Source organism: Gabonia massiliensis (genome assembly GCF_001403595.1).
GTDB classification, from domain to species: Bacteria; Bacteroidota; Bacteroidia; order Bacteroidales; family Coprobacteraceae; genus Coprobacter; species Coprobacter secundus.
In genome coordinates this window covers 57,672-115,342 of record NZ_LN877939.1, presented here as the reverse complement: position 1 = coordinate 115,342, position 57,671 = coordinate 57,672, and the positions used below count along the sequence as shown (strand labels likewise).

Annotated in this window: 55 protein-coding genes and 3 tRNA genes (2 of these 58 cut by a window edge); 26 read left to right on the top strand and 32 right to left on the bottom strand. The window is 34.6% G+C overall.

What is annotated here, in order from left to right:
* Window positions 1-1,013, bottom strand: partial view of a polyphosphate kinase 1 gene (gene ppk1, locus BN2628_RS05385; protein ID WP_021930468.1) — the 5' end (the start) only. Its footprint begins 1,099 nt before the window's first position; 1,013 of the gene's 2,112 nt are visible here — the first part of the coding sequence; its start codon is at window positions 1,011-1,013; its stop codon lies beyond the left edge, outside the window.
* 157 nt (window positions 1,014-1,170) lie between these two features.
* On the opposite strand from ppk1, the gene BN2628_RS05380 reads away from it, so the two are divergent.
* From BN2628_RS05380 to BN2628_RS05315, 14 genes are all read left to right on the top strand, one after another.
* Entirely contained in the window at window positions 1,171-1,464 is a 294-nt protein-coding gene (locus BN2628_RS05380) for an HU family DNA-binding protein (protein WP_021930469.1), read from the top strand.
* Window positions 1,454-2,779, top strand: coding sequence for an HU family DNA-binding protein (locus BN2628_RS05375; RefSeq protein WP_055096405.1), 1,326 nt, complete (start codon window positions 1,454-1,456; stop codon window positions 2,777-2,779). Before BN2628_RS05380 ends, BN2628_RS05375 begins: the two co-directional genes overlap by 11 nt.
* Window positions 2,780-2,952: 173 nt before the next feature.
* Window positions 2,953-3,948, top strand: coding sequence for an AAA family ATPase (locus BN2628_RS05370; protein WP_021930471.1), 996 nt, complete (start codon window positions 2,953-2,955; stop codon window positions 3,946-3,948).
* A 28-nt stretch (window positions 3,949-3,976) separates the two neighbouring features.
* A complete protein-coding gene (locus tag BN2628_RS05365; RefSeq protein ID WP_055096403.1) occupies window positions 3,977-4,846 on the top strand; it encodes a DUF58 domain-containing protein in 870 nt (289 codons plus the stop codon).
* Between the two features lie 50 nt (window positions 4,847-4,896).
* Window positions 4,897-5,892 (top strand): hypothetical protein, encoded by a 996-nt coding sequence (locus tag BN2628_RS05360; protein ID WP_055096402.1) that lies wholly within the window; start codon window positions 4,897-4,899, stop codon window positions 5,890-5,892.
* Window positions 5,893-5,969: 77 nt separating this feature from the next.
* Window positions 5,970-6,953 carry a vWA domain-containing protein gene (locus BN2628_RS05355; RefSeq protein ID WP_055096400.1) on the top strand — a complete coding sequence of 328 codons (984 nt, stop codon included), beginning with the start codon at window positions 5,970-5,972 and terminating at the stop codon, window positions 6,951-6,953.
* A gap of 11 nt (window positions 6,954-6,964) precedes the next feature.
* Entirely contained in the window at window positions 6,965-7,987 is a 1,023-nt protein-coding gene (locus tag BN2628_RS05350; protein WP_055096398.1) for a vWA domain-containing protein, read from the top strand.
* A 23-nt stretch (window positions 7,988-8,010) separates the two neighbouring features.
* Window positions 8,011-8,787, top strand: a complete 777-nt coding sequence (locus BN2628_RS05345) for a tetratricopeptide repeat protein (RefSeq protein WP_257606403.1) — start codon at window positions 8,011-8,013, stop codon at window positions 8,785-8,787.
* A complete protein-coding gene (locus BN2628_RS05340) occupies window positions 8,781-9,587 on the top strand; it encodes a BatD family protein (RefSeq protein ID WP_055096396.1) in 807 nt (268 codons plus the stop codon). The genes BN2628_RS05345 and BN2628_RS05340 overlap by 7 nt, the downstream gene beginning before the upstream one ends.
* Before the next feature lie 31 nt (window positions 9,588-9,618).
* Window positions 9,619-11,418, top strand: a complete 1,800-nt coding sequence (locus BN2628_RS05335) for a BatD family protein (protein ID WP_257606402.1) — start codon at window positions 9,619-9,621, stop codon at window positions 11,416-11,418.
* A gap of 13 nt (window positions 11,419-11,431) precedes the next feature.
* Entirely contained in the window at window positions 11,432-12,181 is a 750-nt protein-coding gene (locus BN2628_RS05330; protein WP_021930479.1) for a tetratricopeptide repeat protein, read from the top strand.
* 291 nt (window positions 12,182-12,472) lie between these two features.
* On the top strand, window positions 12,473-13,168 hold the full coding sequence (locus BN2628_RS05325; RefSeq protein WP_055096395.1) for a phosphatase PAP2 family protein: 696 nt from the start codon (window positions 12,473-12,475) through the stop codon (window positions 13,166-13,168).
* A gap of 103 nt (window positions 13,169-13,271) precedes the next feature.
* Window positions 13,272-14,300 (top strand): NADP-dependent oxidoreductase, encoded by a 1,029-nt coding sequence (locus BN2628_RS05320; RefSeq protein ID WP_246469173.1) that lies wholly within the window; start codon window positions 13,272-13,274, stop codon window positions 14,298-14,300.
* Window positions 14,301-14,423: 123 nt separating this feature from the next.
* Entirely contained in the window at window positions 14,424-15,131 is a 708-nt protein-coding gene (locus tag BN2628_RS05315) for an MBL fold metallo-hydrolase (protein ID WP_055097081.1), read from the top strand.
* Window positions 15,132-15,133: 2 nt separating this feature from the next.
* On the opposite strand, the gene BN2628_RS05310 is transcribed toward BN2628_RS05315, so the two are convergent.
* Window positions 15,134-15,610 (bottom strand): DUF456 domain-containing protein, encoded by a 477-nt coding sequence (locus BN2628_RS05310; protein ID WP_021930483.1) that lies wholly within the window; start codon window positions 15,608-15,610, stop codon window positions 15,134-15,136.
* A gap of 208 nt (window positions 15,611-15,818) precedes the next feature.
* Here BN2628_RS05310 and BN2628_RS05305 point away from each other — a divergent pair, with 208 nt between their 5' ends.
* From BN2628_RS05305 to BN2628_RS17505, 3 genes are all read left to right on the top strand, one after another.
* Window positions 15,819-16,199: a VOC family protein gene (locus BN2628_RS05305; protein ID WP_021930484.1), complete on the top strand. Its 381-nt coding sequence runs from the start codon at window positions 15,819-15,821 to the stop codon at window positions 16,197-16,199.
* Between the two features lie 206 nt (window positions 16,200-16,405).
* Window positions 16,406-16,834 carry an Hsp20/alpha crystallin family protein gene (locus BN2628_RS05300; protein ID WP_257606401.1) on the top strand — a complete coding sequence of 143 codons (429 nt, stop codon included), beginning with the start codon at window positions 16,406-16,408 and terminating at the stop codon, window positions 16,832-16,834.
* Window positions 16,835-16,848: 14 nt separating this feature from the next.
* A complete protein-coding gene (locus tag BN2628_RS17505) occupies window positions 16,849-16,971 on the top strand; it encodes a hypothetical protein (protein WP_021930486.1) in 123 nt (40 codons plus the stop codon).
* A gap of 247 nt (window positions 16,972-17,218) precedes the next feature.
* Here the strand turns inward: BN2628_RS17505 and BN2628_RS05295 are convergent, their stop codons facing one another.
* The 4 genes from BN2628_RS05295 to mltG all read right to left on the bottom strand — a co-directional run bounded on the left by BN2628_RS05295 (window position 17,219) and on the right by mltG (window position 22,033).
* Window positions 17,219-18,409 (bottom strand): FprA family A-type flavoprotein, encoded by a 1,191-nt coding sequence (locus BN2628_RS05295; RefSeq protein WP_055096393.1) that lies wholly within the window; start codon window positions 18,407-18,409, stop codon window positions 17,219-17,221.
* A 186-nt stretch (window positions 18,410-18,595) separates the two neighbouring features.
* A complete protein-coding gene (locus BN2628_RS05290; RefSeq protein WP_055097076.1) occupies window positions 18,596-19,174 on the bottom strand; it encodes an indolepyruvate oxidoreductase subunit beta in 579 nt (192 codons plus the stop codon).
* A gap of 2 nt (window positions 19,175-19,176) precedes the next feature.
* Entirely contained in the window at window positions 19,177-20,778 is a 1,602-nt protein-coding gene (locus BN2628_RS05285) for a thiamine pyrophosphate-dependent enzyme (RefSeq protein WP_055096391.1), read from the bottom strand.
* Between the two features lie 202 nt (window positions 20,779-20,980).
* The gene (gene mltG / locus BN2628_RS05280) at window positions 20,981-22,033 is read right to left on the bottom strand and encodes an endolytic transglycosylase MltG (protein WP_055096389.1); all 1,053 of its coding nucleotides are present in this window, start codon (window positions 22,031-22,033) and stop codon (window positions 20,981-20,983) included.
* Between the two features lie 130 nt (window positions 22,034-22,163).
* On the opposite strand from mltG, the gene BN2628_RS05275 reads away from it, so the two are divergent.
* Window positions 22,164-22,250 (top strand) — tRNA-Ser (locus BN2628_RS05275).
* A gap of 76 nt (window positions 22,251-22,326) precedes the next feature.
* Here BN2628_RS05275 and BN2628_RS05270 read toward each other — a convergent pair.
* Both BN2628_RS05270 and BN2628_RS05265 read right to left on the bottom strand, forming a co-directional pair.
* Complete coding sequence (locus BN2628_RS05270) at window positions 22,327-23,538, bottom strand: sodium ion-translocating decarboxylase subunit beta (RefSeq protein WP_021931226.1); 1,212 nt, start codon at window positions 23,536-23,538, stop codon at window positions 22,327-22,329.
* 74 nt (window positions 23,539-23,612) lie between these two features.
* Complete coding sequence (locus tag BN2628_RS05265; protein ID WP_021931227.1) at window positions 23,613-24,047, bottom strand: hypothetical protein; 435 nt, start codon at window positions 24,045-24,047, stop codon at window positions 23,613-23,615.
* A gap of 912 nt (window positions 24,048-24,959) precedes the next feature.
* On the opposite strand from BN2628_RS05265, the gene BN2628_RS05255 reads away from it, so the two are divergent.
* The 3 genes from BN2628_RS05255 to BN2628_RS05245 all read left to right on the top strand — a co-directional run bounded on the left by BN2628_RS05255 (window position 24,960) and on the right by BN2628_RS05245 (window position 28,644).
* Complete coding sequence (locus tag BN2628_RS05255; protein ID WP_055096385.1) at window positions 24,960-25,706, top strand: copper resistance protein NlpE; 747 nt, start codon at window positions 24,960-24,962, stop codon at window positions 25,704-25,706.
* A 269-nt stretch (window positions 25,707-25,975) separates the two neighbouring features.
* Window positions 25,976-27,652 (top strand): glycoside hydrolase family 10-like protein, encoded by a 1,677-nt coding sequence (locus BN2628_RS05250; RefSeq protein ID WP_055096382.1) that lies wholly within the window; start codon window positions 25,976-25,978, stop codon window positions 27,650-27,652.
* A gap of 14 nt (window positions 27,653-27,666) precedes the next feature.
* A complete protein-coding gene (locus BN2628_RS05245; protein WP_055097075.1) occupies window positions 27,667-28,644 on the top strand; it encodes a type I phosphomannose isomerase catalytic subunit in 978 nt (325 codons plus the stop codon).
* An 85-nt stretch (window positions 28,645-28,729) separates the two neighbouring features.
* On the opposite strand, the gene nhaD is transcribed toward BN2628_RS05245, so the two are convergent.
* Window positions 28,730-30,154: a sodium:proton antiporter NhaD gene (nhaD, locus tag BN2628_RS05240; protein WP_055096381.1), complete on the bottom strand. Its 1,425-nt coding sequence runs from the start codon at window positions 30,152-30,154 to the stop codon at window positions 28,730-28,732.
* Between the two features lie 157 nt (window positions 30,155-30,311).
* Between nhaD and BN2628_RS05235 the strand changes: the two genes are divergently transcribed.
* A complete protein-coding gene (locus BN2628_RS05235; RefSeq protein ID WP_055096379.1) occupies window positions 30,312-31,691 on the top strand; it encodes a cytochrome-c peroxidase in 1,380 nt (459 codons plus the stop codon).
* 57 nt (window positions 31,692-31,748) lie between these two features.
* Here BN2628_RS05235 and BN2628_RS05230 read toward each other — a convergent pair whose 3' ends face one another.
* The 6 genes from BN2628_RS05230 to serB form a co-directional block, all read right to left on the bottom strand.
* Window positions 31,749-32,189: an N-acetyltransferase gene (locus BN2628_RS05230; protein ID WP_055096378.1), complete on the bottom strand. Its 441-nt coding sequence runs from the start codon at window positions 32,187-32,189 to the stop codon at window positions 31,749-31,751.
* A 76-nt stretch (window positions 32,190-32,265) separates the two neighbouring features.
* Window positions 32,266-33,057 carry an META domain-containing protein gene (locus BN2628_RS05225; protein ID WP_021931235.1) on the bottom strand — a complete coding sequence of 264 codons (792 nt, stop codon included), beginning with the start codon at window positions 33,055-33,057 and terminating at the stop codon, window positions 32,266-32,268.
* 122 nt (window positions 33,058-33,179) lie between these two features.
* Window positions 33,180-33,254, bottom strand: a tRNA-Arg gene (locus BN2628_RS05220).
* A 41-nt stretch (window positions 33,255-33,295) separates the two neighbouring features.
* Window positions 33,296-33,369: transfer RNA gene (locus BN2628_RS05215), tRNA-Arg, on the bottom strand.
* Window positions 33,370-33,490: 121 nt separating this feature from the next.
* Window positions 33,491-35,797, bottom strand: a complete 2,307-nt coding sequence (locus BN2628_RS05210; RefSeq protein ID WP_021931236.1) for a patatin-like phospholipase family protein — start codon at window positions 35,795-35,797, stop codon at window positions 33,491-33,493.
* Window positions 35,798-35,945: 148 nt separating this feature from the next.
* The gene (serB, locus tag BN2628_RS05205; RefSeq protein ID WP_044230716.1) at window positions 35,946-37,169 is read right to left on the bottom strand and encodes a phosphoserine phosphatase SerB; all 1,224 of its coding nucleotides are present in this window, start codon (window positions 37,167-37,169) and stop codon (window positions 35,946-35,948) included.
* Window positions 37,170-37,507: 338 nt separating this feature from the next.
* Here serB and BN2628_RS05200 point away from each other — a divergent pair, with 338 nt between their 5' ends.
* Window positions 37,508-38,008, top strand: coding sequence for a redoxin domain-containing protein (locus BN2628_RS05200; protein WP_021931238.1), 501 nt, complete (start codon window positions 37,508-37,510; stop codon window positions 38,006-38,008).
* Window positions 38,009-38,073: 65 nt separating this feature from the next.
* On the opposite strand, the gene BN2628_RS05195 is transcribed toward BN2628_RS05200, so the two are convergent.
* The 11 genes from BN2628_RS05195 to BN2628_RS05145 form a co-directional block, all read right to left on the bottom strand.
* Window positions 38,074-39,780, bottom strand: a complete 1,707-nt coding sequence (locus tag BN2628_RS05195) for an ArnT family glycosyltransferase (protein ID WP_055096376.1) — start codon at window positions 39,778-39,780, stop codon at window positions 38,074-38,076.
* Between the two features lie 18 nt (window positions 39,781-39,798).
* Window positions 39,799-40,734 carry a glycosyltransferase family 2 protein gene (locus tag BN2628_RS05190; protein ID WP_021931240.1) on the bottom strand — a complete coding sequence of 312 codons (936 nt, stop codon included), beginning with the start codon at window positions 40,732-40,734 and terminating at the stop codon, window positions 39,799-39,801.
* The gene (locus tag BN2628_RS17765; protein WP_021931241.1) at window positions 40,731-41,153 is read right to left on the bottom strand and encodes a GtrA family protein; all 423 of its coding nucleotides are present in this window, start codon (window positions 41,151-41,153) and stop codon (window positions 40,731-40,733) included. The genes BN2628_RS05190 and BN2628_RS17765 overlap by 4 nt, the downstream gene beginning before the upstream one ends.
* 4 nt (window positions 41,154-41,157) lie before the next feature.
* The gene (locus BN2628_RS05180) at window positions 41,158-41,799 is read right to left on the bottom strand and encodes a trimeric intracellular cation channel family protein (RefSeq protein ID WP_021931242.1); all 642 of its coding nucleotides are present in this window, start codon (window positions 41,797-41,799) and stop codon (window positions 41,158-41,160) included.
* A gap of 136 nt (window positions 41,800-41,935) precedes the next feature.
* Complete coding sequence (locus BN2628_RS05175; protein WP_021931243.1) at window positions 41,936-42,454, bottom strand: ferritin; 519 nt, start codon at window positions 42,452-42,454, stop codon at window positions 41,936-41,938.
* Between the two features lie 200 nt (window positions 42,455-42,654).
* On the bottom strand, window positions 42,655-45,465 hold the full coding sequence (locus BN2628_RS05170) for a M16 family metallopeptidase (RefSeq protein ID WP_021931244.1): 2,811 nt from the start codon (window positions 45,463-45,465) through the stop codon (window positions 42,655-42,657).
* A gap of 21 nt (window positions 45,466-45,486) precedes the next feature.
* Window positions 45,487-46,065, bottom strand: a complete 579-nt coding sequence (locus BN2628_RS05165; protein WP_021931245.1) for a response regulator transcription factor — start codon at window positions 46,063-46,065, stop codon at window positions 45,487-45,489.
* A gap of 14 nt (window positions 46,066-46,079) precedes the next feature.
* The gene (locus BN2628_RS05160; protein ID WP_055096372.1) at window positions 46,080-46,784 is read right to left on the bottom strand and encodes a hypothetical protein; all 705 of its coding nucleotides are present in this window, start codon (window positions 46,782-46,784) and stop codon (window positions 46,080-46,082) included.
* Window positions 46,785-46,796: 12 nt separating this feature from the next.
* A complete protein-coding gene (locus BN2628_RS05155; RefSeq protein ID WP_055096370.1) occupies window positions 46,797-47,345 on the bottom strand; it encodes a 5-formyltetrahydrofolate cyclo-ligase in 549 nt (182 codons plus the stop codon).
* A 3-nt stretch (window positions 47,346-47,348) separates the two neighbouring features.
* A complete protein-coding gene (locus BN2628_RS05150; RefSeq protein ID WP_055096368.1) occupies window positions 47,349-48,974 on the bottom strand; it encodes a S41 family peptidase in 1,626 nt (541 codons plus the stop codon).
* 61 nt (window positions 48,975-49,035) lie between these two features.
* Complete coding sequence (locus BN2628_RS05145; RefSeq protein ID WP_021931249.1) at window positions 49,036-49,461, bottom strand: deoxycytidylate deaminase; 426 nt, start codon at window positions 49,459-49,461, stop codon at window positions 49,036-49,038.
* Between the two features lie 89 nt (window positions 49,462-49,550).
* Between BN2628_RS05145 and groL the strand changes: the two genes are divergently transcribed.
* On the top strand, window positions 49,551-51,188 hold the full coding sequence (gene groL / locus BN2628_RS05140; protein ID WP_021931252.1) for a chaperonin GroEL: 1,638 nt from the start codon (window positions 49,551-49,553) through the stop codon (window positions 51,186-51,188).
* Window positions 51,189-51,254: 66 nt separating this feature from the next.
* Here groL and BN2628_RS05135 read toward each other — a convergent pair whose 3' ends face one another.
* Window positions 51,255-51,944: a hypothetical protein gene (locus BN2628_RS05135; RefSeq protein ID WP_055097073.1), complete on the bottom strand. Its 690-nt coding sequence runs from the start codon at window positions 51,942-51,944 to the stop codon at window positions 51,255-51,257.
* On the bottom strand, window positions 51,925-52,725 hold the full coding sequence (locus BN2628_RS05130) for a metallophosphoesterase family protein (RefSeq protein WP_021931254.1): 801 nt from the start codon (window positions 52,723-52,725) through the stop codon (window positions 51,925-51,927). The genes BN2628_RS05135 and BN2628_RS05130 overlap by 20 nt, the downstream gene beginning before the upstream one ends.
* Before the next feature lie 169 nt (window positions 52,726-52,894).
* On the opposite strand from BN2628_RS05130, the gene BN2628_RS05125 reads away from it, so the two are divergent.
* On the top strand, window positions 52,895-53,485 hold the full coding sequence (locus BN2628_RS05125) for a uracil-DNA glycosylase family protein (protein WP_021931255.1): 591 nt from the start codon (window positions 52,895-52,897) through the stop codon (window positions 53,483-53,485).
* A 1-nt stretch (window position 53,486) separates the two neighbouring features.
* Here the strand turns inward: BN2628_RS05125 and BN2628_RS05120 are convergent, their stop codons facing one another.
* The 4 genes from BN2628_RS05120 to BN2628_RS05105 all read right to left on the bottom strand — a co-directional run bounded on the left by BN2628_RS05120 (window position 53,487) and on the right by BN2628_RS05105 (window position 56,563).
* Complete coding sequence (locus tag BN2628_RS05120) at window positions 53,487-54,128, bottom strand: MBL fold metallo-hydrolase (RefSeq protein ID WP_021931256.1); 642 nt, start codon at window positions 54,126-54,128, stop codon at window positions 53,487-53,489.
* 18 nt (window positions 54,129-54,146) lie between these two features.
* Window positions 54,147-54,767, bottom strand: a complete 621-nt coding sequence (gene rsmG, locus BN2628_RS05115; protein WP_021931257.1) for a 16S rRNA (guanine(527)-N(7))-methyltransferase RsmG — start codon at window positions 54,765-54,767, stop codon at window positions 54,147-54,149.
* Window positions 54,768-54,775: 8 nt separating this feature from the next.
* Window positions 54,776-55,696 (bottom strand): DUF3298 and DUF4163 domain-containing protein, encoded by a 921-nt coding sequence (locus BN2628_RS05110; RefSeq protein ID WP_021931258.1) that lies wholly within the window; start codon window positions 55,694-55,696, stop codon window positions 54,776-54,778.
* A 99-nt stretch (window positions 55,697-55,795) separates the two neighbouring features.
* Entirely contained in the window at window positions 55,796-56,563 is a 768-nt protein-coding gene (locus BN2628_RS05105) for an EFR1 family ferrodoxin (protein WP_055097071.1), read from the bottom strand.
* Between the two features lie 206 nt (window positions 56,564-56,769).
* On the opposite strand from BN2628_RS05105, the gene BN2628_RS05100 reads away from it, so the two are divergent.
* Window positions 56,770-57,671, top strand: partial view of a DUF3089 domain-containing protein gene (locus BN2628_RS05100; protein WP_055096366.1) — the 5' portion only. 64 nt of this gene lie beyond the right edge of the window; the window shows 902 of its 966 coding nt (coding positions 1-902); its start codon is at window positions 56,770-56,772; the stop codon falls past the right edge of the window.

Here is a 57,671-nt window from a genome sequence, read left to right as displayed (position 1 = left end):
GAACCGGATCGGTCAAACTCCGGAACGCGAAGAGGAATAGGAGATTCTACCGCCAATTTTTTGCCTGTCGGATTCGGTAATTTTATCAAATCTTCAAGTGTTAGATATCTCCCGGCAGCAATGCATTGACTTTCAGGAATATTATAGGCTTGGCATAAATAGCTGAGCATTTCATGAGGCATCATAGCATTATATACCAAACGGTTGGCTACACCAGTCTTTCTTTTCTTTACATGTTTGCGTATTTCATCGACGATATTCTCTTTTTGATTTGAATCTATCGAAAAGTCTGCGTCTCTGGACACTCGTACGCTATAATATGCATCGACAACAAATCCGGGAAACACAATATCTAAATTGTATCCGATAACATCATCGACGAACATGAGGTAATGTTTGCTTTCATAGGCTGGGAGCTCGATAAAACGTGGTACTTTGGAAAAAGGTACCTTTATCAAAGCATAATATATTTGAGAATCCTGACTGCCTCGAGGATGTAATTGGATAGACAAATATAATCGGTTATCTCGTAAAAATGATGATATATGATCTTTAAGAATAAGTACCGGTTGCAAATATGGGAAAATTTCTTCTTTAAAGTAATTTCTGATAAAATCTTTATGAAAATCTGGCATTGGTTGTCCCTGATACAAAACAATATCGTTATAGGCTAATTCTGGTAATATTTCGTGAGTGAAGATATAAGAGAAATCTTTTACCTGTCGACTGACCTCAGCATTGATTTCAGCCAATGTCTCTTTGGCATTTTGATATTCTGCAGAAGAGCAATTTTTCAACATTACCAGATTACGATGTTCCGATACACGTATACGATAAAATTCTTCTTGATTTGATGAATATATTGATAAAAATTTTATTCGTTCGAACAGTGGAAGCTCTTTATTTCGTGCTTCTAATAATACGCGTCGGTTGAATGACAACCAACTGATATCTCGCTTGAAATATTTCCAATTCATATCCTTATATTCATTACGATTTTCCATATCAAGCATAAATATATAATTTTTTCTCTTATAATTTTTAAAAGATTAAATTTTAATTTTAAGCATTCTCCGATTTTTGAACCTTTTATCGATTCCATAGTTTTAGATTTTGTGATGTCGAAAAAAAAGTGTAATTTTCGACTTTCATCTAAAAAAACAAATAAGTGTGGAGTACAAAAAGTTTATAGAAGAATTGCAAAAACGTTTGGGCAAAAATAAAAAAAGTATTGATGCCTTGATGTCAGACACATTACAGATAATAAAAGAGCATAGTGTAATGATGGATTCATTTTCTATACAAGGTTTTGGAACTTTCGAGCCTCGAAAAAAGGCTGAACGTATATCTGTTAATCCCGCCACTGGAAAACGGATGCTGATACCGCCTAAAATTGTGCTGACATTTAAACCCGGAACGATTATAAAAAATAAACTTAGAGAGAAATCCGATAATGAACAGTAAAATATCATTACCTGAAATGGTCGATTTGCTATCTCGGAAATCGGACTGTACAAAGAAGGAAGCAGAGACTTTCTTAAAAGAATTTTTTACTTTAGCCACAGAAATTTTATCTTCCGGAGAGTCTCTTAAAATCAATGGCTTGGGTGTATTTAAACCTGTATGGGTAGGAAAAAGAAATAGTGTAAATGTTCAGACGGGGCAGCCTTGTGAAATTCCCGGTCATTATAAATTGTCATTTACACCTGATAAAAGCATGAGAGATGCTGTAAATGCTCCATTTGCCTGTTTCGAAGCTGAAGTCATAGCCGATGATGTCGATATAAAAGATACTGAGATTTCTTATATGGCAATAGAAGATAGTGATATGACAGAGACCAATATAGATGATTCTTCTACAGAAATGGAAACGGTTGTAATGTCATTGGATAAAGAGACATCTGATATTGTGATAGCGGATATTCCTGATGAACAGCAAAATGTAAAAAAAGATGAAATACAACCAGAAAGCAACCAGTTGCCGAATGAAATGAACATTTCTGATAAAAACAATCAAAAAGAAAGTAAAGACGAGAATACCGAACACAAACTTCCTGCTGAAGAGTATGATGCACAAACAGTACCTGAAGAAAAAATAAAAGAACCAGAAGAAAAAGAGCATATAGAAGTCATATCTGTATCAGTTGTCGATAATTACGAAAAAGAAGAATTTAGACGAAAACAAACATGGCGAAATCGGAAAAACTTTTGGTACGGATTTGTAACTTCTTTATTGATTTTTGTTGTAGCAGATTTGATATGGCTATGTTATAATGGTACTTTTGAGGAAGGACAAGTAACGATAAGTAGTTGGATTCCGGCTATCATAAAAAAACAAAATCAGGAGGGTGAAAAGAACAAAGATTCTGTTTCGGTTGTTAAAGCTTTGGTTATGGATTCTCTAAAAACAACAGCGGTTGTAAGAAAAGATACTGCCATGCTCGAAGATAAGCCAATAACCAACATGAATGAAAAGAGCAATAAAGTAACTGAAAAAGAGATAAATAATGATACAATGTTATCGGAGAAGACTGTTACGGAAATCATGAAACCGGGAATTTTTTTGACCACCTTGTCATTGAAACATTTCGGTCATAAAACTTTTTGGGTATACATATATCAGGAAAATAAAGCGAATATAACCAATCCTAATAGTGTACCTGTAGGAACCAAGTTGATAATTCCCGAAAAATCAAAATATAATATAGATTCCAACAATAGAGAATCGGTGGAAAAAGCAAAAGCTCTTGCTACAAAAATATTATCGGAATATGAATAAATAAAGTCTTTAAGTCGCCGGTATCATTACTTTGGCGACTTAGTTTTTTTTACTACAAGCTTAGCCTTTTTTAACAGTTAAAGTGTTAAATGTAAATACATCGTAGTTACTTTTGCACTTAGGCTATTATGGGGCTGCATAAACAGGAATAATTTAATAAAAAACAATATAATATGAGTCAAACAGTAGATATTCGTGAATTAAATGAACTCATTGCAAGTAAAAGTTCATTTGTGAATATGATAACCATGGGTATGGACCGGGTAATTGTAGGGCAGAAACATCTGGTAGATTCTCTGATGATTGGTCTTCTTTCAAATGGTCATATATTGCTCGAAGGTGTTCCGGGATTGGCAAAAACTCTCGCGATAAAGACACTTGCTTCTCTTATCGATGCTAAATATAACCGTATCCAATTTACTCCGGACTTGCTGCCTGCCGACGTTATCGGTACAATGGTTTACAGTCAGGCAAAGGAACAGTTTGAGGTAAAAAAAGGTCCGGTTTTTGCTAATTTTGTATTGGCAGATGAAATAAATCGTGCTCCGGCAAAAGTACAAAGTGCCTTGCTCGAAGCTATGCAGGAACGTCAAGTTACGATTGGAGAAACTACATTTAAGCTCGATGACCCGTTCTTGGTATTGGCTACACAAAATCCAATAGAACAAGAAGGTACATATCCATTACCTGAAGCACAGGTCGATCGTTTTATGTTGAAAGTTATCATCGGATATCCGAAAAAAGAAGAGGAAAAATTAATTATACGTCAGAATATTACAGGCGAACGAGAAACTGTACAACCGGTACTGAAGGCCCAGGAAATTATCGAGACAAGAGATATCGTACGTAAAGTATATATCGATGAAAAGATAGAAAAATATATCGTAGATATCGTTTTTGCTACTCGTTATCCTGAAGACCATGGGCTTGGAGATTTGAAAGAAATGATTTCTTTTGGAGCTTCTCCTCGTGCTTCGATAAATTTAGCTTTGGCCGCTCGTTCATATGCATTCTTGAAACAACGTGGATATGTAATCCCAGAAGATGTACGTGCAGTATGTTATGATGTAATGCGTCACCGTATAGGATTAAGCTATGAAGCAGAAGCTAATAACATGACTTCTGAAGAGATTATCAGTGAAATCTTGAATAAAGTTGAGGTACCCTGATTAGATATAAAGCAATAAAGCCTGGCGTATGGAAACAAAAGAACTATTAAAAAAAGTTCGTCAGATCGAAATAAAAACCCGGGGATTGTCCCGTAATATTTTTGCAGGACAATACCATTCGGCTTTTAAGGGGAGAGGTATGGCTTTCTCTGAAGTCCGGGAATATCAATATGGTGATGATGTACGCGATATCGACTGGAATGTAACCGCCCGGCATAATAAGCCGTATATAAAAGTTTTTGAAGAAGAGCGAGAACTTACGGTAATGTTGTTGGTAGATGTATCTGCCAGTCGAGACTTTGGTGCGGTGGGTGAAATGAAAAAATCTGTAATGACAGAAGTTGCAGCGACACTTGCATTCTCGGCAATTCAGAATAATGATAAAATTGGAGTTATCTTTTTCTCCGATAAAATTGAAAAATTTATTCCTCCTAAAAAAGGGAAAAAACATATTCTATATATCATACGAGAGTTAATCGATTTTCATCCCGAAAGTACAGGAACAAATTTGAGTTTGGTATTAGAGTATATGACCAATGCAATAAAAAAACGTTGTACAGCATTTCTAATTTCTGACTTTATTGCTTTAGGCAATTACAAAAATGCACTTTCGATTGCTAATCGAAAACATGATTTAGTTGGTATACAGATATATGACAAACGTGAAACAGAGCTCCCAAATGTAGGTCTGGTAAAAATGTATGATGCTGAAAATGGCAGTGAAGACTGGGTAGATTCCTCTTCCAAGAAAGTTCGTGACGCATATATACGCTGGTGGAATGAACGACAGAATGTCATGCTTGATTATATGAGGAAAAGTCGTGTCGATTTAGCTTCGATTGCGACAGATGAGGATTATGTCAAAGCTTTGATCGGGCTTTTTAAGAGAAGGAGTTAATTGCATATTTTTTTGATAATCGAATATCGATAAAATTTATATGAGATACAATGAAATATAATAAACCGATAAAAGGAATAGTTCTGGGAATTTGTCTGGTCTCCTCGGCAATGGCTTTTGCTGATAATGTAGTGGTGAGTGCGAAAATGGACTCAACGGCAATTTGGATGGGCGAACAAACAATGATACATCTCGAAATGGCGCAAGACAAGGGCAAAGTCGTCCAGATGCCTTTCCTGACCGATTCTTTGGTAACTGGAATAGAAGTTTTGCGGGTAACGATGCCGGATACCACTGATTTGGGAAATAATCGTATCCAAATAAAAAGTGATGTCCTGATTACATCGTTCGATTCTGGATTCTATTATATTCCACCTTTTCGATATATTTTGAACAAAGATACTTTCACTACAGAAACTTTGAGTCTCAAAGTGGTACCTATGGAAGTTGATACAACAAAGGCTGGATTCGATATCAAGGGTGTGCAGAAACCTCCTTTTGTTTTATGGGATTATATCTCGAATACGGCTCTTGTCATCATGGGTATTGTTTTGTTATTAGTTGCTTTGGGTTTGCTGTATTGGTTCTGGTGGCGTAAGCGTGAACGTCCAGAAGAAGTAATTTCACCCGAATCACTCTTACCACCCCATATAAAAGCCATGAATGCTTTGGAAGAAGTAAAGGAGAGTAAATTGTGGCAAAATGGGCAAGAAAAAGAATATTATACTCGAGTGACTGATATTTTACGGGAATATATAGATGAGCGTTTCCATGTAAACGCAATGGAAATGACATCTTCTGAAATCATTTCTATATTACGGAAAAATGAAGATGCCAAATTGGTCAATCATAAGTTGAAAGAAATTTTAGAAATGGCTGATTTCGTGAAATTTGCAAAGATGAGGCCATTACCAGAAGACAACGAAGCTGTGATGCGTAATGCTATTACGTTTGTCGAAGAAACAAAACCTGTTGAAGAAATTCCGGTGGAGGAAAAAAGCGATTCTAATGCAGAAGCGCAAAAAGAGACATCTCAGGAGAAATAACAGGGCAATAATAAATTGATATGGCATATATTCGTTTCCATAAAAATAGGATGTGAATAAACTAAAATTAAAGAAAAATGGTATTTGCGAATCCTCTATATTTACTATTACTGCTATGCCTTATACCGGCTATTATCTGGTATATTTTGAAGCATAAAAAGGCACAAGCTGCATTACAGGTTTCTTCTACTCAGGCATTTGCCAAATTGCCTAAAACATATAAATATTATTTGAGGCATTTTCTTTTTATTTTGAGATTAGGAGCAATAGCCTGTATTATAATAGTATTGGCACGTCCACAAGCGACAGATCGATGGGAAAACCAAACTCGAGAGGGAGTTGATATCGTAGTTGCCTTGGATATATCCAGTAGTATGTTAGCACGTGATTTTAAGCCCGATCGTATACAAGCAGCGAAAGATGTGGCATCACAGTTTATAAGTGGACGCACGGATGACAATATTGGACTTGTTATTTTTGCTGGTGAAAGTTTTACCATGTGTCCGATGACTACAGATCACGCTGTATTACTCAATTTAATGAAAGATGTTCAGTGTGGTATGATTGCCGATATGACTGCCATTGGAGATGGTCTGGCGACAGCTATAAATCGTATAAAGGACGGGCCTGCAAAATCTAAAACTATTATATTGTTGACAGACGGGACCAACAATGCAGGAGATGTATCACCATTAACTGCTGCACAAATTGCTAAATCTTTCGGAATTAGGGTATATACAATAGGAGTAGGGACTCAGGGTGAGGCGCCTTATCCGGTGCAGACTCCTTATGGGGTGATGTATCAAAACATGCCGGTAGAAATAGATGAAACTACTCTGAAGACAATTGCTGCTGAAACAGATGGAAAATATTTTAGAGCCACGAACAAAGGAGTATTGAAAAATATTTTTGAAGAGATAGACAAACTTGAGAAAACTAAACTTTCAGTGAAAGAGTTCAGCCGGCGTGAAGAAAACTATCTTCCGTGGGCTATATTGGCATTCGCACTGTTAGGAATTGAGATTATCTTAAGAAATACCGTTTTACGGAATATTCCATAAAAATAATAATTATGTTTCGATTTGCACAACCACAATATTTGTACCTGTTGTTGATAGTTCCTCTAATGTGGGCTATATACTTCTATAGTGTTTACCGGAATCGGAAAAATATGGCCAAATACGGGAACCCTCAGATACTTCAGTCATTAGCTCCCGATGTATCGAAGTACAAACCTGGAACCAAATTCTTTTTGCAACAATTAGCTCTTATTGTCATGATTTTTATTATAGCGCGTCCACAAATGGGAGCTAAGATAGAAACGGTAAAAAAACAAGGAGTTGAAATCATTATTGCATTAGACGTTTCCAATTCTATGTTGGCCCGAGATATAGCACCGAGTCGTTTAGATAAAGCTAAACAGATGCTATCTAAATTAATTGACCAATTAGATAATGATAAAGTCGGATTAATTGTTTTTGCGGGAGATGCGTATACTCAATTGCCTATAACTTCTGATTTCGTATCGGCGAAAATGTTTTTATCTACAATTTCTCCTGACATGGTACCTACTCAGGGTACAGCTATCGGACGAGCTATAGCTTTAGCAATGAATTCATTCACTCCTGACCAGTCGGCCGATAAGGCAATAATTGTAATTACTGATGCAGAAAATCATGAAGATGATGCTGTCCAGATGGCTAAGGAAGCAGCCCAAAAGGGAATTATGGTAGATGTGATCGGTATCGGCTCAGAACAAGGAGCTCCTATACCTATCGGAGGAAATGATACCAATTTGCGTAAAGATAATCAAGGAAACGTGGTTATTACTAAACTCAATGCTCAGTTAGGCCGAGATATAGCAAAAGCCGGAGATGGTATATATATATCGGCAGATAATACAGGAAGCGCATTGAGAGCCTTGACTGCAGAAGTGAAAAAAATGAAAAAATCTGATATAGAAAGTAAAGTCTATTCTGAATATGATGAGCAATTCCAAGGATTGGCATGGATAGTTTTGATTTTGCTTTTACTTGACATCTTTATACTTGACCGTAAAAATAAACTGATGAAGAAAGTCAATTTCTTTTCTTGATAAAAGTTTTAAGTTTTATGAATATGAAGAAAATGAAATATATAATGGTTATCTCTTTCATGTCAATGATGTCGATAGTATCGGCTCAGACAAGAGATACTGTACCACAAATCAATAAAAAAGTAAATCCGAAAATCGAACGTAACAGTATACGGAAAGGAAATACCTTATATGAAAGTGAAAAATTTACAGAATCAGAAATAGAATATCGTAAAGCTTTGGATGCAAATCCCGAATCTTGGTTAGGTACTTATAATCTGGGTAACGCTTTATATAAGCAACAAAAAATGGATGCAGCTCTCGAACAGTACAAAAAGTCTGTGGTGAATGAAAAAGACTCATTACAACAAGCTCGTATATGGCATAATATTGGAAATGTATTTTTACAAGAAAAGAAATATGCAGAGAGCATAGATGCCTATAAAAATGCATTGCGCCGAAATCCCAAAGATAACGAAACACGTTATAACTTACGTTTGGCCCAATTGTTACTGAAAAATCAGCAACAACAGCAAAATGATGAGAACAAAGATAAGAATAAGGATAAAGACAAAGATAACAAAGACCAGCAAGACAAAGATAAAAATAACAAAGGAAACCAAAATCCGCAGAATAACAAAGATAATAAAGATGATAAAAAAGATAAACAGCAACAGCAGCAGGCACCTCCTCAGATGACTAAAGAGAATGCGCAACAAATATTGGATGCAATTCAACAAGACGAGAAAAATACTCAAGAAAAAGTCAAAAAAGCAATGATGCAGCAACAAAAACGGAAGAAAACGGATAAAGAATGGTAAAAGTGAAAATGAAAAAATTATCGATACTGATATTATTTTTTATTTCTGTTACCGGAATATATGCTCGGGAGGATATACATTTAGATGTACAAGTACCTAAGTCTGTTCAGGCGGGTGAACGATTTGAAATAGTATTTTCTCTGAGGAATGCATCTACCGAGAACTTCAAATCGCCCAAATTTAGAGGATGTAAGGTGCTTTCCGGTCCTTCTATTTCCCGTTCATCACAGTTGGCGGTAATATCAGGGCACTTTGTACGTTCCGTTTCGGAAAATAGGTCTTATATTCTTCAAGCTGGAAAAAAGGGAACAGTAGTAATACCTTCAGTTTCAGTTTCGGTCGAAGGTAAAACATATAAAAGTAGGAAAACAACAATAGAAATAATATCGGTAAGGTCTGAAAAGAAAAAACAGGCTTCGGTACAGTTCATAAGTTCTGTTCCGGAAGAAGTTCGTTCGGGGGAGACATTCCGTGTGAGGTATCAGGTAATAAATGGAGATGGAGAAGATTTTAATACTGGCGATTTCAAAAATTGCAAAGTATTGGCCGGACCATCGATAACATTGGAACGAGAACCGATATTAATGAATGGTTGGCCTATTCAAGGTAGGATAATAACGACTTATACATATATTGTACAAGCAGGTGAGTCGGGCAAGGTTATAATTCCTGAAGCTAAGATTTTAGTTAATAACAAGAAATACAAAGTTGGCAAATCAGAAGTTAAAATACGTCCTTTGAACGAAGAAGAACGGATGAAAAGATTTCTGGAAGCCAAAAAAAAATATCCAACCATTTAAAAAACGGAAAAATATAAAATAGCATATCACAATGATGAAAAAATTATTTTTCATATTAACGATTTTAACGTCATGTAACATCTTGTCTAAGGCTGATAATGTATCATTTTCGACTTCAGCTCCAAGACAAGTTGTAAAAGGGCAAACCTTTCAAGTAACTTTCACATTAATCAATGCCAATGGGCAGGATATACGTGTGCCTGATTTTCCGGGATGCCGAATATTGTATGGTCCTGCTGTATCTCAAGGGTCGCAGTATAGTAATATAAACGGGCGGGCGACTTCCCAAACAGAAGAATCATACGTTTATACTCTGCGGGCAGAAAAGGAAGGGACATACCAGATAGGTGCTGCAACAATCAAAGTTGGTGGGAAGCAGATGTCGACGTCACCCGTTTCATTGAAAATTTTACCACCAGATAAGCAGTCTGCCGGTAATGGAAACGGAAGTCCTTCATCAGAAGGTTCTGCAGTTTCTCCATCGTCGGATACAGAAACATTTGCACGTTTAATAGCCTCCCCGACACAAGTATATGAACAACAGGCAATATCTGTTGCGATTAAGTTATACACACGTTCCGATATTTCAGGATTAGGAGCTACCACTTTTCCGACTTTTGAGGGATTTGCAGTTCAGGAAATACCCATTGCAAATCCTCAGATGGAATTAGAACACTATAACGGTAAAAATTACAGGACAGTTGTCGTAAAACGTTATATTATATTTCCTCAGCATGCGGGACAATTAAAAATTTCTCAAGGGAAATACGAAGTTAGCATACAAGTATTGCGGCCAGTACGCAGTCCGTTTGGAATTATGAATACGATGCAAGAAGTATCGAAAACAATTACTACAGCTCCAGTTACTATACATGTATCACCTTTTCCGGCAGGAAAACCTGCTTCTTTTATGAGTGCGGTAGGTTCTTTTTCGATGAATTCGTCTATCACTCGGGAGTCATTGAAAACAAATGAAGCCGTTACTGTAAAATTGGTGATAAAAGGCCGAGGAAATGTAAAATATATAAAAAATCCTGAAATAAAATTCCCCGAAGATTTTGAAGTTTATGATCCCAAAATTGATGTAAAAGTGAATGGTCTTGATGGTACACGTATCATTGAATATACTGCTATTCCACGTCATCCGGGAGACTTTACTATTTCTTCTGCTGAATTTTCTTATTTTGATTCTGGAAGTAAAACATACAAAACTTTAAAAACTCCCGAATATCACTTAAAAGTAGCAAAAGGAACAGGAAGTTCTTCCTCCTCAATATCTGATTTCACAGATAAAGAATCGGTACGATTACTCAATCAAGATATTCATTTTATCAAGTTGAATAAACAAAATCTGCAAAAGGAACAATCTGTGATATATGGAAGTTTGGTTTATTGGCTTTGGTATATACTTCCGGCATTGTTGTTTATTGCTTTTGCCATAATAAATCGTAAACAAGCGCAGGCTAATGCGAATATAGCTTTGATGAAAAATAAAAAAGCAAATAAAGTGGCAACCAAACGATTAAAGATTGCTGGAAAATATTTGCAAAGTCACGATAAAACAGCTTTTTATGATGAAGTACTAAAAGCCGTATGGGGATACTTGAGCGATAAGTTGAATCTCCCATTGTCAGTTCTTACTCGGGACAATGTTGCTATAGAATTATCTAAATATGGAGCAGCAGAAGAACTTGTAGATAGTTTTATGGCAATATTGGATACATGTGAATTTGCGCAATATGCACCAGCTCAAAACGATGATGCAATGGACAAGTTATATGCCGATACGGTGGAAGCGATAGGTAAATTGGAAAGTACGGTAAAAAAATAAATTCGCCAGACAAATGAGAAGGATATATAGTATTTTAATATTTTGTATGTTTTGTTTTACTCAATTGTGGAGTCAAGATTTATGGCAACAAGCAAACGAGGCATATAGTAAAGAGAACTATTCAAAAGCAATTACTCTTTATGAACAATTGCAAAAAGAGAAAGGAAACTCTACCGATTTATATTACAATTTGGGGAATGCGTATTATAAGAATAAGCAATATCCCAAAGCAATACTAAATTACGAAAGAGCGTTGTTATTATCTCCTGGCAATACTGATGTAAAGTTTAATTTAGACATGGCAAAAGCCCGTATAACCGATAAAATAGAACCTGTAGGGACTTTTTTTCTGGTTATGTGGATAAATACAGTTCGCGATACACTTTCATCTAATAGCTGGGCTATATTAGGAATTATTTGTTTTATATTATTTATCATAGGGGCATATCTTTATTTCTTTACCCGTCAGATATGGTTAAAGAAAATGGGATTTTTTGTCGGCTTTATTTTGTTGATAGTTTCTATCATAGCCAATTGTTTCGCTTCAGCGCAAAAAGAAAAAATGGAAATTCGTAATGAAGCCATTGTTTTCGCTCCTTCGATTACAATTAAAAGTGCCCCGGCTGAAAGTGGTACTGATCTTTTTGTTTTGCATGAAGGTACTAAAGTGAGGGTTTTAAGTAAGGTGGGAGAGTGGTCAGAGATATTGATTGAAGATGGAAACCGGGGTTGGCTACCATCATCGGATATAGAAATTATATAAAAGTCTAAGAGCCGGTTGTAAATTTTGCTCGGGTCAGTTTTGTGGATTTCTTTCGAGGATGTTTTTTCTGTTTTTAGCGGGCTATCTGACGAGTGAAAACGGGAAAAAAGACCGAAAGAAAAGTAAAAATGATTTGATCGACTTATTTTTATCAGGTTTTAAGAACAATAATATTTTATCGCGGGATAATATGTAAAGAGGAGTGGTTGGCTCATTACTCGAAAATGCCTATCTTTACAAATTATTTCGCGAATTCTTTTTGAGTGCCGAAAAAACTTTATTTAAATATATATGCTTGAAGACTTGTTAGAACTTGATCGGACCGTTTTATTATTTTTCAATCATTTTCATACGTTATATTTAGACCAGGTTATGTGGGTGTACACGGGGAAAATCATCTGGCTTCCCTTAATTGTAATGTTAGTTTATGTCGTGTTTCATCGGAACTGGAAAGAAGGAATATTAGCAGCCTTAATGATTATATTAGTTGTTACAATATGTGATCAAGTTGCGTCGTCTATATTTAAACCTCTATTTGAACGTTTACGACCGACACGAGATCCAGATTTTTCTCAATATGTAACCATTGTCAATAACTATAGAGGAGGGAAATATGGTTTTGCATCAAGCCATGCATCAAACGGTTTCGGATTAGCTATATTTACAGCTCTTTTGTTTAAAAATAGATTTTATTCATTTACTGCCGTTTTATGGGCTTTAATAACATGTTACTCTCGGATGTATGTCGGAGTTCATTATCCGGGAGATATATTGGCTGGTATTGTTATAGGTATCATTACATCTTTTGTTGTATATAAATATCTATATCTTGTTTTACATCGTTATCTTTTTACAAAAGGGATATATTCGGAGCCTATTCCTGTATATTCACACGAAAATGGAGCAAGATATGTAGCTCTCACCATATATATTTTATTTTTTATAATTCTCGTTTTTGCACCATTATTTAATTTTCGGATACACTGAAACGATAGTACTATTTTCATAGAATAATATAAAAAGAAAGATTTCCATTTGTTATTTAATTGCAATAAGTGAACGAATATTGAGTGTCCAATGTTTAATATACATGAAACAATTAAATAATAAAGTGATGAAAGCCAGACAAATTGTATTACGTTCGCGTCCGATAGGGATGCCCACAGAAAATAATTTCGGGTTTGAAGAGATTGAAATTTCAGCACCTAAGGATGGAGAGGTATTATTGAAATCCCAATATATTTCCGTAGACCCATATATGAGAGGTCGTATGAGTGATGAAGAATCTTATATAAAACCCTTTGAACTTGGGAAGCCAATAGACGGTGGAGCAATAGCGACCGTAATTGAAAGTAAAAGTGATATTTTGAAAAAAGGCGATAGAGTGGTAGGAATGCTTCCTTGGGCCACTTATTCTAAAGATAAGGCCGATCGGCTGCGTAAGATACATACAGATGAGTTTCCTGATGGGTATTATTTAGGAGTATTGGGCATGCCTGGCTTGACAGCCTATTTCGGAGTTATGGACATATGTCAACCACGATATGGAGAGACAATGGTTATTTCCGGAGCAGCCGGAGCGGTAGGGCTGGTGGCCGGACAAATTGCTCGAATCCAAGGATGTAAAGTTTTAGGAATTACAGGTTCTGATGAGAAAGTAAATGTTTTGAAGAACGAATTTGGTTTTGATATGGCCATAAACTATAAAACTACCAAAGATTTATCTGGGACTATATCCGAATTATGCCCTAAAGGGGTAGACTGCTATTTTGATAATGTAGGAGGAGAAGTTAGTGAGGCTATTATTGCTCATCTGAATTATCATGCACGTATTGCATTATGTGGACAGATTGCTTCTTATAATACTGCTACTCAAGAAATGGGACCAAGATTGCTACCACAAATTTTGTCCAAAAGCGGAACGATTAAGGGTTTTATTGTTGGTGATTATCAGAAGCGTTTTTTAGAAGGCCTTTCGCATCTAATGACATGGCTCAAAGAAGGAAAGCTGCACTATACCGAAACGATTATCGATGGGTTTGATAAATTACCTTACGCTTTTCTCGGTCTATTTTCTGGTAAAAACATAGGAAAGATGCTTGTCAAAGTAAACGAATAAAGAAAAATTGTTATTATATTTGTTCTAACGAATATACTTTAAAAGAAATATAATATTTATGGTCTTGAAAACATGAATATTATATTTCTTAATTTTTATCCTGAGAGAATCAAAATACTGAGTATGGAATTGATGTATATATATCATAGCGGCTTTGTTATCAGTACTTCATCTTGTAATATCATTATAGACTATTATAAAGATCCGGCTAATATTATACCTTCCATTTTGAAACAAACAGAGAAAAAATTATATGTATTATGTAGCCATTTTCATGCAGACCATTACAATCCCGATATATTATTTTGGAAGAACGTTCGTCAAGATATAGTCTACGTTTTTTCAAATGATATAAAAAAACATAAAAAAATAGTCGATCATGGTATACATTTTCTTAAAAAGGGTGATATATATACTGATGGCATATTAAGGATAGTGGCCTTTGGGTCTACAGATATCGGAATCTCTTTTCTGATATATCACGACAATTATACAATTTTTCATGCTGGAGATTTGAATAATTGGCATTGGAAAGACGAGTCCACCCCTAATGAAATACGTAAATCAGAAGGTGATTATTTAAAGGAGCTATCCGATTTAAGGAAAGAAATAAAAAGCATAGATTTAGTGATGTTTCCTGTAGATTCACGTTTGGGAACCGACTATGCATTAGGAGCTAAACAATTCTTAGACAAAGTACAAGTAAAGATATTTTCTCCTATGCATTTTTGGGAGGACTACAAAGCTGTTATAGATTTTGCCCTGATTGCGAAAGATTATAACTGTCGGTATATATCTTGGCAACACCCTGGAGAGGTTGTTATTTGGTAGTTTCATACTAAAGCACTGATAAAGTAGAACGTAAAATATATACATATTGCGAGTTTAAATAGTGTTCCTGTAATAAAACCTAAAAAAGCTCCCAATCCAGATTTACAAGCGTATACTGTGCTATTTCCTCCCATTATTTCTCCTAAAAATGCACCTAAAAACGGGCCGATAATAATCCCCCAAGGCGGAAAAAGGAATATACCGACAAGAGTTCCTGCAACACAACCTCGCGTACCCCATTTACTACCTCCGCAGAAACGTGTAGTCCATATCGGAATTAGATAATCCAAAACTTGTGCTATGAGTATGACAACCAACCATCCACACAATAACATCGTTGAAAACTGAACTTTGTCTGTTGCTTGTAATATCAACATTCCTACAAAAGCCAAAGGCGGACCGGGTAACATGGGAACGATGCTACCGATAAAAGCAACTATAAGGCATAATGCTGAAACTGTAATCAAAAATATGTCCATATGTGTTATAACTTTGAGAGCTTAAATATATAAAAAATGAAGAAAAATGATAGAAGAAGTTGACACCTATTTTGTTGTATATTGTATTTCTTCTTTTCTAAATTTTGTGTTACTGCAAATTTGAAGTAATCTAAATAAATTTAGAACTCTATAAAATTTGAATGATAACTGGTATATTTTAACTTTGTATGATAAAATATTTGTAATTATGAAGATAAAAGGACGATTTGATCATTTCAATATCAATGTTCTTGATTTGGAACGGAGTATAAATTTTTACAGTAAGGCATTGGGTCTTCAAGAAGTAAAGCGGAAAAAAGCACCCGACGGCTCGTTCATTCTTTCTTATTTAGGAGATGGAGAGACTGATTTCTTGTTGGAATTAACTTGGCTTCGCGATAGAAAAGAACCCTACGAATTAGGAGATAATGAAAGCCACTTGTGTTTAAGAGTTCCTGGGAACTATGATGAAATTCGTAAATTTCATAAAGAAATGGGTTGTGTTTGCTATGAAAATACTGACATGGGACTCTATTTTATCTGTGACCCAGATGATTATTGGATAGAAATTTTACCGTTGGAAAAATAGAACTATTAATGACTTTAATTCATTGTTAATGAGGATTAAAGTTGTGAATTTTTGTCATTTGGTAAGGCGAAAAATTGACATGTTATGTGCCAGTTTTTCGCCTTAATTTGTTGGCATATACTTTGCATAAAGCTTAGTGAATCTGAATTGAATAGTTCGGATTCAAATAAAATAGAGTGTTTAATTAAATATAGGAGATAATAATTATGATGCCTGTTAGAAGATCACAAAATTGGTTACCAGGAATTTTTAATGATTTCTTTGGAAATGAATGGATGGAAAAAGCTACGGCAACTTCACCAGCCATCAATATTATGGAAACAGAAAAAGGATATGAAGTTGAAGTTGCAGCTCCTGGAATGACAAAAGAAGATTTCAACATCCATATTGACGATGATAATCAGTTAGTTGTTTCTATGGAAAAGAAACAAGAACATAAAGAAAACAATAAACATGGTCGTTATTTGCGTCGTGAGTTTACATATACGCAATTTCAGCAAAATATGATTTTACCTGATAACATTGATAAAGATAAAATTGCAGCTAGAGTGGAACATGGAGTCTTGACAATAGATATTCCTAAAAAAGAAATTTTACCCGAAACTAAAGGAACAAAAAAAATTGAAGTTAAATAATTGGATATATAGTCATGAAATCTGGTAATAAAAAGCAAAAAGGTCAATTTGTCGGTAAACATAAAGACAAATCGGAATATCAGCTTGAAAAAGCTGCTGAAGATATGGAAAAGCATCACAAAAAACATGAAGGTTGATTTAGACTTAGTTTTCATATACAAAATGCCCTTAAAGGAATTTTCCTTTAAGGGCATTTTGTATATGGAAGCATATTACTATCTAAGAGTCAGTTCCTGTTTTAACCAAGCTTATCTTTGATAATTTCGGGGGCTGTTTTCCTATTTCCATTTGTCCAATAATCCACTATCATACTCGTAAAAAATAGGAAAACAGCCCTAAAGAAAATAGTAGAACTGAACTTTTATTGAAAAATTTGATATATATTTATAAATTCAGTTTCATTGCTATAGCGTCAGCCAAAGCACGGCATTCGTTTTCTTTATCAGGAGTAATACCTTGCTTCATCTCTACAGGAGCTCCGGTCACTTCCCATTTCATTCGATCGGCAAATGCTGTCAAACGTTTGACAGCTGCACCAGCCCACGTATAGGAACCAAAATAGCCGAACACTCTATTTTTCAAATCACGGGTTTCGATTTTTGAAATAAAAGATTCTATATTAGGGAATAATTCATTTGTATATGTAGGGCTACCGATAATTAATCCCTTATATTTGAATACGTCACTTAATATGTATGACATATCCGATTTACTAACATTGTGTAAAATAATATTTTTTATGCCTTTCAATGCCAATTCATGAGCGATAATCTCTGCCATTCGTTCTGTGTTACCGTACATGCTTCCATATACTATGACAACACCGTTCTCACCTTCGTATCGGCTCAATCGATCATATATAGAAATTACTTTATCTATTTCTTTTTGCCATACCGGTCCATGGGTAGTACATATCATCCCTATGTCTATTCCTCTAAGTTTTTTCAAGGCTGTTTGTACTGGATTTCCATACTTACCTACTATGTTGGAATAGTAACGGTACATTTCATTCCAATAGCGTTCAGTATTCATTTCCGTATCGATAATACCTCCATCAATAGTACCAAAGCATCCAAATGCATCACCCGAAAACAGGGTTTTATCCTCCACGCAATATGTCATCATCGTTTCAGGCCAATGTACCATGGGTGTCATATAAAATTTCAAGTTTTTATTGCCCAAAGACAATGTATCACCATCCTTTATTTCACAGAAGTTATCGCAAATACCATAAAAACCTTCAATCATGCCTATTGTCTTACTGTTTCCCACAATTTTTACTTGCGGATAATATTCCCTAATAGCACGTATTGATGCTGAATGATCTGGCTCCATATGATTTACAATAAGATAATCGATAGGGTGATTTCCTAAAATAGCCCTTATTTTTGACAAGTACAATTCTGTATAGCAAAAATCAACAGTATCAATCAATGCAATCTTTTCATCTTTAATAATATACGAATTATAAGAAACGCCCAAAGGTAAAGGCCATAATCCTTCAAACAAATGTTTAGTACGGTCATTAACTCCTACATAAAAAATATTCGGTCTGATTTCTGTAATATTCGACATAGTAATATCTATTTTTGTGCCGACAAAGATAGTAAAAAAATTGACACGAATTTTATTCCAAACGTTGTCTTTTACTAAAGGTGCAATTCAAGATACAGTTAAAGTTTTCAATAATAAAACAATAAGAGATAGGCATAAAAATACCTGTCTCTTATACTTATTAAGAATTAAACTAAGCCATCGATTTCACTGATTGTCGGCAACATACCGACCAGCAGTCAGAGCCTTTAAGTTCATCTCTACAATATCATTTCCTTTTCGTTCGAAAATAAACCGAATACCATCAGCTATTTTGTCATACTCGATATTTAGAAACGGAGTTGCAGCACCCAACAAAACCATATTTGCTGTACGGGAAGAACCGTTTTCTTTTGCTATTCTGTCTACATCAAGTATAATCTTATTGGGAATTTTATTTAATTCTGCCATAATTTGTTCCGTTTCTGGATAATTCGGTATATTGATAAATGGGGCCGAATTAGTGACAATCCATCCATCCTTTGATAAATAAGGCAGATAACGTAAAGCTTCCATGGGTTCCAAAGATAATATCAGATCGGCTTTGCCTAAAGGAATGAGATCTGAAGCGATTGGCTTATCCGAAATCCTTAAATTCGATTGTACATCACCTCCTCGCTGGCTCATCCCATGTACCTCGGCTTGTTTCATATAAAGTCCGTTTTTCACGGCGGCTTCGCCTATAATGGCTGCGATGGAAAGTATTCCCTGACCGCCAACTCCTGAAAGTATAATATCTGTTTTCATGATTATTTCTTGTTTTGTTGTCTTTTCTTTCTGGCCAATGTCTGAATACATTCTCTACGTGGTATCAAAACAGAAACTCCGTTATATTCTATTTCTTCGCGTATAATGGCTTCCATTTGAGCCATATTTTTTTTCAGAGGCTCCATTACACGAATATGTTTTGGGTTAACACCTATACCTTGGCAAATGGCTTCAAGCTTACCCGTTCCAGCAGAGTCTTGCCCTCCTGTCATAGCCGTTGTTTCATTATCAGAAATAACAATTGTAACATTTGCATTCTCATTCACGCAATCAAGTAATCCTGTAATACCCGAATGAGTAAAAGTTGAGTCTCCAATAACTGCAATTGTGGGAAAAAGACCTCCGTCGGCAGCACCTTTGGCCATGGTTATAGATGCTCCCATATCTACGCAAGAGTTTATTGCCCTGAACGGGGGGAGAGCCCCCAAAGTATAACATCCTATATCACTGAAAACTCTGGCGTTTTCGTATGTTTTGGCGACATTGTTTAATGCTTCGTACATATCTCGATGTCCACAACCCTGACATAGAGCAGGAGGCCTCATTTGCACTATATCGGGAATGGTGTAAGGTGACATATTTTTTAGCCCTAAAGCCTGGGCTACCTTATCCGGATTCAATTCTCCGTCGCGGTCTAGAGTCCCGTCCAGACGCCCCCTTACCGTAATACCAAGACCAAGTAAACCTTTTATTTTGTCTTCGACAAAAGCATATCCATCTTCAAGTACCAGTATTTCTTTGCACTCATCGGCCATTCGAGCAATCAATGCTTTAGGCAAAGGATATTGGGAAATTTTAATAACAGGATGCTCACATCCTTCAGGATAACTTTCCATCAGATAATTATAGGCAATACCACAAGCTATAATCCCCATTTTTTTATTTTTCCCGTCAATATATGAGTTGTATACAGAATCAGTAGATTCGGCTTCAAACATTACCTGTTCATTCAATAACGTTTTAAACCTCCGACGAGAATTAGCCGGTAGAAGGATAAATTGTCTCGAATCTTCAGGAAAAGATATTTTATTTTGAGGTCGCATGTTGTCCGATGTTTCAACTCCTGCACGAGAATGTGCCAATCTTGTAGTAATACGCATCAATACCGGAATTTTATACTTTTCAGAAAGTTCAAATCCGGCCAATACCATATTATAAGCTTCCTGTTGATTTGAAGGCTCCAGAATAGGTACAAATGCAAAATCTCCATAAAAACGTGAATCTTGTTCATTTTGAGAAGAATGCATCGAAGGGTCATCCGCAGCTAAAACTATAATGCCGCCATTAACCCCCGTCATACCTGAATTTACAAATGCATCAGCTGCAACATTCATTCCTACATGCTTCATACACACTAATGCTCTTTTTCCGATATAGGACATGCCTAATGCAGCTTCCATAGCGGTTTTTTCATTTGTACACCAGCGACTATGTATTTTTTCTTGCCAATGTTGTGATACAGATTGTATATATTCGGTAATCTCTGTCGACGGAGTTCCCGGATAAGCATATACACCGGAAATACCAGCATCTAAAGCAGCTTGGGCAATAGCCTCATCGCCTAACAAAAGGTGTTTACTCATTGTTTCTCGTTTAGAATAATATGAAATTAGATTTTAAATTAACGAATCGTTGCTCGAATAGCAGAACTTATCCGTAATTACATATGCAAATATAATAATATTTTGGGAATGACTCGAATTTGTAACAAAATATGAGCTACAAAGAATAATAGTTTTCATTTTGTTTTTAAAAATATCATCTTTGTATAGGAATGTCAATTGATTATTTCATGATATTGCGTTTATTCAAAGCTTTTTGATAACGTAGAGCATTTTTTAAATGTTCGGTATAAGTCGTTGCAAAATTGTGTCGACCCGAAAAATCTTCTTTAGCACACATATAAATATAGTCATGATGCTCATAATTCAGAACTGCTTCTATTGCTGCTTTCGATGGGATACGGATAGGCCCTGGAGGCAATCCTAAATTTTTATATGTATTATAAGGAGAATCAATATTCAAATGTTCGTGCAAGATACGTTTTACGCCAAAATCATTTATTGCAAATTTTACTGTCGGATCAGCTTGTAACAACATACCCTTTTTTAGTCGATTAAGATAAAGTCCAGCCACGACTTTCATTTCGTCTTTAGCTTTGGTTTCTTCTTCGACAATAGAGGCTAATGTTGATACTCCTTGTAAAGTCAGACCTATTTCAGATGCTTTCTTTTTCCGTTCCTCATTCCAAAATTTTACATACTCATCATACATCTTATCTAAAAAACGGCGAGATGAAATCGTCCAGTACATTTCATATGTATCAGGAATAAACATGGAAACGAATGTATACCGATCAAATCCATAATCAGTAGCAACTGACGGATTATTAAGAAGAGCCAACACGTCACTTTTCGATATCATAAATGAATTACCTATTCGTTCTGCAAGTTCTTCTTTTGTACGCAAATTATTGAATGTAAATCGAATAGGGTTTTGAGTTCCATGAGACAATTTTCTATATACTTTAAATGCACCCATTTGGGGATCAATACGATATGCTCCCGGTTGATTTTTAGGATTATAATTATTCAGTTTCGCCATTCTGGCGATACGCCTCACTTCTGACGGAGCTATATTTTGACTTAAATCCTCTAATACATTTTCAAGAGTACTGCTCTTATCTATATATATCCAAAAAGATTTTTCTGTAACACTATCGACAAGATACCTTTTCCAAATTATACCTGCCCCAATTAGTAGAAGTACGATGATTGACGAAAATACGAATATTATTTTTTTAAGGACATTCTTTGATTTCTTTTTTTTCTTTGCCATTATCTTTACACTAAAGCTTAATTATCGTGTAAAAGTACATATTATTTCCCGAATAAATGCATGTCGAATATTTGCATATTATATTTTTGCAATTTATCTTTGCAGAGCTTTAGCCAAGAAGGGCTCGCAAGGAAGGATGGGTGAGTGGCTGAAACCAACAGTTTGCTAAACTGTCGTACTGGTAACGGTACCGGGGGTTCGAATCCCCCTCCTTCCGCTATGCCGAAGTGCCCTCCGAAAAGTTAGACATAAAACTTTTTGGAGGGCATTTCTTATTGTAAAGCTTTATCATTTTATAGATATGGTATTATCGTTACATAAATACCAGTAATAATAGCTGAAGTAATCACTCCGGAGATATTGGCCCCTAAAGCATCTCCAAGAATAAACGAGTTGGGATTATCTTTACTTACAATCTTCTGGGCTACCTTTGCTGTTGTTGGGACACAACTGACAGCTGCAATACCTATTACAGGATTATAGTTGCCTTTCTTTATAAAATACATGATATAGCCACCTATTATACCGCCGATACCGGACAATAATAAAGCAGTGATACCCAATATTAAAAGTTTTAAGATCTTTGGGTCTAATAAAAGATGGGCGTCACATAATACCCCCAAAAGTAATCCTAACATAAAAGTTGAACCGTATAATAATGGTCCACTTACAAAATCACAAATATGTTTCATCCCTGATTCTCGAACAGCAACCCCTAAAAATAAAGAAAAGAATAATGGAGAAGCTACCGGGAACAAGAAACATAATACGGCACATAAGACAACAGAAAAAGCCAACTTTACTTTAGAATCATAATTCTTAGGAGCCTTTTTTTGCTCTATTTTTATAGCTCGCAAGCGTTTTGGAACCATTAGTTTTACAAGATAGGGATACCCTCCATAAGTGAGCCCTAAATATAAATAGGCTACAACCGTAATAGGAACAAATAAATGCTTGGCCATCATAAGTGATGTAAAAAGTACCATTGGTCCGTCAGCACCTCCAACCATAGCGATAGAGGCGCTTTCTTTCAAATCGAGTCCGAATGCCGAAGCAATAGGTAAAGTAAGAAATGTTCCTAATTCTGCACAGAGGGCCAAAAAGAGGCTGGCAAAAGGCTTTTGGAGCAAGAAACTTACATCCAGTAATGTTCCTATTCCCATAAATACGAAGCAGGCAATAAGACCATTGCTGAATGTTAGGGTATATACTGGTTGTAAAAAGTCTATCTGCATGGTGTTCATCAATTCATCCGTATCAGAGAGCATCGGATCAAGAAATAAATTGCCGAGCCCATCACCCATAAAAAGTGTACCGCAATTAATTGCAATCATACCGAGTCCCATAGGAATCATTACCATTGGTTCAAGGATTCCTTTCCATCCTAAATAAACAAGAATACCACCTAAAACTATTAAAAATATACGGGCAAAAGCAAGTACCCAACCTCCGGCCACCATAGTGCCTATCCCTTGAAACAAGTTAAAAAAATCAATATTTTCCATGTTTTGAATCAAATTTAAACATTTTTCAATATAGAATTTGCTTGAGTTTTCCAGAAGAGAATTTTATATATAGACTAAAGTTCTTTCGAAAATTTCGCTTGATTATTTTGTTCTCCTTTCATTTGCTCTTGCTTTTTAAGGTACATTAATTGTGTATCTTCCCTGTAATGGTAGTCGATAAGATCGAGATCTGAAGTTCCGTGGCTGACTCCGTGATAATATCCGGCTGGACGTGTTTCTCGGGGATCTTCATTGATACCTCTACTGAATTCATCACGTTTGTCATCATAAATTTTAAAAATCTTAATAGCTTCTTGTTCTATCTTTTTAGCCATTTTCTGATGATATTTGCGCAATCGTTTCAAACGCATTATTTCCTCTTGATGCGAATTGTAAAAATCGAGAGAATCGGCCCATACTGCGATCAATTTTATTATTCCTGCAACAAGAAAGCCTATAATAAATGTAAGTATCATCATTGCAGATGTTGATAATAATAAATGAGACATAGTCCAAATATTTAGTTAATTATAATGTTTTTCAGAATAAGAAATTTAGATATATACATATTTATACTTCCATAAATTCAAGTAAAAAACTTGGAAATAGAAAGTCAAAATATTTAGAATTTAATTCAATTTTGCTGAGTCTGCTCTGAGAATTTCTTTTGAGGCTGTTTTTTATGAAAATGGGCTATTAGGCGAACAAGAACGGGAAATAGACCAAACGAAAATGCGACGTAAATCGAATTGAATTATTTTTGTTGAAAAATTTAAACAACCCCTTAGATATTTATCAAATTAGAATACGCCTGAGAGCATATATGAAATATCGGAAAGTCATTTTCTGAATTGAAAGGTATTGTACTCGTTCTTTTAAAAGAGTATATAATTTTCGTCCATTTGAATATAAAACATCCTGAAAATTTGATATAAATTTTAAAATCAAAGGGAATTCTTGACATCTGATATTAGACACGGACAATACTATTGCATCGCCTGCAAAAGAATCAAAGATATTGGGCTCTTTAAAAGACCAAATATCTTGCCTCTCAAATTCTGGTTGAACGATAGCTGAAAATTGATAATTGGGAAAGTCATAAAAGCAAGAATCTTGAGTACGGACAGAAGTAACATTGCACTTCGAATCCGTATCAAAGCTTTTAGAAGAGTTTGATAACCCAAACAATATAAAAGCACAAATGATTAGTATTCTCATCAGATACTTTATCATATACAAACATAACAATTATAATCGATATATTACTCCTGTTTCGTGCAATATTTTATATCATATGTATTTGTGACCGTTTTTTTATATCAATAGATATAAATAATCTCAAAATTATCAGATAATAATCAGGTTGGATTCATCTTTTACGTCATATAATCTGTTATAGAAATAAAACTTAAAAAGATTTTATGAGAAAAGAAACTATTATTACCCTTTGGTATATATTGGCATTAGTCGGTATATCTTCGTGCAGCAATAAAAAACAAAATATGGAGATATTGCAAAAAGTAAAACCTGGAGTGTTTGTAGGGAAATTGCCTTGTGCCGATTGTCCAGGTATTGAAACCTCAGTTACAATCAATCCTGATAGTACTATTGTAATGACATCCCTCTATCTTAATTCAAACGGTACGTCATTTACCCAATATGGAAAATGGTCAATTAAGGATAGTCTGATTGTCGGGACATTCGATAGTGAAAAATTATACTATTTACCACAATCGGATACAGTTATAACTTTAGTAGATAAGAATGGGAAAGAATCCGTATCGATGCCTGGAAAATATCAATTAAAAAGAGTCCCCCAATTGACATCCGATTATTTTCTGGGAGAATACATACAAAGTGGTTTAGAAAATGAAGGATATAAACAATTTTTGGTAATAGAAAAAACCTCGGACGATCAGGTATTGATAAAAATTACATTTACAGGGCAAAAGAAAGGTTGTACTTTTACAGGAAATGGAGAAATCATAAATAACCAAATAGTAGTCGATTTGAATAAAGTAAATCCTGATTTAAAATCAACGATGATAATACATTCGACCGGAACAGGAATGTTAAACATCTCTACCTCTGATAATTATAAAGACTCAATCCCTTTCTGTACAGATGATGGTAACTTGGCGGGAAATTATCAGAAAATAACTTCATAAAATCAATATTGATATATTGAGCGGTATATCAAATCGAGTCCTTGACTTAATCTTAGTCAAGGGCTTTTTATTTCCTATAAAAGCAACATGAGTCCTATAAACAGTATGTAAAAAACAACGGCAATATTTATTTACAAACAGCTTTTTCTGTCGTTATAAGAAATATCTGTACCACATATTCAAAATTTATAACCAATAGATAAAAGTATTTTGACCTTTCACAATTCAATAAAAACCTGTACCTTCGCTTCCATTAGTCATAAATATATATGTGTTTCAGAAGTAAAATAATCATTATTTTTGTCCTTATAGCAATATCGGCAAATGCTGTATCTAATCCGAAACACGAGATAAGAGCCGTTTGGTTGACGACTAATTGGGGGCTTGACTGGCCTTCAAAACCCGTATCAGACCCACTATCCAGAGAAAAGCAAAAAGGGGAACTATGCCGTGTATTAGATTTGGTAAAAAAACTAAACTTCAATGTTGTATTTTTCCAAACAAGGCTTCGAGGGGATGTTTTATATCCATCGGCATATGAACCGTGGAATTATATTTTGACAGGACAGCCTGGAAGGAATCCCGGCTATGATCCTTTGGATTATGCAATCCAAGCATGCCACGAGCGAGGTCTTGAATGTCATGCTTGGATTGTATGTATACCCGTCGGGAGTAACAGGCAAGTAAAAAGTCATCGGGCTAAATCTGTTGTTTATCGACATCGAGATCTATGTAAATATTTTAATGGTGAATGGTATTTGGATCCAGGTAATCCACAAACAGCATTTTATTTAGCTTCATTAGTAAAAGAAATAGTAACTTGCTATCCTGTTGACGGGATACATTTAGACTATATTCGTTATCCCGAAAACTCACATCGTTTTCCCGATTCGGATACTTATCGAAAATATGCTAAACCCAATCAGACTTTAGCTCGATGGCGTCAAGAAAATATAAACCGCATTGTATATACAATTTATGATACCGTAAGATACTATTCACCAAAAATCAAAGTTAGCAGTTCGCCCTTAGGCAAATACAATACTCTTCCTGGTTTTTCGTCTTTAGGATGGAGTTGTATTGAAACAGTTTATCAAGACCCACAAAAGTGGCTTAAGGATGGAAAACAAGATTTCATCGTACCTATGATGTATTTCAGTGAACAATCTTTTTATCCTTTTCTGATAAATTGGGTACAACATAAATTTGGACGTATGGTAGTCAGTGGGTTAGGTGCATATAGATTGTATTACAAAGAAGGAGACTGGAGTCTATCAGATTTTATGAGGCAAATTTATGATGGAAGAAAGTATGGGATAGATGGGCAGGCCTTTTATCGGGCAGGGAATCTTATTCGTAATGATAAGCGTCTTTTAGAAGAGCTGTCATCTACCGTATATGCCCATCCTGCTTTGATGCCACCTATGCCTTATTTAGGAAATAAATATCTGTCTGCTCCTAAACTGTTAGAATATGTAATATCAAAAGACAGTCTCTATTTTTTATGGGATAATGTCCCTCAGGCTCAAGGATATGTATTGTATGGTTCTGCAACATATCCGGTAGATATAAATAATGCTGGTAATATAATAGAAGCTCGTATTTCGAAGAATTTTTCTGCTCAGTCTCGTTCACTTTTAAATTCTTTTCGTTACTTTGCTGTCACAGCATTCGATGATTATTACAACGAAAGCCCACAAGCAAATTTTAATCAACCTTTTTATAACATTAGTGAGAAGATTGAATACAATAAATCTGAAGGCAAATTATATTTAGATATAGAAAATGATATAGACCAGATAATTATACAAAATATTTTAGGAAAAGAAATATTTAAGGGGAGATATTCTCCCAAAATTGGCTTACAAAATATTCCCAATGGAGCTTATCGAGTATGGCTGATTGGAAAGTCCATACGAAAAGAAAAAATATTATTAATTTTTTAAATATAAAAAACACAATGTATCCAATTAAATTTAATACAATTCTGAAAAAAGTCCTATGGGGCGGTGCTGAAATATGCAAGTTTAAACATTTATCAGAACTACAGGATGGAGTCGGAGAAAGTTGGGAAATTTCCCAAGTAAAAGGCAATGTATCGGTCGTGGACAACGGTGAATACAAAGGCTGTTCTCTGACGGAAATGATACAACATTTCGGTGCTGATTTTTTAGGGAAACATGTATATGAACGATTTGGTGAAAAGTTTCCACTATTGATAAAATTTATTGATGCCCGAGACAATTTATCGATACAGGTACATCCAAATGATGAATTGGCGGCAAAACGACACAACTCCTTTGGAAAAACTGAAATGTGGTATGTGATTGCAGCGCAAGAAGGTGCTGGACTATATTCTGGATTTTCCAAACAGATAACCCCTGATGAATATGTAGAAAGAGTTCATAATAATACGATTATGGATGTATTGCAATTTCATCCAGTAAAGAGTGGAGACGTATTTTTTCTCCCGGCAGGACGTGTACATGCCATAGGTAAAGGTATTTTTATTGCCGAAATACAACAGACTTCAGATATAACATATCGTATCTATGATTATAATCGAAAAGATGCAAATGGTAAAAGTCGGGAATTACATACAGAACTGGCTAAAGATGCCATTGATTATAAAATGTACGATGATTTGAAGACCGTATATACTTCTGAATCAGATAAGACAGTGGGACTTGTTAGTTGCAAATATTTTGTCACCAATTTACTTGATTTAAATAAAGACATAAAACGAACAATTTCCGATAAAGATTCTTTCGTCGTATATATATGTATGGAAGGAGAGGCTTCGTTGACAGACAATGATGGAAACAGTATAAACATCCGGCAAGGAGAAACCATACTTGTACCGGCAGCAATAGAGTGGGTTAAATTTGGGGTACAAACAAAGGTTAAGCTCCTCGAATGTTATATACCGAAGATTTAATTTTATGACTGATAACAATTAAAAAAGAGGCTGAAGTATGGGAGATCATACCTCAGTCTCTTTTCTTTTTATTTCGATTATATCCTTACAATACACCTTTGGTTAGCAATACCTCGGCAATATATACCAATGCACCTGCTAAATAACCACATAAAACTATAAACGAGATATGGCGTAAATACCACATAAAGTTTATTCTTTCTATTCCCATTACAACAACTCCTGCGGCAGAACCTATAATCAACATACTCCCACCTACACCTACACAATAAGATAGGAATTGCCAAAAAGTTCCATCTTGTATAAAGTGCATCATATATGCTGTTTCCGACCCCGAAAGAGTAGAAGGGTCGGGCAAAGGATACATTCCTATGGCAGCTGCAACCAGCGGTACATTATCGACAATGGAGGAAAGTATTCCCAGTAATATATTTATTATATAAATGTTATGAATTTCTTTATCAAGCCATGTTGCAACAGCCGTAAGAATACCGGTCGCTTGCAATACGGCAACGGCCATAAGAATACCTAAAAAGAATAATATTGTGGGAGTATCGATACGTTTAAGTACATAAGGAATACGGTGTTGCTGGCTGCTATCGATTCTTTTCTTATTATATAGGCAATCGGTAAATATCCATAATAAACCCAACGAAATCATTACTCCGATAAATGGAGGTAAAGATGTGAATCCTTTAAAAATAGGTACGAATATAAGCCCTAATATCCCCAATATGAGTATCAACATTCGTTCTCTTGTTGTAAATGCGTTACCAACATTAGAAACAACAGTTTCTGTACCACTATTGAGCTCTCCTTTTATTCTTCGGGATATAATCAGTAATGGTACAAGCATAGAAACTAAACTGGGTAAAAGTAAGTAGCCAACAAGACCAGATGTTGTCACATTGCCTTTTACCCAAAGCATGATAGTCGTTATATCTCCGATAGGAGACCAAGCTCCGCCACTATTAGCGGCAATAACTATGATACTACCAAAAAGCCATCTTTCCTTCTGGTCACTAATAAGTTTTCTCAACAACATAATCATAACTATAGAAGTGGTCAGATTATCCAAAATCGCAGACATAAAGAAAGTCATGATGGCCAATAACCATAACAATTTTTGTTTCTTACGGGTAGTTATGTGACTAGTAACAATAGAAAAACCTCCATGTATATCGATAAGTTCGACGATTGTCATAGCTCCAATAAGGAAAAATAATATCTCAGAGATATCTCCTAAATGCTCAATTACTTTTACATTTACGATAAAATTGATACATTGTTGGGCCAATGGAAGAGATTGAAGTGTTGTAGAGTTACTGATATAATGCTGAAATTCTGCTGCATCATTCAGAGGAATAATATAGGGTGCACCAATAGTGTATAACGTCCAAAGAATCATACCCAACAATAACGCAGTGGCGGCTTTATCGATACGAATTTGATGTTCTAAAGCAATCAGTAGATAACCGATAATAAAAATGACAACAATAGGTAGTAACATGGCAAATCTCAATTTAAAAATTAACGATTAAATAATCTATGTAATAACAATGATATTAATAGTTCGGTTTATATGTTTATTTCACAAAAGTAAAGAAATATTTTTTAGATGTTATGTAAGTTATTAACTTTGTGAAAATAATTTAATATAAATATTTATGAAAAAGTGGATAAAGATTGGTGTAATGGCAATATTGGCAGCTATTATATTTATTGCTATTACGTATCGCGTTATCAACCAACCACCTCCTGCCAATTTAACGTCAGAAATGCAGGCAAGAACTATACTTGAAACAGGAGGATGTTTATCATGTCATAGTGCTGACGGTGAAAGACCTTTTTATGCATCTTTTCCCATTGTTGGCTTTATGGTAAAAGGAGATATTGAAAAAGGGTTGAAACATGAAGATCTTACTAAAACCTATGAATCATTAGTCAGCGGAAATAAAATAGATGAAACGATATTGGCCAAAATTGAAAAAGTAGTTACGGATGGAAGTATGCCTTTGCATCGTTATTACATGATTCATTGGGGTGCATCTCTAAACAAAGAAGAGAAATCGATGATGCTTTCCTGGGTAAAAAAACAACGTGAAACCCATTATGCTACAGGTCTCGCATGTGAAGAGTTTGCAAATGAACCGATACAGCCCATTGTCGATTCTATACCCGTAAATCCTGATAAAGTAGAATTAGGTAAGATACTATTTCATGATACCCGGTTATCTTCAGACAATACAGTCTCTTGTGCGTCATGTCATGATTTAAATACAGGGGGAGTAGATAATAAACAATATTCTGAAGGTGTAGGTGGTCAGTTTGGAGGAGTAAATGCTCCGACCGTGTACAATGCCGCATTTAATTTTGTCCAGTTCTGGGACGGTCGTGCCGGAACATTAGCAGAACAAGCAGCGGGACCTCCATTGAATCCGGTAGAAATGGCAAGCCAGTCGTTTGATGACATTATCGCAAAGCTGGCAGCTGATAAAGAGTTAACCAAACGTTTCATGGCTATATATCCTGACGGTTATTCCGAAAAAAATATTACCGATGCAATAGAAGAATTTGAAAAAACATTGATTACTCCAAATTCTGCATTTGACCGATATCTCAAAGGTGATAAATCAGCAATATCTCAAGAAGCTATAGATGGTTATACATTATTTAAAGAAAACAAATGTGCTACTTGCCATGTCGGTGTAAACTTAGGAGGACAATCTTACGAATATATGGGATTGGCACATAGTTATTTTGAAGAACGAAATGCCCCGATAACAGAGGAGGATAACGGACGATTCAAGCAAACGAAAGAAGAGAGAGACCGCCATCGTTTCAAAGTCCCAGGCCTCCGTAATATAGAACTGACAGCACCCTATTTTCATGACGGAAGTCAGAAAACGATGAAAGATGCGGTTCAGTACATGGCTAAATACCAACTTGGCGATGAACTAAAAGATAATGATGCAGAAAAAATTGTCGCATTTATGAACACATTAACAGGGGAGTTTCAAGGTAAAAAACTGACATCGGCAAATTAATATTTCAATTAGAATAAAGCATAAAAATGGGTATATAATTTATATACCCATTTTTATTTATCGACGATTATTATTGCAGTATTGCATTATATATTCCTGATGTCCGGTTTGTATATCGGTTGTTTCTTCTTTAATGATAAAGCTATTTTTCCGATAGAAATATATCGCTTGCAAATTTTCTTTATAAACATTTAGTGTCAGATTGACAGTATATTTATCTTTTACAAAATCGAGTAATGCTTTTCCTATTCCGTGCCGTTGATAGGGTATATCTACAAAAAGGGCTGCGATATAACCGTCGCATATCGAAATAAAACCGTATATCTTATTCTTCTTGGTATATATCCAATTATCGGCTTGGGGAAGATACAGTATCTCCATGTCATGCACATTATCTGTCCAATATTTTGTCGGAATAAAATGATGTGCATGAATGGAAACTCTTAGCCATAATTGAGATAGGGTAGAATACTCTCTTTTCTTAGCACTCCGTATCATGTATTAATACACAAAAAGAGGAGCAAGTTGATATATACACTTGTCACCCCTTTTTATAAATTTCAAATATCTGTATTTATTGCTTATTAAGTCTAATCAACACATTTCCTGTTGCATCAAGAAAATCTATAGTAGATGTATTTATTATTTTATAATGAGTAACTTTTTCCAAAGATTGTAAAAAGGGTGTCTCAATATTGTTTCCGGGGCAAGCCATCCGAGTTGTTGCAACTTGTACAAATGATATTGCTTTGTCATCTGATGCATCTGTTTTTATGGTACCATTCATACGATTACAACTGGTACTTCCATACAAACGCCCTTCAGCTATATCCATTGTCATTGTAGGTATATATTCCCCAGACAAGACTTCGCCATTTAGCTTTTCAACTTTCCATTCACCGGTTAATATATTGATTTCTTTTTTGCTAAGTACTAGGATATCTTTCTTTTTTTCATTACAAAAAACAACTTTTGTAATCCCTGCATTTCCATTGGCTATTACCTTATATGATCTTGTCTCATTCAAGGCTTTCATGATAAGTCCCTCGGTATTGTTTGGCATACAAGCTTTCATTGTAGAAATAACTTTATCAAAACTTATCGCTGTTTGATTAGTTACATCAGTAATAATTGCTCCGTTTATGACATTACAACCATTATTTCCGTACATTTTCTTTTCTGCAATATTTATAGTAAGGAAAGCCGGCTCATCGCTTACTATTTTTTTACCATTAACAGAAATTATATTCCATGAACCATTAAGAGACTGAATATCTACTGGTGGAACATACGAACTTTTCTGAGTCTTGCAAGCAACAAAACTGCCGCATACAAGAGCTACCATAAAATAAATTACTTTTTTCATTGTTTCTTCAGTTAAAATATAATACAAACAAATTTAGCAAATAAAGCCGTATAGAGGCTATTTCTGCCGAAATAAATACATAAAAAAAGTTGCAATTTTAAAATTGCAACTTTATAACTTTGTGACTCCGACAGGATTCAAACCTGTAACCTTCTGATCCGTAGTCAGATGCTCTATTCAGTTGAGCCACGGGACCCCGATTTTGAATTCTTATTCTCTCCAGAATAAGAGTGCTATGTGACTCCGACAGGATTCAAACCTGTAACCTTCTGATCCGTAGTCAGATGCTCTATTCAGTTGAGCCACGGAGCCGTTTGCGGTTGCAAAGATAGTAATTTATTTAATTATCCAAACAATAAATGTGCTCTTTTTATTTCTAAAATTTATTATTTGAATTTATATTTCAAAAAATCAGTAATATAGATTTGCAAAATTATTCTATAAATTTAGCATTATACAATAAGAATCCTAATCCTATTCCAAAATTCCAATTATTTTTAGGATAGCTGTACTTATTTACATACATACTAATCGAAGCAAAAGGTAAATCATACACTAAAGCAACCTCTCCGATATATTCAAACGAGTTCATGAATTTCCCATAATAAGGCTTATTGTTTTCTCCCCGTTTTATTTTATAAAAAGGAGCAAAACCATAAAGTTCAGTACGTAATTGCAGCTTATTCACAATTTTCCAAATAGGCAGCACACCAGCTGCGATATATTGTGTTGCCCTGAATGCTTCGTTAAATACCATCTTACTATGAGGAGTGGGCGTAAACGCTGGAGCTTGGATAATTGTGGAAGTATAATTATCAAAAAATCCTTTACTTGATAATACTATTTCAGAACGTATACCAAAAGTAAATTTTTGTGATAAATTCAAGTAATGATTAGTTTGTCCTGTCAATTGTAACCATGAATGTTTATTTTTATTAGTCGAACGTTTAGATATCTCTTTTCCTTCACTGGCATAATAATATTCTTTACCATATACAGCTTCTCCGACAACTGAAATACTATTTCCTGATACAGGAAACATAAAACTGTTCAATGTATTTTTTTCAAAGCGAATCGATCCCATAAATAATTTATAATTGCTCTTATCCGCTGTTGTTTGACTATAATCTACCACGTTTGACTGATAATATCTGTCAGTAAGAGTTCCATATCCTGCTGATAGCTCTGTTTTTCCTGTTGTAAGAAACGGCAGTCCGACTCTTAATTTAAAATACGATTCTCCATTCGTTATGAATGTCGGAGACTCATCTATATAGAACAGTTTTTCACTCTCATAATACTTTTTTTTCGAGTGTACTCCCATCAACTTAAGGTACATAGGTATATCACTGGGTAATTCGAACCGTACTGAGGCCAGTCCCGTAGTATAAGTTTTCCCAAGCTGGCCATTCACGTCAATATCCATAGAATAAAGACTTAATGTCCTGTATTTTGCCCCTAAATATATTAAGTTTGTATTACCCGAAGATATATATCCACCGATACCTAAGACAATATTATCGCTTACTTTTGCTTTCAAATCCAATTTGAAGTTTCCAGACTCCTCCTCATAGATAGCATGAGGTATTAAATCGGAAATTTTTGAGTCTGATAGTAATTTATAATATGATTTTTTTGCTTCTTCTTGAGTAAATGTAGGACGCTCATCATTCGTATGAAACTGTTTTTTGATATAACTTTGTTGTGAATGATTTCCCCCTTGCACCGATACATCGTCGAAAATAAGTTCTGGAGTTTTACTTTTATAAATCATACGTTGCAATGCTATTTTATCAGCTGCAATTTCCCTGGGGATACGTGATTTGATAGAATCCATCATATCCTGCGTCTTTTCATATCCAATATTATATATTATATCAGCTTTGGGAAAATCCAGTAATCCAAATTCTTTTAAATCGAAGTCGATAAGAATACCTTCGTTTTCGTCTATTGTATAATTAGTCTTTTGCATGACCATATTCTCGATTTGTCCCATAAGGTTGTTTTCATCGGGTTTTTCTATTGCCGATGCCACATTGCTACCTATAATAATATCAGGATTAAAATCCTCTTTCATGACATCTATCGGAAAATTGTTATAAATGCCGCCGTCATAGACAAGAATACTATCAATCTCAATCGGTTTGAAAACAAATGGAAAACTCATCGATGCCCTGACTGCATCTCCCAAATCTCCATTTTTCAAAATAAGAGGCCTTTTGTTATATACATCTGATGCCACAGCCCGGAATGGAACAAACAAATTATCAAAATTTCCACCCGATTGTGCTGTATAGGGTGCGAATATTCGCATAAAAGCGAAATTCATTGGTAAAGGATTTATCAAACTTTGAGGCAAAAAATGTGGAGTAATCTTACTGGAATCCTGAAGCCCTATTTTAAAAGATGCAAATTCCGGGACTAAGTCTGGTTTCTTAAAATAATAAATATAGTCTTCTTCCATAGTTCCTGTAGACCAGGATGCAAAATCCGGAGACTTAATCAATTCTACCATTTCTGCTGGAGTATATCCCATCGAATATAAAGCTCCCACAATAGCCCCCATTGATGTACCGGCAATGTAATCTATTGGAATATTATTTTCTTCTAAAGCTTGAATAACACCTATGTGAGCAATACCTTTTGCTCCTCCACCGCTTAAGACCAAACCTACTGTTTGAGAATACAGAAGAGAAGGACAAATAAATATTGTAAACAAAGTCAATAAAAATTTCTTCATTTTATATTATCCGGTGAAATATTTTTTCAAAGCTAACAGTTTTTTTGCAAAAAATAGAACTTCTTTTATTAAATAATATATGCAAATTGTAAACAAAAAGAGCCTTCGAAAGGTTTTTCAAAGGCTCTTTCTAAATATACCCAATAAATTATTTATTTCCAAAATAAGAATCTTTGAATCCAATAAAGTACAGAACACCATCCAGTCCTATTGTTGATATTGACTGGCTGGCATTTTCTTTCACTTTAGGTTTTGCGTGATAAGCGATTCCTAAACCGGCCATATTCAACATTGGCAAATCATTTGCTCCATCTCCAACTGCAATTGTTTGTGCTATATCGACATTTTCTACTTGAGCAATGAGCCTTAACAGTTCGGCTTTTCGTTTTCCATCAACAATATCACCGACATATCGTCCTGTAAGTTTTCCATTTTCTATTTCCAGTTCATTTGCATATACATAATCGATTCCGTATTTCTTTTTGAGGTAGTTACCAAAATAAGTAAAACCTCCTGATAAAATGGCAATTTTAAATCCCGCGGTTTTAAGAACTTCCATCAAATGATCTACACCTTCCGTTATAGGCAAATTCTGTGCGATATCTTCCATAACCGACACATCAAGGCCCTTAAGCAGTTTTACTCTTTCCTTAAAACTTTCACAAAAATCTATTTCCCCACGCATAGCAGATTCTGTTATAGCTTTTACCTGCTCTCCGACGCCTGCCCGTATAGCCAGTTCATCGATAACTTCCGTTTCAATAAGGGTTGAATCCATATCAAAACAGATAAGTCGTCGACAACGGCGGAACATATTATCTTGTTGCAAAGAAATATCCATTTCCAAATCTGTAGATAATTGCATGAAGCTCGACTGCATATCGTCCTTATCCTTGGGTGTACCCCTTACCGAAAGTTCTATACAGGATTTGGTACTGCGCGAATTTTCATCCAGTGGAATACGTCCTGTCAATCGTTGTATCCCGTCAATATTAAGTCCTTGTTCTGCAACGATACTGGTTACAGCTGCAATTTGCCGAGCAGTAATTTGCCTTCCAAGTATAGTAATGATATAGCGATTCTTACCTTGCAGTCCGACCCAGCTGTTGTATTCTTTTTCACTGATAGGTGAGAAGCGGATATTTACATCGAGTTCGTATGCCTTGAACAAAAGATCTTTCATTATATCGCCGGCTTTATCTCCTGTCGTTTTAAACAGTATTCCTAAAGAGAGAGTATGATGGATATCTGCCTGCCCGATATCGAGGATAAAGGCATCATACCTGGCCAATATTTCTGTCAATGCCGAAGTAACACCGGGCTTGTCCTCTCCGGATATGTTGATAAGAATAATTTCTGTTTTCTGGTTCATTTTGTTTTACTAACTTCATTTTATTGCAAAGATACGAAAAAGTATACAAACAACAGTGTGAGAGGCCATTTATAGGCAGTAAAAAGACTCTGATAGCATATTGAAAAAATATAAAACTTTGTTATCTAATAAATTAATTTATTGTCAAAATGTAAATAAATGTAAATGAGATTTGGCTACTATATCAAAAAATCGTACCTTTGCAAAGTTTTACAAATCTCTGCTGGGAGAAGAGCGCTTCCGAAAGCTTTGATTGACTGCTGAAAATCAGTGGGGTCTGGTTATTTTTGACGGGATGTCGAATATATCGGATTTAGTACGAATTATAAGACTTTATTATGAAGAATTTAAAGTCCGTAGGTGCAGTACTTTTATTATTTTTAATGCTTTCATTTGCCAATACCAATGAACCTAAAGTAGGAATAAAGGTCGGTCAAAAAGCTCCTATATTTCAAGTAGGAGATACGATTGATGGACATTTTGACTTGAAAGCTGAAAAAGGAAAATTTGTCATATTGAATTTTTGGGCTGGATATGATGCCCAATCGAGAGTATCAAATGTAAAAATACAATCGGCAATAGACAAGTTAGAAGCTCATGACAACATTCGTTTCGTATCTGTTTCATTTGATATGAATGAGAATGTATATAGAGAGTCTGTAAGACTTGATGGCTTGAGCGAAAGTACTCATTATTACGACAAAAATGGGGAAAAATCCCAGATTTTTAGGGATTTTCGTCTTCAAAAAGGATTTGGTAACTATTTAATAAACCCTAAGGGGGTAATCATTGCCAAAAACTTTAGCCCTGAAAAATTGACACAACTTATTCGTCAATAAAAATTAAAAATAGCTTTGTTCAAAACAAAGCTATTTTTTTGTTTTTTTCCTTAAAAACGAGTTTATTATCTTTTCTCGAATTTATATAGATATATAATATCCTTTACATCATTTCCTTTACGATTGGTCTTCATTACCTCATTAAATATAAAATTACTGCCATAATTTGTATTGATATAGTTAAAATCGCTTTTTCCTACCAGTAAATAACCTGATTCCGGTTTTTCCTTTTCAAATTCAACTATTCGGTTATCATTATAAAAATTCACGATAAAAAATCGGAGCATAGGAGTCGAAACAAAGGAATAAATCTTTCCTTCCGGAACTTTCTCTTTTACTTTCTCAGCGAAAGGCCTCATCGATTTTGCATTCAATATATCTGGTAGTATAATGGCATCCAGCAAAATTTGTAACCAGAAAAATAGAGCAACGACAGTATATAAATATCTATTGTTTAAAGACAAGTCTCTCTTACTTCTATAGGTCTGGTATAATACGATAACCAATATAAGAACACAAAATATGCCCATAATATTCCATGGGCCATTTAATGCCGTCAAATAATGCCCCAATTGTTCGGACAGTTTAGCCGGTAAAATTTCAGGAGTAATCCACTTGGATTGTGCTGCTATGAATACAAATAAGACAATGCAAGTTACAACTGACATAAAAATCCCGAAAACTCTCCAAACTTTCTGTCTGTTTTTCAATAACCAGAACATATATTCTGCCAGAAAAAAACATAAGAAAGGGTAGATGGGTAGTAAATATACAGAACGTTTACTCTTAGGAATACAGTAAAATACAAACATGACAGCAAAAGAGAGCAGAGTAAAAAGACGGGTGTCATCCATTTGAGAAATATAGTTCTTGAATTTTTGCCACCATACAGTTATTTTCCCATTGGGTAAAGCGTATTTCAATGTAAATAATGAAAATAATACTAATATAGACCAGGGGATAAAGCCGGCGATAGTTGTGTATATATAATATAAAACAGTACCTTCGTGAGACTCATATGACATTTTCCCTAAGAAACGTCCAAAATTTTCTTCTATGACCAGATTTACAAAATTATCTCCTCCTTGCTTGTAAGCGAGATAATACCATATAGCAGGTAATATACATGATACGATACTAATAAAAATGAATCGATACAATACTGTAAAAAATTGTTTTCCGCGTACAAGCAAATATATCGCAGTTACAGCACAAGGCAAGATTATACCGACTGGTCCTTTAGTCAACGTGGCGGCACCCATAAGGAGTGTCGCGACAAAAGGAAAGCCCTTCATGTCTCTTTCTGTCCATCGATATAACTGGTACAGAGATGTCACAATAAATAGTGTCAACACCATATCCACTCGGGATGCCATAGCTGCTCGATGTACCTCAAAACAGGATAAAAAAAGAAGCGCTGTGAGGAAAGCTAAATTGTTGTTTCTTCTGCGTGCGTAAAAAAGGAATGTAACAATTGCAATGATGATTGCAGCAAGAGCAGACGGTAAACGTGAAGTATATTCGCTTACTTCTCCGAAAGGTAAAGACAAAAGGGCTATGGCCCAATGAAATAGAGGTGGCTTATAGGCAATATCTCCTCCATTATTTATGGGAAGTACCCAGTTGTCACTTTGTAACATAGATACGGCTACAATGGCTTCTCTGGGTTCACCTTTTGTATGAAAATCTGTAAGACCTAAAAATGGTAATAATGTCAGAATGCAGATAGTCGATAGTAAAAGTAACAGGGTAACTTTTGAGTTTAATCTCATAGATATAGATTTTTGACGTTATTCTTCAAAATTAATTTTTTCCTGAATTATATATTCCGGACGATTTTTTGTTTCGTCAAATATATTTCCAATATATTCTCCCAATATACCAATTGTAAATAATTGTATACCTCCCAAAAATAATATTGTTATAATTGTAGATGACCATCCTTGTACAACATTATCTTGTGCAAAGATTTGCAAATAAATAATCCATATGACCATTACTAAAGCTACCAATATCGATATAGTTCCTAATGAAATAGCTAATTTCAAAGGTTTCTTCGAAAAACCAAAGATGCCCACCGAAGCCAGTTTTATCATCTTTTGAAATGAATATTTGGTTTCTCCGGCAGCCCTTTCATCTCTATTATAATAAAAAGGTATTTGCTTAAATCCCATCCAACTAAACAACCCTCTCAAATATTTATGCTTTTCAGGAAATTGTCTGAAAGTTTCTAAAACCTTTCTGTCAACAAGTCTGAAATCACCTGTATCTACTGGAAAAGAGTAGTCCGAAAGATAGTTTAATGTACGATAATACAATTTCGCAGTTATTAGCTTGAAAAAAGATTCTCCTTTTCTTTTATTACGAACTGCATATACAACATTGCACTTCTCTTTTTTATACACTTCTACCATTTCAGGTATCACTTCTGGTGGATCCTGGAGATCTGCATCAATAATGACTGCTATATCTCCCGAACAATTATGCAATCCGGCCGTTACAGCATTTTGATGTCCGAAGTTTCGTGAAAATGATATTACCTTAATATTCTTATCCTTTTGTGCAAAAGTTGATAATATCTTCAATGTTTGGTCTTTGCTACCATCGTTGACCATAATCATTTCATAATCGTATCCGGTAGATTGAAGTACATTTGAAAAGCGCGTATAAGAGGTCTCCAATACAGCTTCTTCATTATAGCAAGGGATAATAACACTTAGTTTCATATTTGAGAAGGCATTTTAAATGTTATACAACGATTCAGTATATAATTGGCAACGGTGTAAATTCCCATTGAAAATAATTGAGACCAGTTTTCTGATAAGTATAATTCCTCCACGAACACAATCAAACATATATACTGAAGACTATAACAAATTCCGAAAATAAGTAAAAATAACAAAGCCTCACGGATAAATTTTCCATCTTTTTTTTGAAATACCCATAATTTATTCCAAAAAAAACTATTTATGACCCCTAAAATATAACCTATCAGATTTGCTTTAGTATATTTTACATCAAATCCATTTTGCAATATATAAATGACAGCAAGGGATAATCCCGTATTTATACATCCTACAATTAAAAATTTGAAAAATTGAAGGGCGGTCTGTCTATCTATTCTTTTCAATATATGATGATTCATGTATTTATTTTTTCTGTTTTGATTGGTTATATTCATCTTCAGCCTTCAATGCTGGCAAGCTCATATGATATTTGACAGCAACAAGCCGGGTTATAATTACCATTGCTGCCGATATTGATTGTGTGATAACATCATTTAGTCCTATTTTATAACTTAGCCAATAAAAGATACCGCCTATAACACAAGCCATAGCATAAATATCTTTTCTGAAAATAAGAGGTTCCTCATTGATAAGTATATCTCGTATTATCCCTCCGAATGCTCCAGTAATCGTTCCCATAACAATTGCTACCCAGAAAGGATAACCGACCATTAATGTTTTCTGTATGCCTACTACAACAAATAAGGCCAAACCTATAGTATCGAAAATAAAAAATGTATTTTGGAGGCGGATTAAGTATTGTCCAAAAAAAATAACAAATAATAAAGACAAAGCAGTGACGGTCAAATAAATGCTGTTTTGCATCCAAAAAGCGGGTAAATCCAATAGTACATCTCTCAACGTACCACCACCTATTGCCGTAACCAAGCCTACAACGTATGCACCAAACCAGTCAAATTTTTTTGCCGAAGCCAATCGTATTCCACTGATTGCAAAAGCCATAGTCCCGATAATCTCTATGATGGTAACAAATGTACTTTCCATATTTGTATTTAGTAGTTACAAAAATACAAATTTTAAATGATTAGCTCCAACCAAATTCTTTATAATTCATAGATTGTATTAAAAAAACAGAGAACCCTTAATTAGGGTTCTCTATAATTGAGAAAATATATATTTTTTATTTCCCGGCAAGAGGTGCTGCCTGAGTATAAGTACGGGCACTTAGTTCTTTATCAAGCATATATATACCGAAGCCATTATCTTTGATCATTGTAAGACTATCAATCAAGCCCTGAGCAGTTTCTTCCTCTTCTACTTGTTCGTCTATAAACCATTTCAACATGCTTTGTGTAGCATAATCATTCTCTGCGCTGGCTAATGCATACAAATTATTAATCATAGAAGTTACTTTCTTTTCATGTTCCAAAGTATCTTTATATGCATCTAGTGGACTTTCCCATTCTGTCTTCACAGCTTCGATAGGAGACAATACTACTTTTCCTCCTCTTGATAAAAGGTATTTGATAAATATCTGTGCATGGTCTTGTTCTTCTTTAAATTGTATATTAAACCAATTTGCAAATCCTGGGTTTCCCTTTACGGCAAAATTGGCAGACATAGAAAGATAGAGATATGCAGACCAAAATTCTGCATTAATCTGAGCATTCAATGCTTCTTCAATTTTTTTACTAATCATAATCAAATGTTTTTACTAATTGGTTAATGTTTGTATTTTGTTTTTTAATTTAAACTTATTTCTTTCTCCTAAGAGTCTTTTACAAAAGTACAAAAATTGTACCAATATATTATTTGTTTTTTTCTCGTTTTTTTGTTTATTCTGTTAAAAAAAACGCTACCTATTGGTAACGTTTTTTTGTTTAAAACCTGGTGAAAATTTTATTTTGCAATACCTTTCATACTTACTTGTATGTAATTTTTTGAATCAAACATTTTTTTAACTAACTTTTTAATCGATTCTGGGGTTTGCTTCTTGATAATTTCAGTTGTGGGGTGCATTTCATCCACACCATAAAGGTTATATGTATTTAACTTTCCTAACCAATACGTATTTTCACGCATGTCCTCTGTATTCTTTTTCAACATATATTCCTTTACTTTATTCAAATTTTCAGCGGAGGGACCTTCTTTCACAACCTTCATAAGTTCATCTACTGCTCGCTGTTGGAGTTTTTCCTGCATTTCAGGATTGGTATCAAAACCAAACAAAAACATCCAATCATTCCTTTCTCTTGATATACTGGATTGTGTTGCAACCCCATATGTTCCACCTTCTTCTTCCCTGATAGTATTGGTATATACAATATCCATAATCTGGTCAAATATGTAAAGCTTGATAAAGTCCTCATATTTATATTTATGGTCTCCGGAATAAAGACAATAAACTGTAGATTTTGGAGTTTCCATTTCTCTCTCAAAATCATTTATATAGGTACCTTTACGAAGTTTTAGTCTGGGTTTGCCGGCAATTTCTTTACTATATGTTGAAGGTAAAGAAGCAATATATTGCTCTACTAAAGGACGGATAGAATCTATATTAATATTACCAACAAAAGTAAATGTAAAGTCTGATGCATCGCCAAAACGTTCTTTCCATATAGCCAATACTCTATCATAATTGATTTTGTCTATATCATCTTCTTTCAAATTTTTAATGCGAGGATTATTATTCCAAATAGCGATACTCAAAGAATCATTGAACGCAACCTTAGGATTAGCACTCATATTCTTCAATGCTGCTTTTGTACGTTGTTGCCAAGATAAAAATGCATCATCATCTTTATTCAGATTCGTAAAGTCCAGATAAAGGAGCTGCATCATTGTTTCCAAATCTTTCGGAGTAGAAGTCCCTGCAATACTCTCACTATATTCACCTAATCCGATACTTGTAGATACTTGTTTACCAGCTAAAATTTTTTGCAAATCTATATTGGTAAATTGCCCGGTTTTACTCAAGCCTACGACGGCATCAAATACCGAAAGGTCAATTATTTCATCATTATCATACAGGCTTTTACCTCCTTTGCTTACAGCACTCATGACAATTTGGTCATTTTTGAAATCGGTTGGCTTCAGTACTACCTTGGCACCATTTGATAAAAGCCATACGGTTGTACCGAATTTTTTATCAAAAGACTCTTTTGAAATTTTTCCAGGAACAGGCAGTTGAGATAACAAAGGTTCATTCGAAACTTTATCCTCATAAGGGGCAAGGTTTTCTTTATTTATATTTTTTTGCAAAGTAATAATCTCTTCACTGGTAGGGTAGGAAACACCTTCTTTATCTGGACCGGTAATAGTAATAACGATATTCTCTTCTCCAATAAGGTTTTTTATATAATCATTTACCTGATCCAAAGTCATCGACTCTGCAATCTGTTTATAAAGAGAATATTCTATTTCTATTCCCGGTATTGCTCCACCGTCAGTGAAATGGCTTACATACTCTTTTACATAACTGCCGTTTTTTTCTTTGTCTTTTTCCTTGTAGAGACGCTCGATATAGCTCAATAAGTCGGCTTTTGCTCTTTCATATTCTGATAGAGTAAATCCGAACTTATTCACCCGTTCTATTTCTCTTAAGAGAGCTTCAAGGGCTTCTTTTGAACCTCCTTCCTTACTGGATGCAACAGCTGTAAAGGCTTCTTTGGTTTTAGATACGAAAAAATTATCATCATAGGCATAAGCACCGAGAAATGGAGCGTTAGGTTTTTCTGCCATTTCACTCAATCGTGAACTAAGCATCATCGATGATATACCCTTAAGATAACTTTCTGCAATTCCTGCTACAGTAGACTTTAATTCCTTAGGCATAGGATCGTGTTTATAGAATACCATAATAGAAGTTGATGTCGCCTCCTTGTCTTTTCCGACAGTAATAATCGGCTCTTTGTTGTCAGGAACAGTATAATAGATACGTTCTGCCGCATTTTCTGGCATCTTTATCTTCCCGAACAGTTCTTTTATTTTTGCTTCTACTTTTTCTGCATCAATATCTCCGACTACAATAATACCTTGTTGGTCGGGACGATACCATTTATGATAATAATCCCTTAATGTCTGATAAGGAAAATTCATCACGACATCCATCGTACCGATTGGCATGCGATTAGCATATTGACTACCAGCAAACATTGTAGGAACAAGAATGTCCCACATTCTCATATTTGCATCGGTACGCGTACGCCATTCCTCTCGAATTACACCACGTTCCTCATCTATTTCTTTATCTTCAAGAGCAATTGCACACGACCAATCATGTAAAATTAATAAACAGGAATCAACAATACTTTCTCTTGTTACAGGTACATTCGAGAGGTTATACACTGTTTCATCAAATCCCGTATAGGCGTTTACATTGGTCCCGAATTTTACACCGATTGTTTCAAGATAATTTAACATGCTTTTACCCGGAAAGTTTTTGGTCCCGTTAAAAGCCATATGTTCAAGGAAATGAGCTAGGCCTCTTTGATTTTCCTCTTCCAATATAGAGCCTACTTTTTGGGCTATATAAAATTCTGCACGATTTTTAGGATGCTCATTATGTCTTACATAATAAGTAAGTCCATTCTCCAATTTACCATACCGGACATTCGGATCGATAGGTAGAGGTGCTAATTGTTGAGCTATCGCCGATGTAAATCCTAATATGACAACAGCAAGTACTAATGTAATTTTTCTTATTTGCATAATGTTATATTTTAGATTAAATTATTCATTCATATCTATCTTTACATATCCATTCATCATAGCATAAAAACTAAGTCCTGAAACTGTTTTTATTCCCAATTTAGCTGTTATATTCTTTCTATGCGTAAGTACAGTGTTAAAACTGATATTCAATCTATTTGCAATCTCTTTATTAATAAATCCTTGGGCGATAAGTTGTAATACTTCAATCTCCCGCGGTGTCAAATTTGTATGATACTCATTCGATAATCGCTGACATGCAGACTCGAAAAAAGACTGCAATTGCTCAATTATTTCATTTGTGTCAGCAAAGATATTAATTTTAAATTCAATGTTTGATATGGATTGTCCCCTAAAAATATCCTTAACAAGCAATATTACTTTACTTTTTCTAGGTAAAAAGAAATCACAATAACATAGAAAAAAGTCTGAGGTAACAAAATAGAAATCATATATCTCTGGAAATGAGTTAAAAAAATAATTAATGTCATTATATACATCAACCTTTTGTGCCGAAAAATACTCATTCAACACATGTCTCAATCCTGTATTATAAAGAGGACATGCAGATATGATAACTATTTGTTTATTTCTAAGCATACAATAGATTGGTATTAATTAGAAAACTCGGCTGATTGTAATAAATGGTACAATGGTTTCAAAATCCGGTTTCTTATCCGATTATTTTGTTTTATATCTTTTTCTAAACTAAAAATAGCAAATATAACTCCATAGCAAAGATTCAGGTCATATTTGCCAGTCAAATGTAAAACAAGAAAACTTTTTAAATCGTTCAGCTTTTCTTCTATCGGATCTGGATCATCTTTTAAAAAACTGGTTAGAGAAAAACCCGGAATTTGGGAATGTACATTTGCCGATAAACGTTTTATCTTAGGAAACCAAGATTGCTGGTCATCTTCGATGCGCTTTAATAATTCATGCTTTAATTCGAAAAAAAACTCTCGTATCAATTCCAAATTGTTATTTTTATATGGACTTTTTTCTATTAATAGACCGAAATGTTTTTCTATATTGGGTATTTGATATCGTTTGTAATATTGATTTGTCTGCGAAAGATAATCCACTATCTGTGTTACACAAAAAGACTTCAATCGTTTTTCTGGGAAAAAAGAATCATTGATAAATGTATTAAGTATAGTCAGAAAAAAATCTGTATCAAGATTATTTTCCTGACATAAAGTCTGTACACTTTTATCTTTTGTTCCTAAAATAATTCCAAAACGATTAATAACCGGAATCAATAATGGTTCATTTAAGATGATTTCAGATAACGGCATTTCTGCATACACTAAAGACATATAAGCTCAAAATTAGTCATGACACATAATAATATTCATTGGAGAAATAACCATATCCATTGGAAAATCATGTTCTTCAACAGGAATATTTTCCAATAACTGAAAGTTATAACATACTCCGATTTTATAACATCTCATTTTTCTTAATAATTTATCATAATAACCTTTTCCTCTTCCTAAGCGATTGCCTTTCATATCAAAAGCCATACCTGGAACTATCACTAAGTCAATATTTGACAAATTGTTAATTTCCGGTCCCGTAGGCTCTTCAATTCCGAATTTTCCGGTTTTTAATTCTCCAGAAATATACTTTCGGACCTGCAAATAATCGTTGTCCACATATGGAAGAAAAATATTTTTTTTCAAATGCCATTTTTGAATGAATTCATGAGTAATCACTTCGTCGGGTAACGAATGATATAGCAAGACATTCGTTGCCCGGCAAAATTGAGGAATAGATTCAATGATAGAAAATACTTTATTGGATTCTGTTTTTTTTTGCTCTAAAGAAACAGAATGTTTCAATACTCTTATTTTCTTCCGTAATTCCGATTTATTCATATTTTATCTATCTACCGGAAGTACAGGGAAGCCTTTATTATCATTCAATATTTCTACTGCTTTTAGCAACGTATTATCGTGAGTCATCAAGATAGGATAGAACGCTTCATCTCCTAATATGTTTCGTGCAATATATGCGTACAATTGATTTGTAATAAGATGTCGGGATATATTAATATACACGGGGCGAGGTTTTACTCCATGCTTTGCTGCGTATATTACAAACTCGTTTAGAAGAGGTTGTTTTTGCATATAACGCAATATATCTTGATAATTTTTATATTTTTCGAGTGTCTCTCTGTGTTCATCCGAATATTTGAATGCAAATTGATATATAAGCCCTGTATTTACAACACTGTTAAAATACGAAGTAATACCGATTGTATCGCGGGGAACAAAAATATCAGGCATAATGCCGCCTCCTCCATAGACATCTCGTCCATTCAGAGTTTTATATCGCAATTCTGTGTTCAATTTTATACTATCCTTAGAATCAAATTCACCATGTAAGAAACGGTTCATTATATCTTGACTGTAATCATCATTTTTTCCCAATTCGTAGTTTTTTTGGATAGAACGTCCCGATGGCGTATAATATCGGGCAATAGTTAGGCGAATGGCCGAACCGTCAGAAAACGGTATCTGCTGTTGCACCAAACCTTTACCAAATGAACGTCTGCCGATAATCAATCCTCGGTCATTATCTTGAATAGCTCCTGCAAATATTTCACTGGCTGAAGCAGACCATTCGTCCATTAAAATAATAACCTGATTTTTTTGAAAAGCGCCGGTTCCATTAGAATACGCTTCTTCTCTTTTAAAAGCTTTTCCTTCTGTATATACAATCAACTGGCCCTTCGGTAAAAATTCATTTACCATATTTATTGCAGCTTCCATATAGCCGCCCGTATTTCCTCTTAAATCAATGATATACTTTTCTGCTCCCTCTTTTTTCAGTTTTGCAAGAGCATTCATAAATTCATCGTAAGTAGTACGTCCAAACTTGCTGATTTTTAGGTATCCAGTTTTTTCATTGATTTTAAAAGAAACATCAACACTATTCACTGGTATATCTCCACGTACGACATCAAATTCCAATGGAGTTTTAGACGACGCCCGTTTGATACTAAGATTTACTTGAGATCCTTTGGGCCCTCGTAATTTTCCCATTACTTTTTCATTTGTAATTTCTTTTCCTACAAATGACGTATCGTTCACCGCAATAATACGGTCTCCCGGTAAAATTCCAACTTTTTCTGATGGACCACCAGAAATAACACTGACCACTGTTATTGTATCATTCAATATGCTGAATTGAACACCAATACCACCAAAACTACCTTCTAATTCTTCATTGACACTTTCCAAATCTTTGGCTGGAATATAAGCCGAATGCGGGTCAAGTTCTCCTATAATTTTAGGCATAACATCTTCTACAAGTTGTTTTGAGTCAACCGTATCTACATACTGACTATTGATAATGTCAAGTAGGCTCTCAATTTTACTATGTGTAGAAAAGAAGCCAGGTCCTATCATACTGGCTTGATGATAATACCTACCGATATAAAGACCAGCAACCATCGCTACCGCTATAATGATAGGTAGCCATATAAATGTTTTTTTATTCATTCCACGAAGAAACTATAATCTATACTCAGTTTATCGACAAAATTTATGCCAAAAGTAAATTTTACTCTGCTTCAACAAAATCAACTTGTATGCCTGCTTGTTCAAGTAAATCGATGCCATCATGCAATCGATAATGTTCCGAAAACACGACACGTCGTATCCCAGCTTGAATAATCAACTTTGCACATTCGATACAAGGAGAAGATGTCACATATAATGTAGCACCTTCGCTACTATTGTTCGAACGCGCAACCTTTGTTATGGCATTGGCTTCAGCATGCAAAACATATGGAAAAGTATGATTATCCTCATCTTCACAAATATTTTCAAAACCTGCTGGCGTTCCGTTATATCCATCCGATATAATCATTTTTTCTTTAACGATGAGAGCTCCTACTTTACGACGTTTACAATAAGAATTTTCAGCCCAGATAAGAGCCATCTTTATATAGCGTCTATCTAACATTAATTGTTTGACGTTATCCATATTATCTNGATGGAGACAAATTCCTCATTATGCGTCAATCTGACATTTTAGCTATTATCTAATTCGAACTGTTTAAACAAAGTACTACAATGGCAAAAGAAATTAAATTTGATATTAAAGCTCGTGAAGAGCTTAAAAAAGGTGTTGATGAATTGGCTAACGCCGTAAAAGTAACATTGGGCCCGAAAGGTCGTAATGTAATTATTGAGAAAAAATTTGGGGCACCTCATATTACCAAAGACGGAGTAACGGTAGCTAAAGAAATCGAGTTGGAAGATCCATTCCAGAACATGGGAGCTCAATTAGTGAAAGAAGTTGCTTCGAAAACCGGTGATGATGCAGGTGACGGAACAACAACAGCAACAGTTCTTGCTCAATCTATCGTAAACGTAGGTCTTAAGAATGTTGCAGCAGGGGCAAACCCGATGGATTTAAAACGTGGTATAGATAAAGCTGTTGCAAAAGTTGTAGAAGGTATCAAAGCTCAGGCAGAAGAAGTTGGCGATGATTTCGCTAAAATAGAATCTGTAGCTCGTATTTCTGCAAATAATGATGGTGAAATCGGGCAACTCATTGCTGAAGCAATGAAAAAAGTAAAAAAAGAAGGCGTTATTACGGTAGAAGAAGCCAAAGGTACTGATACGACAGTTGAAATCGTTGAAGGTATGCAATTTGACAGGGGTTACATTTCACCATATTTTGTAACCAATACAGAGAAGATGGAATGTGAAATGGAAAATCCATACATCCTTATTTTTGATAAGAAAATTTCCTCTCTCAAAGAAATGCTTCCTATCCTTGAAGCTACAGCACAGTCTGGACGTCCTTTATTAATCATTGCAGAAGATGTTGACAGCGAAGCTTTGGCTACTTTGGTAGTAAATCGTCTGCGTGGTTCTCTTAAAGTATGTGCTGTAAAGGCTCCAGGCTTTGGTGACCGTCGCAAAGAGATGTTGGAAGATATTGCCGTACTTACTGGTGGTGTTGTAATTTCTGAAGAAAAAGGATTGAAACTTGATGGCGCAACAGTTGATATGTTAGGCCGTGCTGAAAAAGTGACAGTCAATAAAGAAACTTCTACTATCGTTAACGGTTCAGGAGATAAAGACGCTATCGCTTCTCGTGTAGCTCAGATAAAAGCTCAAATCGAAACTACAACTTCTGATTACGATCGTGAAAAATTGCAGGAACGTTTAGCTAAATTAGCTGGAGGAGTAGCTGTACTTTACATTGGTGCTGCGTCTGAAGTTGAAATGAAAGAAAAGAAAGACCGCGTAGATGATGCTTTGAGTGCAACTCGTGCTGCTATCGCTGAAGGCATCGTTCCCGGTGGTGGTGTAGCTTATATCCGTTGCATAAGTTCATTAGAAAATCTGAAAGGTGAAAACGATGACGAAACTACCGGTATTGAAATTGTAAAACGTGCGATAGAAGAACCTCTTCGTCAAATTGTTGCCAATGCAGGTGTAGAAGGAGCTGTCGTAGTGCAACAAGTAAAAGACGGTAAAGGTGATTATGGATATAACGCTCGTACAGGAGAATACGAAAACTTCTTTGCTGCCGGTGTCATCGATCCTGCTAAAGTAACACGGGTAGCATTAGAAAATGCAGCCTCAATTGCTGGTATGTTCTTAACTACAGAATGTGTTATAGCTGATAAGAAAGAAGAAAATCCTGCTCCTGCAATGCCTGCTCCTGGAATGGGTGGAATGGGCGGAATGATGTAATAAAGGCCTGATTTTTCAATATAAGTAAAGCCGCACATTTCCTATAAAAATGTGCGGCTTTATATTTTATAATATTTGAAATTTAATTCCGAGAGAAAGGCTAAAAATATCATGCAATTTAAGGGTTTTGTTCTGTACTGCACACATAATATACAAATCATTTGTACATACTTCATAAAATATGCACATTGCGTTACTAAATCTCGGATTTTTAAAATGAAGGTTTATTCTTTGTCCGAATGCTAAATTGATACGTAAATTTGTTGCTACATAATAGTACCCTTTAGGATATTTTTTAGGTGGCTTTTGCCAAAAAGTATCACCGAAAATTTTATTGAAATAAAGTGAGACAGTAAACGGTTCTAACATCCATTGTGAAAAGTCGGTCTCATGACTTAAAATAACTTTCCAAGGGATATAATTTTCTTTTAGTGTTATAGTGGCGTGGGCTTCATCTCCTGAAAATTTGGGCAAAAAGCCAAGTAATAGATCTGTTTCCCAATGTTTATTTCCATAATCCCATCCTATTCCGGCGGACAATAATCCCATACCTCCGGCAAATTGGATTTTAGTATAATCAGGTATAATGTTTGACCATCTTTTTTTATATTTCGCTATTCGATGTTCGTATTTTAGTGTAACTTCATTGATGGAATCGGATTGAGCATGACTCGAATTCGGAAAACACAGAACAAAGATTATAATACCTAAAACGAATTTAAGCACACGATTTTTATCAAAAATGAACCAATTCATAATCATATCCTTCAGGTGTAACAGTAAAAAGTAAATACGACCTTTTTTGCATACTATCACACCCATAATACAATGTTCCGTCATCAAAATAATCGTTGATTGCAAATGTGTGAGTATGAGCATGCAAACAAAAAAGTAAATTTTGAGATTGCTTAATTTGATAAGCAAATGTCATTTTCACATTATTATTGAACTCAATATCTCCGGGTGGGACATGCATTACAAAAATAGTTCGGTCATAGTCATCAGCCGGTTTGATTTCCTCAAGCATGAAATCAAAATCGGGAACAGGAGTTGAATAATCAAATTCCAGTGCATTCGTATTTAGACAAATGAACTTTACACGATTATATACAAATGAAAAATTCAATGGTCCATACATTATCGAATATATTTCTATCCCTGATCCTAAAACATCGTGGTTACCACATAAAGTAACATAAGGAATTTTTAGTCTTTTCATCTTGTCTTCGAGCCAGATAAATTCTTTCTTCAATCCAAAGTCCGAAACATCTCCACCATGAATTATAAAATCAATATCACTGCGTCCGTTAATATGGTCAATAAAGTTTTCGGTCTCGTCATAAAAACGCTGTGTATCTCCCATAAAGGCAAATTTGAATGTTCCGGAACTCGATTTGTTTTTGATCTTCTCTATCTCTCTCTTGTTGATATTTTCATATTCGTTTCCCAGTTTAGTATCGTAAGGATGGTATTCGAATACGTCACAGGCATGTAAAATAATAAGAAGAAGTATAAGGTATAAATCTCTCTTAATCATAATATGATAAATTTTAATATGATAAAACTATTTTCTATCAAAAAGTTTTCTACAAATATAGGAATATAATCAAATTATCTCCGTCTATAAATCTGAAAAGGATATTTTTTCAGAAAAATAGAACATAAATTCTCTGTTTTTCCTATATTTGAGGTAAGAATCAGAAAATATGTATTTAAAAGAAAACAAAATTGAATATCACGAATTAGGATTTTTTCTTCCTAACAATGCTAAGATATTAATGTTGGGTAGTTTTCATCCACAGAGAAAACGTTGGTCTATGGAATTCTTTTATCCTAATTTGCAAAACGATATGTGGCGAATATTCGGATGGATATTTTTTTCGAATAAAGAATATTTCCTTGAAACAGACAAAAAGCATTTTAATAAAGAACGTATACAAGAGTTTTTAGAAAAGAAAGGAATAGCCCTAGGTGATACTGCACAAGCAATTATTAGATTAAATGATAATGCATCTGATAAATTCTTGGAAGTCGTAGAAAAAATTGAGCTTGCAAAAATATTACCACAAATTCCTGATTGTAAAGCATTGGTAACAACCGGACAAAAAGCAACAGAAATTTTATTATCTCTTATTGATGCAACAGAACCGAGAGTAGGGGAGCATAGCACATTTACTTGGAACTCGCAAACTTTCAGATTATATCGTATGCCATCCTCTTCCAGAGCTTATCCTCGACCTATAGAGGAAAAAGCCCGGGTTTATGAAAAAATGTTTAGAGAGACGGGAATCTTATAATTTATGTCAAATAGGGATTATTTTCTTTTTCATATCCGATGGTTGTTGCTGGGCCATGTCCTGAAAAAACGATTGTATCATTGGGCAATGAAAAGAGTTTTTCCTTGATTCCTGTTACTAATTGAGTATAACTTCCACCGGGTAAATCGGTTCGGCCGATGCTACCCTGAAATAATACATCTCCAACAAAAGCAACTTGAGCTTCTGGAGAATAATATACCAGACTGCCAGGAGAATGTCCTGGTACGGCTATTGTTCTAATTGTATACTTCCCTATTCGAAATTCAGATCCTTCATCTATGTAATGACCTATTGGAATGGGCTCGTCAGGTAACTGCATACCAAACATTGATGCTTGTTCTTTCATTCCTGAAAGCAAGAACTCATCTTTTTGGCTCGCTTCTAAAGGAATGTTCAAATACTTTGATATATATGGACTTCCAAAATTATGGTCAAGATGTAAATGTGTTGCCAATAAGTGCTTTATATTTATACCTTTGTTTTGTATATAGCCTGATAAAGATTCTTTTTCGTCAGTATAATAACAACCAGCATCGATAATAATTCCTTCTTTCGTATCTTTATCCCATACAATATACGTATTTTCCGGAAATGGATTGAACTCAAATTTCTTTATTTCCATAGTGTGATCACTCTTGAATTAAATCTGTACATAAACAATCTTTTTTGTCACAAAAAATTCTTCATCAAAATAATCCTTTAAGTCATAAATTATCGTACGTCTTTTGACCGGAGCTATTTCTGCTTGCAACTCGCCTCCTTTCAAACAAATAAGTCCATTTGGAAATGCATTTTTTTGTTCTTGCTTTATATTTTTACGGACAATTTTCAGTAAATCACCCAAAGGCATAACTGCCCGACTGACAATAAAATCAAATTTATGAGCTTCTTCTTCTACTCCACAATGCCGAAAGGATACGTTTTCTAAGCCGATAGTTTTTGCGATTTCTGTTGCTACTGTTATTTTCTTTCTAATACGGTCTAACAAATGAAATTTACATTCAGGGAAAAAAATGGCTAAGGGTATCCCTGGAAATCCCCCTCCAGTACCTACATCCATTATCTCACTTTCTGAAGTAAACGAAATCATTTTGGCTATACCTAAAGAATGCAAAACATGATGAATATAAAGGTTCTCAATATCTTTTCTGGATATTACATTGATTTTTGCATTCCAATCTGAATATAATGCATACAATGAAGCAAATTGTTGTATCTGCTGTGGTGACAGATTAGGAAAATATTTTTTTAAAATCTCCATAAATACATTTATTGAAATATACGTCTGATAGGACTATTGGGTAAAATATATGGCATTATTTGATTATAACTTAATGTAATCTGGGTGGTTCCCATAGCATATGGTGCAATTTCATACGGATTATATAACCAGGTAAGCCCCACAGTGTTGACATAAAAATTTTCGGTAGGGCTCAGATTTTCTAACCAATATCCCTTATTTTTTAATTCCTGCACTGTAGTAACTTTTTCATCTTTCGCCAATTGTTTTTTCAGTAAGGAAGTCAGTGCTGTACTATCCTTAGCTGCAAATACATCTTTTAATGTTATGATATGGATATTTTTCATATCAATAACCTGAAAAGTTGTTCCTGACATACCATGAGCACCACCGGTATAAGTATACAAATCTGAGCTATAACACCATATAGAATCTTTATTAAAAAGGCTTTTTGTTGACAAATAAAGAGAATAATTCATCCAATTTTCATCTTCTAATTTCAATTTTTCTCCTTTATTTTTCAGACCGTCTATATATTCTTGCATTTCTTCTTTATAATCATTGATATAGTTTTTCATATACAAATCCCCAGCCTGCACTGGAGTCAATTGGGCATAGGTACCACCTAATACATTTTCGATAAATATTCCCTGTAACTTTTTTAATTTTTCTTTGTTGGAAAATCCCGATGGATAGACCATGTTGATATTGAAATCACAATAAGGCATTTTCGTATCATTGTTGAGATGAGCCTCTATTTTTTTCTGATACACCGAAAAAGTCAAAGTATCGTCCAAAGTAACTATTATAGCCGTATCTGTTTCAGTAGAAATAATACTATCACTATCCAAACTTGATGATACATTTTTTTCTGATTTTTTAGAGTTACACGATATACACGATAAAACGATAAAACCGCATATCAACAACTTTACATATTGTCTATTCATACTTAAGATATATTAGGTGCTTAATTATACACAAATATAACCCTTCTTTTTGGAACAAAATTCTTATCTTAAAAATATTTCTCTTCTATTATAAAAAAATTATCGATTTATTGGGAAATGATAGCGGCCTTTTTTAAGAGTTAAATTTCCGTATTGAATAGCTCGAGTAGGACAATAATGTAAACAAGCTAAACATTGGATACATTTTCCTTGCCATTGAGGCTTTATATTTACAACAATGTTATCTATAGGGCAAAGCTTCTCACAAATCTTGCAACTAATACATTCTTCTGTTGCATAAAAGAGACTATCTTTAACTAAGAATTTATTAAATAAAGGATTTATAATACGACTTTTTATGAAGCGAAGATTTCCTTCATGACAATCAAAAATATTTTTCCTTTCATCAATCATCTGACTGATGTATCTTATTCTCCCCGGAGCATTTTTCAATTTTTGACTTTCTATATGAGGAGAATCGACATTAAAATACGGAAATACGATATAATTATTGGGCATGATTACAGAAAAACCCGCATTACAATGTATGCCTTTATGTGACAAAGCTTGACGAACCTGACTAGGTGTTAATCCGGTATCATCCCCACAGGTACAAACAAAAAATACATATTGATTTTTATAATTACTGAATTGGGCTTTCTTGATGAAATTGAGTACTATGACTGGTACTCCCCAAGAATATACGGGAAAAACAAATCCCAAAACAGAGTCTTGAGTAAGTCCATATTTGTGTAATTTATTATCTTTAAGTTCTTCTGCTATGGAAAATAACTGCAAATTCAAATAAGCCGCTATTTCTTTAGCTACATATTTAGAATTTCCTGTTCCTGAAAAGTAGAATATCATAACAAACCTTTTTAAATCAAATATAAATAAACTCATCGAAACTATCCAATAAAAGCATCGTAAAAATTAGATATTAATCAGAATGAATTCAGCAAAAACAAATAAAAAAGTATCACAGATACATCTTATATTTGTAGTGTATAATAAATCGTATATTTAAAATATTATTTTTACACAAAAAAGAAATTTAAAAATTATAGAAATAGATGAAACAAAAGAGAGCATTCAAAATCATTGTATTCTGTTTAGCCTGTGTTAGTTGGACAAATATGTCTAATATAGCCGGTGCGCAAGTTAAAGACCGACTTCCCGAAGAGCCGGATTATGCATTAGCCGATAGTTGGTATCAAACGATATATAATGGAAGCAAAGTTGATGTGTTCTATATTGCACCTACCTGTGTGTGGGACTGGTACGATGCTTCTGGAAATATTATGCACTATGCTGATGTTCATTGCGAAAAACAGCGTAATGCACTCCTTCCGTCACTAAAATTAGCTCAAGACATCTTTGCTAAAACAAATAACTTTTATGCGCCTTATTATCGGCAAATTACACTGGAATCTTGGATGAATGGAGACAGTATTATAGAACATCGTTTTGCTTATGCTATGAAGGATATAAAAAATGCATTTTATCATTACCTTACCCTAATGAATTATAAACGTCCTTTTATCCTGGCAGGATTCAGTCAAGGTGCCAAAGCTGTAGTAGAATTAATTAAGACATTGCCAGATAGTGTATGTTCCCAGCTGGTAGCTGCTTATGTTATAGGTTATAAAATTACACCTAAAGAACTATTGCAGTATCCAGCTTTAAAGGCTGCACGTGATTCAATGGATACAGGTGTTATAATTTGCTATAATTCCGTATCCTCGGTCGAAGCACTATGTACAGCACTATCACCTAACGGTATTTGTATCAACCCGACAAATTGGAGGACAGATACCATATCAGGACAATTGAATGATTCGGTTTCAGTAAAAATAGATACTTTACATCATGTACTTTTGGTAGAGGGATTAGATAAACAAAAATATTTTCTGCCTTCTTTAAGTAAATTATTCAAACCTGGGAATTTCCATTTACAAGAATTATTATTTTACCA

Excerpts from the sequence above, each read along its gene's own strand:
- BN2628_RS05375 (WP_055096405.1), top strand. The coding sequence starts at position 1,454 with ATGAACAGTAAAATATCATTACCTGAAATGGTCGATTTGCTATCTCGG.
- BN2628_RS05370 (WP_021930471.1), top strand. The coding sequence starts at position 2,953 with ATGAGTCAAACAGTAGATATTCGTGAATTAAATGAACTCATTGCAAGT.
- BN2628_RS05365 (WP_055096403.1), top strand. The coding sequence starts at position 3,977 with ATGGAAACAAAAGAACTATTAAAAAAAGTTCGTCAGATCGAAATAAAA.
- BN2628_RS05360 (WP_055096402.1), top strand. The coding sequence starts at position 4,897 with ATGAAATATAATAAACCGATAAAAGGAATAGTTCTGGGAATTTGTCTG.
- BN2628_RS05355 (WP_055096400.1), top strand. The coding sequence starts at position 5,970 with ATGGTATTTGCGAATCCTCTATATTTACTATTACTGCTATGCCTTATA.
- BN2628_RS05350 (WP_055096398.1), top strand. The coding sequence starts at position 6,965 with ATGTTTCGATTTGCACAACCACAATATTTGTACCTGTTGTTGATAGTT.
- BN2628_RS05345 (WP_257606403.1), top strand. The coding sequence starts at position 8,011 with ATGAAGAAAATGAAATATATAATGGTTATCTCTTTCATGTCAATGATG.
- BN2628_RS05340 (WP_055096396.1), top strand. The coding sequence starts at position 8,781 with ATGGTAAAAGTGAAAATGAAAAAATTATCGATACTGATATTATTTTTT.
- BN2628_RS05335 (WP_257606402.1), top strand. The coding sequence starts at position 9,619 with ATGATGAAAAAATTATTTTTCATATTAACGATTTTAACGTCATGTAAC.
- BN2628_RS05330 (WP_021930479.1), top strand. The coding sequence starts at position 11,432 with ATGAGAAGGATATATAGTATTTTAATATTTTGTATGTTTTGTTTTACT.
- BN2628_RS05325 (WP_055096395.1), top strand. The coding sequence starts at position 12,473 with ATGCTTGAAGACTTGTTAGAACTTGATCGGACCGTTTTATTATTTTTC.
- BN2628_RS05320 (WP_246469173.1), top strand. The coding sequence starts at position 13,272 with ATGAAACAATTAAATAATAAAGTGATGAAAGCCAGACAAATTGTATTA.
- BN2628_RS05315 (WP_055097081.1), top strand. The coding sequence starts at position 14,424 with ATGGAATTGATGTATATATATCATAGCGGCTTTGTTATCAGTACTTCA.
- BN2628_RS05310 (WP_021930483.1), bottom strand. The coding sequence starts at position 15,610 with ATGGACATATTTTTGATTACAGTTTCAGCATTATGCCTTATAGTTGCT.
- BN2628_RS05305 (WP_021930484.1), top strand. The coding sequence starts at position 15,819 with ATGAAGATAAAAGGACGATTTGATCATTTCAATATCAATGTTCTTGAT.
- BN2628_RS05300 (WP_257606401.1), top strand. The coding sequence starts at position 16,406 with ATGATGCCTGTTAGAAGATCACAAAATTGGTTACCAGGAATTTTTAAT.
- BN2628_RS17505 (WP_021930486.1), top strand. The coding sequence starts at position 16,849 with ATGAAATCTGGTAATAAAAAGCAAAAAGGTCAATTTGTCGGTAAACAT.
- BN2628_RS05295 (WP_055096393.1), bottom strand. The coding sequence starts at position 18,409 with ATGTCGAATATTACAGAAATCAGACCGAATATTTTTTATGTAGGAGTT.
- BN2628_RS05290 (WP_055097076.1), bottom strand. The coding sequence starts at position 19,174 with ATGAAAACAGATATTATACTTTCAGGAGTTGGCGGTCAGGGAATACTT.
- BN2628_RS05285 (WP_055096391.1), bottom strand. The coding sequence starts at position 20,778 with ATGAGTAAACACCTTTTGTTAGGCGATGAGGCTATTGCCCAAGCTGCT.
- mltG (WP_055096389.1), bottom strand. The coding sequence starts at position 22,033 with ATGGCAAAGAAAAAAAAGAAATCAAAGAATGTCCTTAAAAAAATAATA.
- BN2628_RS05270 (WP_021931226.1), bottom strand. The coding sequence starts at position 23,538 with ATGGAAAATATTGATTTTTTTAACTTGTTTCAAGGGATAGGCACTATG.
- BN2628_RS05265 (WP_021931227.1), bottom strand. The coding sequence starts at position 24,047 with ATGTCTCATTTATTATTATCAACATCTGCAATGATGATACTTACATTT.
- BN2628_RS05255 (WP_055096385.1), top strand. The coding sequence starts at position 24,960 with ATGAGAAAAGAAACTATTATTACCCTTTGGTATATATTGGCATTAGTC.
- BN2628_RS05250 (WP_055096382.1), top strand. The coding sequence starts at position 25,976 with ATGTGTTTCAGAAGTAAAATAATCATTATTTTTGTCCTTATAGCAATA.
- BN2628_RS05245 (WP_055097075.1), top strand. The coding sequence starts at position 27,667 with ATGTATCCAATTAAATTTAATACAATTCTGAAAAAAGTCCTATGGGGC.
- nhaD (WP_055096381.1), bottom strand. The coding sequence starts at position 30,154 with ATGTTACTACCTATTGTTGTCATTTTTATTATCGGTTATCTACTGATT.
- BN2628_RS05235 (WP_055096379.1), top strand. The coding sequence starts at position 30,312 with ATGAAAAAGTGGATAAAGATTGGTGTAATGGCAATATTGGCAGCTATT.
- BN2628_RS05230 (WP_055096378.1), bottom strand. The coding sequence starts at position 32,189 with ATGATACGGAGTGCTAAGAAAAGAGAGTATTCTACCCTATCTCAATTA.
- BN2628_RS05225 (WP_021931235.1), bottom strand. The coding sequence starts at position 33,057 with ATGAAAAAAGTAATTTATTTTATGGTAGCTCTTGTATGCGGCAGTTTT.
- BN2628_RS05210 (WP_021931236.1), bottom strand. The coding sequence starts at position 35,797 with ATGAAGAAATTTTTATTGACTTTGTTTACAATATTTATTTGTCCTTCT.
- serB (WP_044230716.1), bottom strand. The coding sequence starts at position 37,169 with ATGAACCAGAAAACAGAAATTATTCTTATCAACATATCCGGAGAGGAC.
- BN2628_RS05200 (WP_021931238.1), top strand. The coding sequence starts at position 37,508 with ATGAAGAATTTAAAGTCCGTAGGTGCAGTACTTTTATTATTTTTAATG.
- BN2628_RS05195 (WP_055096376.1), bottom strand. The coding sequence starts at position 39,780 with ATGAGATTAAACTCAAAAGTTACCCTGTTACTTTTACTATCGACTATC.
- BN2628_RS05190 (WP_021931240.1), bottom strand. The coding sequence starts at position 40,734 with ATGAAACTAAGTGTTATTATCCCTTGCTATAATGAAGAAGCTGTATTG.
- BN2628_RS17765 (WP_021931241.1), bottom strand. The coding sequence starts at position 41,153 with ATGAATCATCATATATTGAAAAGAATAGATAGACAGACCGCCCTTCAA.
- BN2628_RS05180 (WP_021931242.1), bottom strand. The coding sequence starts at position 41,799 with ATGGAAAGTACATTTGTTACCATCATAGAGATTATCGGGACTATGGCT.
- BN2628_RS05175 (WP_021931243.1), bottom strand. The coding sequence starts at position 42,454 with ATGATTAGTAAAAAAATTGAAGAAGCATTGAATGCTCAGATTAATGCA.
- BN2628_RS05170 (WP_021931244.1), bottom strand. The coding sequence starts at position 45,465 with ATGCAAATAAGAAAAATTACATTAGTACTTGCTGTTGTCATATTAGGA.
- BN2628_RS05165 (WP_021931245.1), bottom strand. The coding sequence starts at position 46,065 with ATGCTTAGAAATAAACAAATAGTTATCATATCTGCATGTCCTCTTTAT.
- BN2628_RS05160 (WP_055096372.1), bottom strand. The coding sequence starts at position 46,784 with ATGTCTTTAGTGTATGCAGAAATGCCGTTATCTGAAATCATCTTAAAT.
- BN2628_RS05155 (WP_055096370.1), bottom strand. The coding sequence starts at position 47,345 with ATGAATAAATCGGAATTACGGAAGAAAATAAGAGTATTGAAACATTCT.
- BN2628_RS05150 (WP_055096368.1), bottom strand. The coding sequence starts at position 48,974 with ATGAATAAAAAAACATTTATATGGCTACCTATCATTATAGCGGTAGCG.
- BN2628_RS05145 (WP_021931249.1), bottom strand. The coding sequence starts at position 49,461 with ATGGATAACGTCAAACAATTAATGTTAGATAGACGCTATATAAAGATG.
- groL (WP_021931252.1), top strand. The coding sequence starts at position 49,551 with ATGGCAAAAGAAATTAAATTTGATATTAAAGCTCGTGAAGAGCTTAAA.
- BN2628_RS05135 (WP_055097073.1), bottom strand. The coding sequence starts at position 51,944 with ATGAATTGGTTCATTTTTGATAAAAATCGTGTGCTTAAATTCGTTTTA.
- BN2628_RS05130 (WP_021931254.1), bottom strand. The coding sequence starts at position 52,725 with ATGATTAAGAGAGATTTATACCTTATACTTCTTCTTATTATTTTACAT.
- BN2628_RS05125 (WP_021931255.1), top strand. The coding sequence starts at position 52,895 with ATGTATTTAAAAGAAAACAAAATTGAATATCACGAATTAGGATTTTTT.
- BN2628_RS05120 (WP_021931256.1), bottom strand. The coding sequence starts at position 54,128 with ATGGAAATAAAGAAATTTGAGTTCAATCCATTTCCGGAAAATACGTAT.
- rsmG (WP_021931257.1), bottom strand. The coding sequence starts at position 54,767 with ATGGAGATTTTAAAAAAATATTTTCCTAATCTGTCACCACAGCAGATA.
- BN2628_RS05110 (WP_021931258.1), bottom strand. The coding sequence starts at position 55,696 with ATGAATAGACAATATGTAAAGTTGTTGATATGCGGTTTTATCGTTTTA.
- BN2628_RS05105 (WP_055097071.1), bottom strand. The coding sequence starts at position 56,563 with ATGATATTCTACTTTTCAGGAACAGGAAATTCTAAATATGTAGCTAAA.